The sequence below is a fragment of the Scytonema hofmannii PCC 7110 genome (genome assembly GCF_000346485.2).
Lineage (GTDB): Bacteria > Cyanobacteriota > Cyanobacteriia > Cyanobacteriales > Nostocaceae > Scytonema > Scytonema hofmannii.
On the sequence record NZ_KQ976354.1, the window covers coordinates 7,710,310 to 7,767,980 of the forward strand.

The window sequence follows — 57,671 nt, forward strand, 5'->3', positions numbered from 1 at the left end:
TTTGATAAACGCAGTTGAGTATTAATAATATCTGCTACCAGGGTATTACCCCTTTGTGTTGTAAAAACCTGTGGGCGAGAGCCAGAAGAAGTTGTTAAAACAACATTCACTCCTCCGTCAGCAGGACTTAGTTTGACTCCAGTAATTTGAGTAACTTGTGCTATTACTGGCTGAGCCGCCATCATCACAATTGCGGCAACACCAAATGCTAAACCATTACCGTGAAGCTGTTTCACAGTTCATTCCTCACATTAAAAACTATTTCAGTGACCAGTGACCAGTGACCAGTGACCAGTGACTATTTTGTAGAAGCACCTAAATTTGTTTATGGAAAAAACTAAATTGATTCATTATTCAACTTTCCTACTTTTAAGTATGTAAATTAACTGTTCACTGGTCACTGGTCACTGGTCACTGATTACTTTTATATATTTCCCGGAAAATTTAGAAAATTAACAGTTTTTTTGCTTTCGGGATTGTTACGTTTAGTTTCTCATGAAGCTATTTGAAATTGTGCCGTATAATTACTGAAGAATTAGAAAAAGCGCACTTCCAATTCAGTTTCTAAGGAAGGATAGGACTCCTATTTGATTTTTGAAATATACGTAGGGTGGGCATTGCCCACCAAAGGCCATATACGGTGGGCAATGCCCACCCTACTGAGATTTTTTCATAAATCATTTATGATTCCTATATATTCTCAGAATTTCTACAAGAATTAAAGAATAAAAATAGAGGTTAGGGAATAGGAGCTAGAGCATCGGTATAATAATCCCAAAAACCCGGTTTCTTCGAGTTGAGCATACGAGATATCAAGCTTGACCACAGGGAGAAACCGGGTTTATTGCCCCCTTTTTGAATACTGTACCGGCGCTCTAGCCCCCTCTCCCAATGGGAGAGGGGGTTGGGGGTGAGGGTCTTTGGGGTCACTGCTCACTATTTCTTAGTCTCTGCTTGAGCTACATCCTGTGGAGTCATAGGCATCAATGCCTGTAACTGAAAATTTGTACTAATGGGTGCAGGACCAATCCGGCGTACTCCTTTACCAGGCTCGACAGCAGTTTCTGGTGCTAATGCTGATTGATAGTCTTTCACCAGCAGCAAAGGCTGTAACCGCTCTATATTGCGGAGGATGGATTGTGTTTGTTCGTAGGTTCCAACAATTTCAATATTGATACTGCGACGTTTTAGCTTTCCATCCACAAGGGGTCCAAAGGTTCCATCAGTAATTGCTTCTGCCTTATCACCAGCCGGTGTATATTTCTTCAGTTTCGCTCTCACTGCATTGAAAGGAACTTGACTGTTACCAGACTCAACTAATCGATTTAAATCTAGCAGCAACGTGTCTAAAGTTTTCTCATTGGCAAACAAACCCAACACCTGGACTTGTTGCACTTGTGCCTGTTTCTGCTCTTCTTGGATCTTACCAATTTGTTTAATAGCAACTTTCTTTTGATCGATATCTGCTTGCAGTTCCGTCTGTTTAGCTTGCTGCTGCTGAAATGCATCCCAAGAAGGCATCAGCATATTCATTGCCATAAACGCAGCACCGGCAATTCCCAAACACCCTACAATAATCCCACTGATTTTTGGTGTTAGAGAAATTCCAAAAACAACAGGGTAGCTAGGCGCAGAGGCTGCACCAAAATCCCCACCCTGTTCAAAACTTATATCTTCACTCACCGTCATCTCTGAAGGACTCCTGTTTTTTGCAGATTGCGAATTCGAGAAACTAGTCCCACTGTGCCTTTTTGCTCCAATTCCCGCATTAACTCGGAAGCCGGAACATCACTCATACTAGATTGAATAGTGTATTTAACTATTTGAGGTGGTTTAAAACCCTGTGGAAGCGTCAGCCCAGGTGGTAACGGTGCATCTATTAACTCTGCTGTCGTAATTCTTGTCTCAGTCGCTTTTAAAAACCGAGACTGCTGCAAGGTAAGCATAAAATCATTGACATGATAAAAAGAACGAGCAACCCCAACAAGTTCTATACCTCCCGCAGGATTTGGTGCTGGCTGTCCTTCTGCTGCAGCTACAGGTGCAATTTGCCTGATGTTTTCAATTTGTACCGTCTTAGGAATGCGATCGCGCAAATCTTGTAACATTGCAGACCAAGGGCGAATTTGGTCAAAAACCGTCACCAAAGCTTGAGTTTCCTGTTTAATTCTGTTAGTTTCTTCCTTAATTTTATTAATACTACCTATTTGTCCCTCAAGAGATTGTTTCTCTTGTTCGAGTTGTGCAATTGTTTGTCCTAATTCAACATTTTTGGCTTCCAACATCCACCAACTCGCCCCTATTAAAACAGGTAAAGCCACACCTATACCCACTCCTATATATAGAGGAGTTAAATCTCCTACAGGGAGAGAAATCTTGCCTCGTTGCTTCTTTTCAGAAGTTTTATTATAGGCTGGGCGATCTTTCAGAAAATTAATATCTAAACTGTACATTCCATCACACCCTTTCCTTAAATGTTTAACTGAAACTCTATATTGCTAATCCAAAATCCAAAATCCACGCATCAAAAATCCTTTACACCTCTCTCATTCCCAAACCAAGCACAATACCCAAACCAGGGCGTTCTGATGCTGGGTATTTTTCCTCATCAACTAGTAATGATAATGCGCCTACCGGATCTATCTGAGAGGTCGGTAAACTCAATCTTTGTGTAAAGAACTCATCTAACTGCCCCAGTCCGCCTCCCGGTCCTGCTAGCATAATCTGTGCCACCTCCAGATTTTCACTTTGATTAAGATAAAAATCGATAGAACGGCGCAGTTCATCCGTCAGTTCTCCCAATACCCTGATAACAGCCGCCATACCAGGATTAATTTCAGTCACGCCAGTCTTCCCACCATCTACAGGAGTAGAAGGAATAGACATTCCTTGCAACAATTCCATATCTCGCGAGACAGGTAAATTCATTGTCTTTGATAAAGCAAGTTGCATTTGATAAGTCCCGATAGGTACGGTACGCGAAAATTGCGGTACACCGTTAACAACGATCGCAATTTCCGTACTATCAAATTCAATATCCACAAGCACGGCTGCTTCTTGCGGTCCATATTGTCGGAGTTGATCGCGGATTGTCCGAATCAGAGCAAAACTGTTAATTTCCAAAACATCAATTTGCAATCCTGCCTGTTCAAACGTACTAATATAGGTATCGGTAATTTCCTTGCGAGTTGCAACTAAAAGCACCTGAACCTTTTCAATACCGTCCTCATCTACAAAATACCCAAGTTTCTGATAATCTACATCAGCTTCCTCACGAGGATATGGTAAATACAAACCAGCCTCATGGTTAAGAACCATCTCCCGCAGTTCTTTATCATCCAACTCTGCAGGTACCGGTATGAGACGCACGATAGAATCACGTCCCGGTACAGAAGTCGCAACACGCGAAGCCTTAATCTTACTATCCGCCAATACCTGCTGAATCAATTGCGCCATTGTTGGCGGGTCAGTAATTTGACCATCAACCACCACACCTTCAGGAACAGGCACTGATATTAAATTTTCTAACTTTACACCTTGACCTTGCTTGCGGATTTGAGCTAAATTTACCCGTTGCGGAGCAATTTCTATCCCCACTCCACCCTTCGATTTACTAAATAGATTATTAAGTTGTTTAACCACAGGTTTACCACCGGAACACTAAGTAAAAAAATGAATAATATAAAAGATTAATATAAAGACCCCTCTTTCTCCCCCCGTTATATTACCTAAAAGTGTAAAAATGACCCTACTCCTACTCCCTACTCCCTACTCCCCACTCCCCATTTTCTAAACAAATGATTCAAATTCCAAAATTTAAAAAATTTACTGTTTGGTTACTATTCGGTTTATTAACAAGCTGGATTGTAAGTTGCGGGACGGCAAATATCAGCACAAATCCAAAACAGGCATCATCAGGAGCAGCAAACGTTGAGTTTTGGACAATGCAACTCCAACCTCAATTCACCGACTACTTCAAAAGCCTAATAGCATCCTTCGAGACACAAAATACCAGTATAAAAGTTACCTGGGTTGATATCCCTTGGACTGCAATGGAAAACAAAATTTTAACAGCAGTCTCTGCAAAAACGCCACCTGATGTTGTTAACTTAAATCCAGACTTTGCCTCTCAACTAGCAGGGCGAAATGCCTGGTTAGATTTAGATGCAAAAATCCCCGATGCGGTTCGTTCCTCCTACTTACCAAATATTTGGAAAGCCAGTACCCTCAATGGCAAAAGTTTTGGTATTCCCTGGTACCTCACCACGCGGTTAACCATTTATAACACCGATTTATTAAAACAGGCAGGTATTACTAAAACACCCGTCACGTACACTGAATTAGCACAAGTAGCGCAACAAGTTAAAGAAAAAACTGGTAAATACGCCTTTTTTACCACATTCGTGCCTCAAGACTCCGGTGAAGTTCTAGAATCCTTAGTACAAATGGGAGTCACCTTAGTAGATGCTCAAGGGAAAGCAGCCTTTAACTCCCCACAAGGCAAAGCAGCATTCCAATACTGGGTAGACTTATACAAAAAAGGGCTACTACCTAGAGAAGTGCTCACACAAGGACACCGCCACGCCATAGATTTGTATCAAGCAGGAGAAACAGCATTACTCTTTTCTGGTGGAGAGTTTTTAGAGACAGTCGGTAAAAACGCACCAACAATAGCCAAAGTTTCTGCAACTGCACCCCAAGTCACCGGTGAAAACGGCAAGAAAAATGTTGCTGTCATGAACGTTGTGATACCCAGAGACAGCAAACAACCTGACGCTGCCCTCAAATTTGCCCTATATCTTACCAACGACAACAACCAACTTACCTTTGCCAAAGCAGCAGGAGTACTTCCTTCTACAGTCAAATCACTTTCTGATAGTTACTTCAAAGATTTACCAGCCAACGCCTCAACTTTAGATAAAGCAAGAGTGATTAGCGCCCAAGAGTTGCAACAAGCTGAAGTTTTAACACCAAGATTAAAAGATATAAAACGTTTGCAAAAGACAATCTACGAAAACTTACAAGCAGCAATGCTAGGGGAGAAAACAGTAGATAAAGCTGTTGAGGATGCAGCAAGTGAGTGGAATCAGTGACCAGTGACCAGTGACCAGTGACCAGTGACCAGTGACCAGTGACCAGTGACCAGTGACCAGTGACCAGTGACCAGTGACCATTAACTAGTGGTTATCTGGTTTACTGGTCTTGAGTATACTCCAGAGCATTCTGCTAATTTCTTCAGCATCTTTATAAACACTTTCAAAGGCTTTTGGAGTAATGTATCCTGTATCTTTCAGTAAATAAAGCCAGTATTTAGTTTCTAAACATTCTTTATAAGCTATTGACATTTTAGCTCTAAAGTCTGCTTTGGATATAGCTCCATTCGCTTCGGCAATATTTGCACCAATAGAGGTTCCACTTCTTAGCAATTGTTTCGATAATACAAATTCTTTTTTTTCTTCACTAAGATGTTTATAGGCGTTAACCATCCTAATGGCAAATTTATAAGCCTTGTCATAAACTTTGCTGTTCACTAAACATACCAAATCCACTTTTGTAACCTCTTTGTAACCCAAGCAATCAGAGCATTGGTACATTAATCTCACGCAACTTGGGTTCTTTAAGTTAAATTAACAAAAGCAATTTTTTATACTTTAATCCTGAGAGTTTTTACTTATCATCCTATTGTACCGACATTCCAGTCACTGGTCACCGGTCACTGGTCACTGGTCACTGCTAAAAAATGTCCAACAAGATACAGCGAACCACACAAAATAACCAAGTTACTTTTTGATGAAGCAAAAGTTGCCTCTAAGGCTGAAGATAAATCTGGATAAGTACTGCAATCGCCCAACTCCGGGCAAACATCCCAAGCAATCTTAGCTAATTCATCAGGACGGGCTGTAATCGCATCTGGTACTGGAACAAGAAATAAGCGATCGCCAGATCGCAGTAAAATTTTGAAAATGTCCGCATGGTCTTTTTTTGCCAGCATTCCCACAATCCAATCGACTTGGATTTTGGATTTTGGGTTTTGGATTTTGGATCGGATTTCAGGGTTTGGAATTTCCCACTCCCCACTCCCCACTCCCCACTCCCCACTCCCCAGTTCATCAACATAATCGCGCAAAGCTCGAGCACCACCAATGTTATGAGCACCATCCAATAATAATTGATGATTTTTCCACGTCGTCCATTGAAGCCTTCCCAGCCACTTGGTTTTCGCCATCCCATTCAGAATGGCTTCCTCAGAAATTTTCCAACCTTGTGCTTGCAGAATTTCCACAGCAGCTAACGCTACAGCAGAGTTTTCCAACTGAACCTGTCCTTGTAACGGTAATGGATATTTGATGGATTTTGGATTTTGGATTTTGGATTTTGGATTTTGGATTTTCATCTCCCACTCAGCCCAACCAGGAGCAACTTGACGCGCAGGCTGAGGTGCAATGATAGGACATCCCAATTCTAAAGCACGCGATCGCACAACCTGTTCTGCATCTGGTGGCAACACCCCGATAATAGCTGGGCATCCAGGTTTAAAAATACCAGCTTTTTCGCGAGCAATATCGGTGAGATTGGGACCGAGTTTTTGCCAGTGGTCGCGACTGATAGAAGTAATAATAGTCACAAGAGGATTTGAGCAGACGTTAGTTGCATCCAAGCGACCTCCCAATCCCACCTCTATCACTGCCAGATCCACCTTTTGCCGTGCGAAATACAACCAAGCAGCAGCAGTAATCACCTCAAACTGAGTTGGAGATTGCTCTTCTGGGTCAATTACCTTTATCACTTCGACTAACAATTGGCAAAATTCTTCAGAAGAAATTGGTTGTTCGTTCAGACAAATGCGTTCCGTCCAATGAACCAAATGGGGTGAAGTGAACCGTCCCGTGCGATAACCAGCTTCACTCAGTATCGAAGAAAGGTAAGCACAAACCGATCCCTTCCCATTCGTACCAGTCACGTGAACAATTGGCACTTGATGATGGGGATTGCCCAAATTTGCCAGCAGTTTAAAAACGGAATCCAATCCGAGACGGACTCCAAAGTGATGAAAGGGTTTTAAGAGAGAGTCAATATCCACAAGAGTCAGTATGGGGAGTGCGGAGTGCGGGAGTGCGGAGTTGTAGAGACGCGCCATGGCGCGTCTGTGCGGGAGTTGGGAGTCGGGATTGCCATGCTTAAAGGTGACCTAACACCAATGTGACCTAACACCCCCTCTCCCCGTGGGAGAGGGGGTTGGGGGTGAGGGCTTTTTCATGCCTGGGAACAAGAAGATAAGCCAAACCGACTGTTTCCGTCTAGAAAAACAGTGGGAGCCACGTAGTTGAATTAATGAATCTACCTTAAGCTTCCTTATTTAAAAAGTTTTGCAATTGTCTTAAAGCAGCCGCACCAATGTTGAACACAGCCCAGCTAGCAGCAACCACGATTGGCGCTAAAACGATGACCACACGTAAATCAAGATCCATATCTAATCCTCTTTTAAGTAGAAATTAAAGTTTTATCAACTGCTCTCATTTTTATTTTTATCTGAAGTGGTCAACTTTTCTCAAATATTATGTAAAAAATATTTACAATTTTTGGATGCGTGGATTTTGGATGCGTGGATTTTGGATTGAGTATTCGTTATCACCTCTACTCCCTACTCCCTACTCCCCATTGCCCCTTATCCCCAGAGGGGGCCCCGAGTTCCCCACTCCCCTTCCCAGCATGAACCCAAGCTAACTTTTTGTAACGTTCAGCGTGTTCGAGGAGGTCTGCCGCTTCCGCTTCGGAAATTTGACGTATAACTTTACCAGGAACACCCACAACAAGAGACAAAGGTGGTACATTCTTTGTAACAACAGCACCCGCTCCAATAATGCTGCCTGCACCCACCCGCACTCCATCTAAAACAATCGCGCCAATGCCAATTAAACTGCCACGTTCAATGTAAGCGGAGTGTACCACAGCACGATGTCCTACGGTAACACGATCTTCTAAGATCGTTGGCTTACCAGGATCGCCGTGCAATACCGCTCCATCCTGAATATTGGTACATTCACCAATTTCTATGCGTTCTACATCTCCTCTAATGACTGCTCCATACCAAATGCTCACATCTGCTCCCACTTTAACTGAACCTATAACGACTGCATTCGCGGCGACAAAAGCCGCTTGAGAAAGATCGGGATCGGACCAGTAGGATGCGATAGACACGGTAGAATATTAAGTAGGGGACTCAGGTAATCTGAAGGAACTCCAACCTTAAAGTAGGTTGCAAAATTTTAGAATATCACGGTGTAGAGCCTAAGATAAAAGGTAACACTCAATCAATACCCAAATGAGGTGGAGCGGAAGTGTAAAAAAAAACAACGTTATAGGTAAAAAAAATATATGTTTTTGAGCACTTCATGATGAACCCAGGCTTGCAGTACCCTATATTTGGTCCCGAAATTCAGTGTCCCCACTGCCGTCAAACAATTCCGGCTTTGACACTAACAGATACATATTTATGTCCCCGGCATGGCGCTTTTGAAGCAAATCCCAAAAATGGAGAGTTAATCCATTTACAGTCAGGGCGTCATTGGCGCAGGTGGAATAGCGAATGGTATCGGCAACATACACATCCCGATGGCATTCGGTTTGAAATTCATGAAGCACTAGACAAGCTGTATACCCAAGGCTACCGAGCAACAAGGGTCATCATTGCTAGGCGCTATCAAGAATTGATGAGTGGCTACTTGGAACGGAGCACTCCCTGGCGTTCCGGACAATCGGAAACAACATCGGCTCGACTTTACGGTTTACCTGTAGAGTTTAGCCCCGAAGCGTCAGAAGAACCCTGTTGGGACGTCATCAATTTTGATTTGGAAAAAGAACCCGGCGTTCCAGTTCGCTATCCTTATTTCCGATTGTTTGAATAATGGTTAGTAGTTAGTGGTTAGTCGATAGTAGTAAAAACAACTAACAACTAACAACTAACAACTAACCACCAACCACTAACTCATGATGCACCACGCTTCTATTCGTACTGCGAATATTCATAGAGCGATCGCTTTCTACGAACAACTTGGCTTTACAGTTTGCGAACGCTTCACCACTGGTTATACCTTAGCTTGTTGGATGGAAGGGCTAGGAGGCAGAATCGAACTGATCCAAATCCCCCAACCCAAACCAGCTCCAGATGCTTTTGAAGACGAGCATTATGTTGGGTATTATCACTTATGTTTTGATGTAACCGATATCGCACCAGACTTACCCAGTTGGTTAACAGATTTAAAAGAACGTTTTATTATCGGGGCGCAAAATAACTCAGAAGCGTTACAACCACTGAAAGTTTTGTTAGAACCAACACAACAACAAATTGGGAACCGTATTTATGAAGTAACTTTTATTGCGGATACAGATGGTTTACCTTTAGAATTTATTCGTATTGTAGCTACACTCACCTAGTTGAACTTCCTATTTTTTGCCTGTAGAATATTTAACTCTCTACCAATTTGTTAAAGTAACAACGTGGTTAGAGGGATTAAGGTGTAGTCTACAAATCTGTAATCCAAGTTACAGATTTCTGAATAGAATATATGAGTGTGTTGCCGAAATCTTCTCGATATCGTTTTCAATTTTTACTATTGAGTGTTTTAATTACGGTGCTTTTACTCGGTAATGAATCAGCCTACAGCCAATTGATACAAAAAAATACATTGGTAAGTACACCTAAAACAACCATTTCTAAAGAAACATTATCTTCGTCACTGACAGAAAATGTCCAAAAGACAGTGCTGCAAAATGGTCTGACTGTCTTAACAAAAGAAGTCCACTCTAACCCAGTTGTAACCGTACAAGTTTGGTATAAAGTAGGCTCGCGGAATGAAGAATTTGGCTTGAATGGCATAGCCCACCAATTGGAGCATATGCTCTTTAGAGGGACAAAAAATCGTCCAATTCAATTTGGCAGATTATTTAGTGCTTTAGGCAGTGACTCCAATGCTTTCACAAGTCACGATCAAACAGCATATTATAACACAGCAGAACGCGATAAGCTTAAAGCTTTATTAATATTAGAAGCAGACAGAATGCAAAATTCTGTCATTGATAACACGCAACTAGCAAGCGAAAAGCGGGTTGTTATTTCTGAACTCCAAGGGTATGAAAACGAACCAGAATACAGATTGAGCCGTGCAGTGATGCAATCTGTATTTCCCAACCATCCTTACGGTTTACCAGTAGGTGGGACTAAAGACGATGTCCAAAAGTTTCAAACAAAGCAGGTGCAGAAGTACTATCAAAACTTCTATAGCCCCGATAATGCCGTATTAGTCATTGTTGGTGACTTCCAAACCGAACCAACTTTAAATTTAGTCAAAGAAATATTTGGGAAAATACCCAACACTCAAAATCCAAAATCCAAAATCCAAAATACCCCACCCTCAATCCAAAATCCAAAATCTAAAATCCAAAATACCCCACCCCCAATCCAAAATCCAAAATCCAAAATCCAAAATTCCATCGTTCTCCAAGAACAAGGCGCAACCGCACTACTACACGCAGTCTACCCATTACCAGACGTCAATCATCCAGATGTTCCTGCACTAGATGTAATGGACTATATTTTGACCGATGGACGAAATGCTCGCCTTTATCAAACACTGGTGGAATCGGGGTTGGCAAATGATGTTTCCGCATCTGTTGTCAGTTTGCTGGCGGGAGGCTGGTATGAATTATCACTGACGGCTTCTCCAAATCAAGACCTGAAAAAAATTGATTCTTTGCTAAAAGGTGCGATCGCAGAACTGATAAACAAAGGAGTCACGTCCGTTGAAGTGAACCGAGCAAAGGCGCAGTTAGAAGCATCTCTCATTCTTGGTAACCGAGATATTACTAGTCAAGGAATGCAACTCGGTAACGATGAAACAACTGCTGGTGATTATCAATACACAGGACGCTACTTAGCAGGCGTGCGTCAGGTGACAACAGCAGATGTACAGCGTGTTACCACAAAATATCTCCAACCAGAAGCGTGTGTAGTGGGATTTTTTGAACCAACTCAAGCCAAAGGAAAAGGAAAAGACAAAAGCAGTCAGCAAACCTCCACTCTAGTCGCCGAAAAGTTCTCATCAGAATTATCAGCAACAAAGGAAGAAGTAGAAAAATACTTACCATCTATTGATTTTTCCGAGCAAATTTCCGAGACTGCTGTCTCTGATGTATTGCCAGAACAATTCACATTACCCAATGGGCTGCGAGTATTGCTTTTTCCCGACCTGAGTTCACCTACAGTCACCCTAAGTGGTTACATTAAAGCAGGTAAAGAATTCGATCCTCACAATAAAGCAGGGCTTGCATCTCTTGTGGCAGAAAACTTAATGAATGGAACCAAAACAAAAGATGCTTTAACCCTAGCTAAAGTTTTAGACGACAGAGGAGCGAGTTTGGATTTTGAGACATTCCGTGAAGGTGTGCGGATTGAGGGGAGTTCGTTGGCATCTGATTTGCCCGTTTTAGTTCAAACTTTAGCAGAGACTGTCAAAAATGCGACTTTTCCAGTCAAAGAGTTAGAACTCAGTCGCAAACAAGCATTAATTGCCCTGAAGGAAGAATTAGATGACCCTTCGGAAGTTGCAGAAAGAACATTTGTTCAATCTGTTTATCCGGAAAAACACCCATTACACAAATTTCCCACAGAAAAAAGTCTGCGGCTCCTTAAACGTCAAGATGTTGTTGAATTTAAAGAAAAACACTACCGCCCAGATACAACAGTTCTCGCACTCTTAGGGAATTTTTCAGTCACTGAAGTAGAAGCACTGATTAAACAAGAGTTGGGAGATTGGAATACTATCGGTCAACCACCAGAATTAAAATACCCAAAAGTATCCCTTCCAGAAAAAGTGGTAAGCGTTAACCCAATTCTTCCCGGTAAAGCTCAAGCCATTACTTACATGGGTAATCAAGGGATTAACCGTAAAGACCCCCGATTCTACGCAGCCTTAGTGCTAAATCAGATTTTGGGAGGCGATACCTTATCCAGTCGGTTGGGGTCAGAAGTACGCGATCGCCAAGGTTTAACCTACGGAATTTACAGCAACTTTTTAGCAGGGAAAAATTCTGGAACATTTTTAATCGAGATGCAAACCAGCCCAGAAGATACCCTTCAAGCCATTGCCAGAACCCGTGAACTGCTACAACAGATCCATCAACAAGGTGTCACGACTGAGGAAATAGAAACAGCTAAACGAAATTTGATCGGCAATTACATTGTTTCTTTAGCAAATCCAGAGGAATTAGTCAATAGAATTTTGATGAATGAGGTCTATGGGTTAGATAAAGAAGAATTGCGTTCTTTCACAGCAAAAATTCAAGCAGTGTCAATTGAGGAAGTGAATCAAGCCGCTCGTGAGTTGCTTTATCCAGATAAAATTATTGTAGTCACAGCAGGACCAGTGACCAGTGACCAGTGACCAGTGACCAGTGACCAATAACAACTAACAACTAACAACTAACAACTAACAACTAACAACTAATGAGACCTTTTTTAGCGATCGCACTGCTTGTATGCTTTCTCATAGCAACTGCTGCTTCTGCTGAGGCAGCAGAGTCCCAAAATATACTCAAGCAACCAGTTATAGAGACTACAGTAAGTTTAAGTAATTCTGCCAATGAATATAAATTTGAACCAAACCATTTAGAATTTGAAACAAGAAAAAGATATAAACTTATACTTATAAATCCCAGTACGCAGAAACACTATTTTACAGCCAAGGATTTTGCTGACAGTATTTGGACGCAAAAAGTTGAAGCAGGTAACGTAGAAATTAAAGGAGCCATTCACGAACTCGAACTAAAACCAGAAGCAAAAGCAGAATGGGTTTTTGTTCCGTTAAAGCCGGGAACCTATAGTTTGCGCTGTCCTATAGCAGGACATACGGAAGCAGGAATGACAGGTGAGATTGTGATATTTGCTGAACATTGATACCAGAAAATAAGCTAACTTAGAGATATTAAGTAATGTTTCTCAATAGATAGAAGAATCATTGACACGTAGGCACTAGGCGCAAAAAACACAATTCTCATGAACATTCTCAGTCACCTGCTTTCTCAACCAGCTCAGAGCGATCGTCAAACTGAAAAAAAACAGCGTAGGGGAATTGAACTCAAATCCCCGCGTGAAGTAGAAATTATGCGGCAATCCGCAAAAATAGTGGCAACCGTACTGAAAGAAATTTCCGAGATGGTTAAGCCAGGGATGACCACAGCCGACTTAGATGCTCATGCGGAAAAGCGCATCCGGGAAATGGATGCAACGCCTAGCTTTAAAGGATACCATGGTTTTAAAGGTTCCATTTGTTCCAGTATTAACAATGAAGTTGTACACGGCATACCCAGTCCAAAAAAAGTTATTCGTGCTGGAGATGTCTTAAAAGTAGACACGGGTGCATATTATCAAGGTTTTCATGGCGATTCTTGCATTACAATTGCTGTTGGTGAGGTCACTCCAGAAGCTGCTCGCTTGATTCGTGTTGCCGAAGAAGCTCTTTACAAGGGCATTGAACAGGTTAAAGCAGGAAACTACCTCATGGATATTGCGGGAGCAATTGAAGATCACGTCAAAGCCAATAAATTTTGTGTAGTAGAGGATTTTACCGGACACGGTGTTGGTCGTAATTTACACGAAGAACCTTCCGTATTTAATTTCCGCACTCGCGATATGCCAAACGTCAAACTACGTGCTGGAATGACGCTGGCAATTGAGCCAATTTTGAATGCTGGCTCTAAGTTTACGCGGATCTTATCAGACCATTGGACAGCAGTCACGGTTGATAATTCTTTGTCGGCTCAGTTCGAGCATACCGTATTGGTAACAGAGACGGGTTACGAGATTTTAACAGACCGTACTCAGCTTTAACTAATTCGGGCAGAAGAGAAGATTTTAGGGACTTCCAAATAACAGAAATATCCCAAAATTTCTTGTGGTGCGGGCGTCCCCGCCCGCCACTCAATACTAATCGGATAAGCGGAAATTAGAACCCCGGTATCTCAAAGATACCGGGGTTCTGACAGATCAATTATCGTATCCCTTGCAGTATTGACCCGCCACTTATACAGGACAGGCGGGGACGCCCATCCCACAATACCAAAATATGGGAGAATTTATGTCCTGAAAACCTTGACCTTCTGCCTTCATTACACCTTCTGCGGTAGAGCCACCAGACAAAAACTAGACCCCTCGTTAAGCTCGGACAATCGCGAAGTCTTTAGCCTGTCAAGCCACTGTTGCAAATACAAGCGATTGGCTTGTTGCTCATCAGGATTTTTAGTATCCACAGGATAAGGCATAAGCCCCAAAATTGCTGCAGTCGTCACGCAGAACATAGACTTTTGGAAACTTATACAAATTTGTACCCGCAGATCGTCTTCTCCCCTGCGACTGCGACGATAAACTTCGTGCAAATACTCTGGGAGATAGTGACGCATATCCTGCATCAGCAAGGTGGGAGGAATCCCAGCACCTCCAATTGGCAAAGGATCTGCATATAATGCACCATATTGAAAGCGAGCTTGGTCAGGGGAAATTTGATAAGCTTGAGCATTATATGAAACTGTACCGAGGAAGGGTGTACCTCGGAAAAAGACTGCTTCTACATAAGGTATTGCTGTATCCGCTAGGAATGTTAACCCAATAGAAGCGGGGAGAAGATCGTAAACTTTATCTCGAATTTTGACTGAGTAGGTAATGGGTTTGTTAGCATCTGCTACCAACCCCGCTTTGATATGGTCTACAACTTCGGGAATAGACTGGATTTTTCCTTCATCGTAGAGATCAGATAAAGAGAGAAATATATCAGCCATGACACGCCAGAATTGCCCCAATGCGCTGTAGTAAGAGAAAACACGCATTTGTTCAATTAGGAAATCAGGAAATAATTGGTTTATTCCCAAAATGAAGGGATTGTTTTTAAATTTTGCAGCAATAACAGCTTGGACGTTCTCTTTAAACTCTACTGTATCTAAATATTCATCCAAGCCACCACCACCATGCCAAAGCATCGCTTTCATGCAATATTCGGCATATTCAAAATTAATGCGATCGTGCCACCAATGTTTTAGTAATTTATTAACAGAAAATTCCCCATTAAAGTATTTGAAAAAGGGGAAAAAAACCAAAAATTGATTTTCGGCAATGTAAATAAGATTTTTAGAATAGGCATCTAAAACGACACCATAACTTTTAAGAATACCAACGGCTTCTAGTAAATTCTCAGGAGTATTTGGCAGTAATGCTCCTCCTGCTTCCAACCGTTCAATATACTCAAATAATGGGTAATCGTTAGTAAGTTTTTTTTTAATGCCGATCATGTTTGATTGACTCCTAAAAATGAGGGGATTTTGGATTTTGGATTTTGGATTTTGGATTTTGGATTGGGAATTGGGAATTGGGAATTGGGCATTGGGCATTGGGCATTAGTTATCACCTCTGCTCCCTCACTCCCTACTCCCTACTCCCTACTCCCTACTAGAAACCAGCCATCATTGCTGCGATTGTCGATTCAGTCCAACGTGCTAACCAATTGGGTTGGATACCATAAATCACAATCAGTACTGCTAAAACAACTGCAGGCGCACGTTCTGCCCAAGAAACACGAGGTAAATTTGAAACTTGTGGGGACAAGCGTCCAAAAAAAGCACGGTTTGTGAGAAGCAAGAAGTAAACAGCCGTTAAACCCGTACCAATCATGGACACAAGGGTTTGTACAGGGAAAACCGTAAAACTACTGCGAAAAATGGTGAATTCAGAAATAAACCCAACCATACCGGGTTGGCCAGCACTTGCCATGACGCCCAAAACCATCAAACTCCCAATCACTGGCATTCCTCGTTCGGGATTGAGCAGTCCTCGGAGAGTGTCTAAGTCACGGCTACCGGCTTTTTTATAGACAATTCCCACAAGTAAAAACAGGAGTGCTGAAATTAACCCATGGCTGATCATTTGCAACACAGTTCCCAAAATACTGAGAGGTGTTGCTGCTGCGGCTGCTAAAAGCACGTAGCCCATGTGTCCAATGGAGCTATATGCCACCATTTTTTTCATATCTTTTTGGGCGATCGCACAAGATGAGCCATAAAGTACACTCACCACTGCCCAAATTGCCAATGCGGGGGCGAGATAATGCCAACCCTCTGGCAATAAGTACATTCCAAATCTCAGCAAACCATAAGTTCCCAATTTAAGCAGCACCCCAGCTAACAGTACTGAAACAGGTGTGGAAGCTTCAACGTGAGCATCGGGTAACCAAGTATGTAGAGGAACCAAGGGAATTTTGATACCAAAACCAATCAAAATTCCTAACAGCAAGAGAACTTGAGTTTCTAACGTCAAAGATTGGGTATTTATGGCATTTAGTGCAAAGCTAGAAGAACCGCTCAGCCAGACTATACCCAGAAAACTCGCTAAAATGATGATTCCAGAAACAGCAGTGTATATGAGAAATTTAGTAGCTGCATAGCCTCGTTTTTCTCCACCCCAAATTGCTATCAACAGGTATAGGGGAATGAGTTCTATTTCGTAAAACAGGAAAAAGAGCAGTAGATCTTGTGCAATAAAAGCTCCATTAACTCCAACATTTAAGACTAGGAGTAAGGAGTAGTAAAAGCGAGGACGACTAATTTCTGCATCGCTACTGTAGATGGCAATAATAGTTAGCAACCCATTCAAAAGTAACAACGGTAACGACAAACCATCTATTCCAAGACGATAGTTTAAACCCAGACTCTCTATCCAAGGCAAAAACTCGGTGAACTGTTGATGGACTTCTCCCAGGTTAAACAAACTTGCCAGTACTACTGCCCAAATGAAAGTAACACTTGCAATGACCAAAGCCAATGTACGGGAAGCTTTTGGAGTCATTCCAAAAGGTAAAAAACTGATTAATGCCGCACCTAGCAACGGCACCAAAATTAAAGCACTGAGCATAGGGATTAGGGGGTAGGGGATTAGGGGGTAGGGACGCAAGGCATTGCGCTCCTACTAAAAATGCCAGCTATTTAACAAACCTAATGACCAGCTAATTAGGAAACCTAAAAAACTGACACCAATGATGATGGTTAACAAATAACCTTGTGAACGACCTGATACACTGTACTTTAAAGATTGCCCGCTAAATATCGCTGCAAACCCTACTAGGTTGATAAAACCATCAACTAAATAGCGATCGCTCCAAGCAGAAAACCTAGAAAGCAATGCCACTGCACTGACTACTGTCACTCGATAAATTCGGTCAATGTAAAAGTCATAACCCAGTAAGTCTTGGACAAATCTCCATGCTAGAATTCTGGATCTTGACCAAGCTTTGTGCAGGTAAATACTTGACCCGATCGCGACCCCTACTAAGCTAGAAGACAATAAAATGGCTACTATGTACCAATTTATACTTTTTAATTCCGGAAGTAAGTACCATTGCTGTAGCATGATAGGAACTAACAAAGTCACTATGGTTAGTGCCACCATTGGAAGTGCCATTTGCCAAGCAACTTCTGGCGTGCGACGGGTTTTTGGTTGTGCTTCACCCCAAAAGACTAATCGGAAGACTCTTGTTAAATTTAATGCTGTTAAACCATTCACTAGTACTAAAATTCCAACGACCCAAGGGCTAACTAAAGCTAAACCATCAGCCCAGCCCAACATTGCCCAAAAGCTTCCCAACGGTAGCAGCGTTATCATACCGGCTGAACCAACCACAAACGCCGTGGTGGTTGCTGGCATTCGTGACCATAAACCACCCATTTCTGTCAAGTCTTGAGTGCTGGTGGTAAATATCACTGAACCAGAACTCATAAATAGCAGTGCTTTGGCAACGGCATGAGTGAATAGCAACATCAGCGCTACACCCCCTTGTTGCATCCCGACTGCCAAAAATGCCAACCCCATATATGCACTTGTGGAATGGGATAGCGATCGCTTAATGTCAATTTGGGCAATTGATACCAACGATGCACCCACTGCTGTCACGGTACCCATAATAATTAAAGCGTTTAGGGCAACTGGAGACAGTGCTAGAAGTGGCTGTAGTTTGTACAGTATGTAAGCCCCACCCGCTACGACCATTGAGTTTCGCATAACCGAAGCTGGGTTAGGACCTTCCATCGCTTCATCCAACCACAGGTGTAGGGGGAACTGAGCGCATTTACCAGCAGGTCCTGCTATTAATGCCAAACCTAATAAAGTTGACGTTACAGGGCTTAACTCAGCCGTTTGCGCCCATTCATATAAATCTGAGAAATTTAAGCTACCTGCCATGGCGGAAAGAGTCACCACTCCCATGAGTAGGAGTAAGTCTCCCACTCGCTTAGTCAAAAATGCATCTCGTGCAGCAGTTACTACCAGAGGTTGTGCGTACCAGAATCCAACCAACAAGTAGGTGGAAAGAGTCAGCATTTCCAAGAGGGCATAACTGAGAAATAAGGAATCGCTGATAGCTAACCCACTCAGTGCTGCTTCAAAAAATCCCATCAAGGCAAAGAAACGCGCCAATGCCCAGTCTTTCTCCATGTAACCAAGGGCGTAAGTTTGTGCCAGCAAGCTTACCCCGCCGATCATAACTATTGTGCCAACACTGACAGGAGAAATATCCAAAGCAAAGGACAAGTCAAAATCTACAGCCTTAAACCAGGTAAAGACAAAATTGTCTGGTTCCCTATTCCAGATCTCTACAAATAACACCAGACTGTGAACAAAAGCCACAACTGTTGTTAACAGGTTGAAATAAGCGGCTGGTCTGGGTCCTGTACGTTTAACAAGTCCCATTGCCCAAGGTAAGGTTAAAAGCGCACCTAATAACCCATAAAAAGGTATACACCAACTTGTTGAAAACAGAAACTCATTCATCTAAAGATTCCCTAGAAAACAATACTTTGATGATTTGATGAAACGATTTAATACCCCGACAATCTTGGATAATTCCCAATGGATTTTTCACTACGATTTTTTCATTTTCTCCCTCTAAGATCCAAAAAAAAGATAAGATCGTTGAAAAAACATAATTTTCCTACCCTTATTCAGTCCTTGTTTGTGAAATGAAATTGCTAATGACAAAAACCTAGTTTCTAAGGTAGATGATTAAAAATTATATATTTTCTTTATACAGTTTTTACACGGCTAGCGAAAAACGAGGAAAGACAGCAGAAGAGCAACCCCTCGTTTTTTGCCATTCCTCTTCGGATGGATTTTACTCTTCTACGAACCTGTCTTAGCCTATGTCATAAAAAAATTATAAAGCAGAAGTGGCTGCTCTAGGAATTTGTGAAGTTCGGTTGAGCAAAATCACCGTCCTGAATTTATGTTAAAATTTTCAAATCTTTTTTATTACAAACTATTATGGTAATTTATATTGCCAGAGGTGCAAAGCTTTTCTATGCTTAATTTGGATATGCTTTTCAGTCTCAAGATCGGCATCCCCATCTAGATTTTCGGATCTTCAGTACATATTGCAATAACTTATTCAGGAGTTCTGCGATGCCAATTGCAGTTGGAATGATTGAAACAAAGGGGTTTCCAGCGGTAGTGGAAGCTGCAGATGCGATGGTGAAAGCCGCTCGCGTCACTTTAGTAGGGTATGAAAAAATCGGCAGTGCTCGGGTTACTGTAATCGTTCGCGGAGATGTATCTGAAGTCCAAGCTTCAGTGGCTGCGGGAGTTGAAGCAGCCAGAAGAGTTAATGGCGGTGAGGTTGTATCCACTCACATTATTGCCCGTCCCCACGAAAACTTAGAATACGTCTTGCCCATCCGCTACACCGAAGCCGTGGAGCAATTCCGTACCTAAGAATTTTGGATTTTGGATGAGTGGATTTTGGATGAGTGGATTGGCTCACTGGAGCGTTAAGCCAGTATCCTAAAACTGGGTAAAAAAACTGGTTTCTGCCTAGAGCGCCAGTCCAGTATGAAGCTTGACTCACGACCAAGTCGGTCAATAGTACAGAAGCTAGTTGTGAGATCCAGAACCTTCAATCTAAAATCCAAAATCTAAAATCTAAAATCCATAAGTTTTGTGTTCATTTTTTAAGTACAGAGGAACAAAATTCATGTCAATCGCAGTAGGAATGGTAGAAACGCTGGGCTTTCCAGCTGTTGTAGAAGCAGCAGATGCAATGGTAAAAGCAGCTCGTGTGACCTTAGTAGGGTATGAGAAAATTGGAAGTGGTCGCGTAACGGTTATTGTTCGGGGGGATGTTTCGGAAGTACAAGCTTCTGTTTCTGCTGGAGTTGAATCCGTAAAGCGAGTCAATGGCGGACAAGTTCTGTCCACACACATCATTGCTCGCCCCCACGAAAATTTGGAGTATGTTCTGCCTATTCGATACACCGAAGATGTAGAACAATTCCGCGAGAATGTTAATGCGATTCGTCCTTTTGGTGGTAGAAGACCATAACGTGTAATGCAAATTGCAAGAGTTCGCGGCACAGTAGTTAGCACGCAAAAAGATCCAAGTCTTAGGGGTGTCAAACTACTGCTGTTGCAATTGGTAGATGAAGAAGGGCGTATTCAGCAAGAATACGAGGTAGCAGCTGATAGTGTGGGTGCTGGAGTAGATGAGTGGGTACTAGTTTGTCGTGGCAGTGCTGCCCGTCAAATTTTAGGAAATGAGCAACGTCCTGTAGATGCAGCCGTCGTGGCAATAATTGATACAGTCCACGTTGAAGATCGGCTGATTTACAGCAAGAAGGATCAGTATAGGTAGTTAGTGGTTAGTGGTTAGTGGTTAGTAGTTAGTGGTTAGTGGTTAGTGGTTTGATATTTAACAACCACAACTAACAACCAACAACTAACAAATAACAACTAACAAATAACAACTAACAACTAACCAAGAACATTAGAGGAGGAATTAAGCGTGATAGTAGTTGGCAGCACGGCAGCACCCCCAACCCCGTGGTCAAGAAATTTAGCTGAGCCGAAAATCCATGAAAGTGCATTTGTACACTCTTTTTCCAACGTTATTGGAGATGTACATATCGGTGCCAATGTAATTATTGCACCAGGCACTTTTGTTCGGGCAGATGAGGGTACGCCTTTTTATATAGGTGAAAACACTAACCTACAGGATGGTGTGGTTGTTCATGGATTGGAGCAAGGACGGATCGTTGGTGATGACCAAAATGAGTATTCGGTATGGATTGGTAGCAATGCTTCTATTACTCATATGGCTCTCATTCACGGACCTGCCTATGTTGGAGACAATTGCTTTATCGGCTTTCGCTCAACAGTATTTAACGCTAGGGTAGGGGCAGGCTGCATTGTCATGATGCACGCTTTGATCCAAGAGGTGGAAATTCCTCCCGGTAAGTACGTACCTTCTGGAGCTATAATTACTACTCAGCAACAAGCAGATCGCTTACCGGATGTGCAAGACCAAGATAAGCACTTTGCCCACCATGTTGTAGGGATTAACCAGGCTTTGCGATCTGGCTATCTTTGTGCTGCAGATAGTAAGTGTATTAGAAGAGTTAGAGATGAGTTAGATAATTCTTATACAAGCAACGGTGTTAACGGATTAGAAAGGAGTAATGACGTGGCGAGCAGTAGCTTGGGTGCTGAAACAGTAGAACAGGTACGCTACCTGTTGGAGCAAGGGTACAAGATTGGCACAGAGCATGTAGACCAAAGACGGTTCCGCACAGGCTCTTGGCAAAGTTGTCAACCCATAGAAGCGAGATCCGTTGGAGAAGCGATCGCAGTTTTGGAAGGTTGTCTGAGAGATCACTCAGGAGAATATGTACGCCTGTTTGGTATTGACCCCAATGGCAAACGGCGCGTGTTGGAGACGATAATACAACGTCCGGATGGAGTTGCAAACCCATCTTCTACTTTTAAGGCTCCTACTACATCAACGAGCAATAGCAGCTACAACGGCAATGGCAACAGTACAAGCACGAGTAGCAACAAAATTAACGGCGATATTACACAGCAAATCAGCCAGTTATTAAACCAGGGTTTCAAAATTGGCATGGAACACGTGGATGAGCGTCGCTTCCGCACGGGTTCTTGGCAAAGCTGTAGCCCTGTGAATGCAACAAGTACAAGAGAGGTCATTGCTGCATTAGAAGAATGTATGAGATCTCACCAAGGCGAGTACGTGCGGCTGATTGGGATTGACCCCAAAGCCAAGCGTCGGGTATTAGAAACCATCATTCAAAGACCGGGCGCTCCAGTTTCTTCAATTAGCTCCTCCAGTTCAGGATTTAGTGCATCTTCCTCCAGCCACTCCACAGCAACTGCATCGGCTACCAGTACCCGTTTAAGTTCTGAAGTCGTTGACCAGCTGCGACAGCTAATTGCCAGTGGATATAAAATTAGTGCAGAACACGTAGATCAACGGCGATTCCGTACTGGTTCTTGGTCTAGCTGCGGACAGATTGAAGCTAATTCCGCATCAAAAGCAGCATCAGCATTGGAAGCTTTCCTGACAGAGTATCCAGGAGAATACGTGCGCTTAGTTGGCATTGACCCCAACGCTAAGCGCCGTGTCACAGAGGTGATTATTCAACGTCCGTAAGGTAGGGAGTAGGAATTTTAGATTTTAGATTTTGGATTTTAGATTGAATCCAAAATCCAAAATCCAAAATCCAAAATCATTCCTCCCCCTCGATCAAAATTTAGAGGTTACAGTTACCATGTCAGTGCCACCACTGCGCCTAAGAGATAGCTTTGATTCTTATATTGGTGGCGAGGTGGTTATTCATCCAAGTGCTGTCATTGCACCTGGTGTGATACTCCAAGCGGCTCCAAACAGCAAAATTATTATCGGTTCGGGGGTCTGTATTGGAATGGGGTCAATTCTCCAAGTCCATGAAGGAACCTTAGAGGTAGAAGCGGGCGCAAGCCTTGGCTCTGGGTTCTTAATGATTGGACAAGGCAAAATAGGAGCAAATGCCTGTATAGGAGCAGCAACAACAGTTTTTAATTGTTCTGTTGACTCCGGACAAGTTGTTGCTGCTGGTTCGGTTATTGGAGATAGCAGCCGCCGCATGACTGTATCTGCCGAACTGATTGGTGATACAAAAGAGCCACAACTGTCTGCAAGTCATCCAAGTTCAAGTAGTACAGAGTTAGAGCCTGGAAAGAAAGAACAGGAAGAGAAAGAGACAGGGGGACAAGAAAAGGCTTCATCTCCCGATTCATTAAGCGAGCAACCCCATCAACGGGAACCTCCCTCAAGCGCTGAACCCTCTACTTCCACAACAGAAGAAACTTCTACCAATTCATCAACTACTATTGGCACCTTTATTTACGGACAAGAAAACATACAACGGCTAATGGTTACATTGTTTCCCCACAAAAAAAATCCTTAAGCTACGCTAGAAGTACATGACGGTCACGCTGAAGAAGTGCTAATTATTGTGTGTAAGCAATGAAAGTGCAACTCACAACGATTCGGGGTTGCGGTTAATCCCAAAAGACTCCGAATCACTCCAATTTTTGGGTACTTGGTATTTAAACGCATATAATTAGAGATTGACAAAGAAAATGCAGTCATCATACCGTCAAGACGACTTCAAAGATACTGCTTTAGGGCTGGTATCTACTGAAAGTTTTCCGGCAATAGTCGGTATAGCAGATAATATGTTGAAATCTGCAGGGGTTCACCTGGTTGGATATGAAAAAATAGGCGGCGGTTATTGTACTGCTATTGTCAGAGGTGCGATCGCGGATGTACGTTTGGCGGTAGAGACTGGAGTTCAAGTTGGCGAACAAATGCACCAACAAGTTTCTAGCCTAGTCCTTGCCCGACCTTTCCCCAACTTGGAAGTGATACTACCTATTTCCAAACGCTTTAGCGTACTTTCACAAGGGGATGGCTACAGTCGTTTGAGCAACCAAGCCATAGGTTTGGTAGAAACGCGGGGTTTTCCAGCAATGGTGGGAGCTGCGGATGCAATGCTCAAAGCTGCTGATGTCCAATTAGCAGCCTATGAAAAAATTGGTGCGGGTTTGTGTACGGCTATTATTCGAGGCTCTGTTGCGAATGTAGTCGTAGCAGTAGAAGTTGGGATGTACGAAGCAGAACGCATTGGGGAATTAAATGCAGTCATGGTTATTCCCAGACCATTAGATGAATTGGAGGAAACCTTACCAGTGGCTAGTTGTTGGATAGAGGAACGTCAACCTTTCAATTTGCCAATCAGTTTCAAGGAACAAATTGCAGAAGTAGAACTTTTGGAGTTACCAGACTTAGCCGAATTACCCATGAAAGTGACAGAAGAATAACCAGTGACCAGTGACCAGTGATCGGTGACCAGTGATCGGTGACCAGTGATCGGTGACCAGTGACCAATGACCATTTTTATCTATAATATATGACTCATAACTTTTACTATCAGAATGCTGCATCAATCATAGGTATTCAGTGATACTAGATTTATATCTATTGTTATTAGAGGAGAATACCCCTTGAACCAAGCAACGCTGCATCAGTTGAAAGTGTTCGAGGCTGCAGCTCGTCATGGGAGCTTTACTCGTGCTGCTGAAGAATTATTTCTTACCCAGCCCACCGTCTCCATGCAGATCAAGCAACTGACAAAATCGGTGGGATTGCCATTATTTGAGCAAGTCGGGAAGCGCTTGTATCTGACAGAAGCTGGTCGCGAACTGTTCGCCACTTGTCGGCAAATTTTTGAGACAATCTCTCAATTTGAAATGAAAGTGGCAGATTTAAAAGGGCTGAAGCGAGGACAATTGCGTCTGGCTGTCATCACCACAGCAAAATATTTTATTCCACGCTTACTTGGTCCGTTTTGTCAACTCTATCCTGGGATTGATATTGCCCTGCAAGTGACAAATCACGAAGGCATTCTAGAACGCATGGTCGGTAATCTGGATGACTTGTATATCATGAGTCAAGTTCCCGAACATTTGGATGTCAGTTACCAACCCTTTTTACCTAATCCTCTCGTTGTTTTAGCACCAATCAATCATCCTTTGGCAGGTGAAAAGAATATTCCTGTTCAACGTCTTTCTGAAGAACCTTTTATTATGCGCGAACCTGGTTCGGGTACGCGGCGAGCCGTGCAGAAGTTATTTGATGAGCAGGGAGTGACAGTAAAAGTCAAACTAGAATTGGGAAGTAATGAGGCGATAAAGCAGGCGATCGCAGGTGGTTTGGGAATTTCCGTTCTCTCCCGACACACCTTAATTGATGGCAAAGATTTAACTGTTTTGGATGTGGAACATTTCCCCATTCAACGGAATTGGTACATGGTTTATCCTGCAGGAAAACAGCTATCTATCGTTGCTCGTACTTATTTTGAGTATTTGTTAGAAGCTGCAAAGCAATTTTCGGATCGAACTGTTGACTTTAGTTATACTGTGGTCAATGAGAGCGAACTGAAAGTGGAATTTTAAAACCTTGTGACCTAGTTACAATTCTTCAAGCTCCTCTTTAACCGTGCAAAGGGAGCGATTCTTCGACTGTCGTTCAAAATCTTTCTTAAACACAAAATATATATTTGAAAAAAGAATGTGACAGATAGTTGGGTGAAATTAAGTCTTAGCAAGGCTTTCTCAATCTAAAATCCACTCATCCACGCATCTAAAATCCAAAATGACAGCAGTAGAAACTGAAATTATTGCAGTGACAGTTTACACTGACCAAGCTCTAGTAACAAGGCAGGGTGTTGTCACGCTTACAGGACTTGAACGGGAATTAATCGTTACCAAATTACCAAATACTTTAGATACAGAATCGGTCAGAGTCAGTGGTATGGGTACGGTGACGGTACGCTTATCACAAGTAAGCGTAGAAAGAGTCTTCACATCCGAACCAGCAACAAGGCAGCTTGTACAATTGAAGGGGCAAATTCAGCAAATGGAAGCAGAATGGCGCTTTTTACAAGCCCAAATTGATGCTTTGGATTTGCAATCTAAGTTTCTAGAGGGTTTGCGCGAAAAAACAGAAGAACCTTTCGCACAGAGTTTGTCACGCAAAAATCTCAGCCCTAGCGAAACTTTGGATTTTTTGAACTTTTTGGGAAGTCAATATGCCGAGTATGCGATCGCTACAGGAGATTACCAGGTTCAACAGCAAGAACTAGACAAGCAGTTAGAAGTTCTCCGCCAACAGATGCAACAACTCCAAACCTCTCATGGTCAAGAAAATTTTTGCTTGACTATAGCGGTAGAACCTGCTGGTGCGGGTGACTTTGAGTTAGAGGTGTCCTATGTAGTCCTAAATGCTAGTTGGGTGCCACTTTACGATCTAGCAGTCAATACCAACAGTCATTCCCTCAACCTCAACTATTTAGCAGAAGTCAGCCAAAGTACTGGAGAAGATTGGATTGGTGTTACCTTAACCCTCTCCACTGCCAAACCAGGGCTGGGAACGTTACCACCCAAAGCAGAACCTTGGTTTATAGATGTCCCAAGTCCTCCAGAAAATCTCCTGCGTGCAAGAGCCATGCACCGACTCACGCCGGGAGTGGCTATGGCATCTTCTACTACAGAAAATAATTATACCGATACTGAGCAATTAGAAGAAAACTTTGTTCAAGCCGAAAGCGTTATGGCAGAAATTTCCAGAGAAGGAAGTGCCGTTAGTTTTAAATTAAATAGTAGCGGTCATATTCCCAGTGACGGCGCACCTCATAAAACGACAATTTTTAACGATGACTATCCCTGTCAGTTTGAGTATATAGCCGCACCGCGTTTGGTAAGCTTCGCCTATCTACAAGCGAACGTGAAGAACATCACAAATGGTGCCACTTTACTAGCAGGCAAAGCAAATATTTTTCGAGACAATACCTTTGTAGGAACAACTCGATTAGAAAATACTGCACTCGGTCAAGAGTTCAAGCTAAACTTGGGCATTGATGAAAGTTTAAATATTGAGCGTGACTTAGTTGAGCGTCAAGTCGATAAAAAGCTAATAGGTAACAATCGCAGGATTACTTACGGTTATCGGATTATCATTACCAATTTATTGAATCAAGAAATTTATTTAAAACTCACCGAACAACTGCCAGTTAGCCGTAACGAGCAGGTCAAAGTTCGCCTCACACGCAGCAATCCGCAAATTCAACTAGGTGAAATGGGGATATTGGAATGGGCTTTGACTCTGCCACCTGAAGCAAAGCGAGAGATATATTACCAGTTTACTGTAGAACATCCACCTGAATTGTCAGTTCAAGGTTTAGGTGTTTGAGATTTTACAGCAATTTTGAGATTAATAAACAACATCTTGTTGTATCTTGTGGGGCGGGCGTCCTCGCCCGCTCTCTTGTTTGTCTAAAACGCTCTCTTGTCTAAAACGCTCTCTTGTCTAAAACGCTCTCTTGTCTAAAACGCTCTCTTGTCTAAAACGCTCTCTTGTCTAAAACGGGCGGGGACGCCCGTTCCACAAGAGCATAGCAGAGTTCATTTATTTGAAAACTGTTTTGCAATAATTGTCATCGGTAAGTACAACCGTCGAGACTGGTTAAAAAACGGCGTAAATCGATGATGTTCATAAAAAGCCCGTGCTTGGTCATCCTTAGCATCTACCACCACTGCCATTGACGCAATTTCACTCATCAAACTTCGCCGCAGAGCATCGACCAGTAAAAAAGCTCCTAGCCCTTGCCCCTGATAGCGTTCATCGACAGCAAGCCGGCCCAACAGCGTTGCTGGGATAAGAGGATACCTAGGCAGTTTTACACGGATCTCGTCTGGTAAATCTTCTACTTGAATTGATGTAGAAGCCAAAGTGTAATAACCTGCTATCCTTTCTGAATCTTGATCGCTCAGTACAAACGGTGTTGCTACATAACGGATTCACTAAACCTACACATTTCTACTCAAGGTATCTAGTTAGAAGGTGTGTGTTGGGAGAGAAAACCTTGACTCTCCTTTAATTGCTGTCTGATCCGGTTGGGTGAGTGATTCACGCGATTACTGTGGAATCAATAACGAGGTTGGTTTCCTCTTCCCCTATTCCTTAACTAGACGTTCCTACAATCCGTATAGGAGTTTCTTAAATGCTTGACATTTGGTATACTTAATGTTTAACCATTGACGCTCGACAGCATCCTGTAATGTCAGACCCATTGCACTCAAGAAACGAGCAGTTCTCTCAAGTAAAACAGCTTGAACTTGTTTGTAAGGCATGAACTGCGTAATCACGGAATCGGTCATACGATGCCTGACGTTGATCGCTGCATTGTGGTCGGATTGGAATACAACCCCATCAAAGGTGAAGAATTGATCTCGACAACGTGTACCCAGTAACGTACCATTCCGATTATCAATCTGCGATGTATACGCGGCAGAAACCCAGCAGATATGAGTTCTGTTACGTGCCGACCAATGGGTAAGACGATCTGCAACAGTGCCTTTTTCCCATTTCTCTAAACGATTTTTAGCCCGTTTAGATAACTTTTTAGTTGAGCGTATTGGCTCTACTAAACTTTCGACGCCGAGAGTTTTAGCTTGAAATGTGATGGAGCGACAAGCTTGATTTACCACTGTTTCTACGTAGGCATCATCGCGATGGCGTCGTTTTAATTCTGTTTGAAAACCCAAATTATTTTCTCGAATAGAGCGGGATTTTTGAGGATGATTTTTGTAGCGGACATGAGCTAATGCCCAAAGTTTGTTTTTATTCTGTCCCCTTCGAGTAATTCTCTCAGTTTTTTGATTTAATTGCTGACCAAACCCTTGACCTAGCGATTGATTGTCATCAGTATAAAAAACTTCTGTATACCCTCTATCTACTGCTTTAACTTCTTCTCGATTAATAAGTTTACCATAATCCCGATTGTACAAAGTCAGAAAACTATGAATTTCTAAACTACCAGATGCATTGCGAATTAACCGGATTTGACCTGTGATGATTCGATTTGACTTAACTATTAAAGATATTCTCTTTCCTCTCGCTAGTCCTTGGACCTCTAGCTTGACTAAATAACGAGAAATTCGCGTGCAACTATAAGCTTGAGGCTGATACACAATTTGACGATTCTGAAGAGCATAACCACGCTTGTACTCTTCTCTAAAATAACGATGTAATCAAGGAAGGAGTTTAATAGTCTCAAAGGATTTTAGAGCATCGATAGCTCGCTTCCTATTTGTTTGGTATTCTTGATTTTTGGCTTTTTGTTCTGCTGTCAGCTTTTCTCCTTGGTGTAAAGGGAAGCGCTGATATATACGGCTCATAATAGCTGTTTTTGCTGCTGACTGTTGCGCGAGTATATTTTTGGCTGTATCTTGCACAGTCCACTCAAATATTTTTACTGGCAATGGCTCACCATTAACTAAATAGGTATCTGGCTGACCAAACTTGGACGCAATAATATTCTGAGTTTTTATCCAGGATTCACCCCAAAAAGCCGCCGACCCTAAAACATTGTAAGTATTTGCTCTCACTGTGAACAATTTTTCAATGAATCCATTAATTGTTGACTCATCTGAACATTCAATTACCGGATTAATTACTGTCTGCTCAACCCTTAATATCGACTCTAACTTAATCACAAACCAGCAATCCAAGTAGACACCAGCAATCATTAACAAGCGAGTTGTTTGATGTTTTGCTTCTTGAATTTGTGCTGCTGTCTTTTTGGGTTTACTAGTTAGTAATTTTGGCATGAATTAGAAATTTTTATCGGAGAAAATATTAACGTATACTAACTTTGATAAGGTTTTGTTGTCAATACCTCATCAAAAATTTTTTCTTGAGCTTCGTGTCAGGCTTGCATCGCCTTGATATTACGACGCGAGCGTCTTCCGTACAACCGGGCACTAAACACCGCGATCGCTGCCATAATGTCCTCACACATCTCTTGCTCAGGTTGAATATCCATTGGCTTATTCAGTATGATAATTTCCGTGTTATTTCCTTCGCATAATGCAAATATTAATTCCGACCCAAATCTCATTTTTGCTGCTTCACCTATTTGCACGCTTGTCTTCTCATCTCAACATAATTGACCATGTAAGGAGTTCTGTTGAGACTAAACTAGATTTAGCGAGAACTGTCAATAACGCTTTAAATCCTGACGGGCTTGTTCTCGCAGGTAACGGTCGAGGGCTTCAGTTCCACATTGAAAATCCGCTCGATTGTGGTCGGAGTTCAGCAATTCAATGGTATACGTAAAAGACGGAATACTCACACCAGACCCATACTGTCCTTATAATGACCGATCGCCCGCGCCAAAGGTTCATCGGGATGTAACTCAGGAGGATTAAGAAGAGCATCAATAAAAGCCTTGCTGTCTTCTCGACTGAGCTTGATGATAGTATATTCTTCAATCGTCTGTAATGCAGCAATCTGAGCATGACTGACCACAAAATCAGTAAGGCTTCTGCCTTCAAGATCTGCTGCCCTCTGTAACAATTCCTTCTGTTCGCGGGTAAGACGAGCTTCTAGGCGTTCCGGTTTGCTCCGCCTGTCCTCTGTTTTATCAAGTTTTTGCCTATCAAGCATTGTGGGCAACTCTCCTGATGTTTTCTTTCCTTAAGAGTACGTCCATAAGCCGTACCAATCAAGTCATTTTAGCATAAGGAAATCTTATCAGCGTCTATCTGCGTTCATCTGCGGTTCATTGTTTATAAAAAATTTATTGCCAAAAAAAGGCAGGTATAAAACCCACCCCTAAAATCAAATTGATTTAAAATCCAAAATCTAATTTCCAATAGCAGGCGCACTAAACGATACCGCAGGCGCTTTTTCGTCTGCCAACACTGGTATAGAATCTCTCAACCGTGCTGTTAGCTTTACAGTACTTGCATCATAAACCTGAGTTAGTATCTTGGGATACAATCCAATACCGATAATTGGTACTAACAAGCAGGCAATGATAAAGATTTCGCGGGGTTCGGCATCGATCAGCTTTTGATGAGCGACTAATTCTTCGTTCTCTTTGCCGTAGAAAATTTCCCGCAACATGGATAGCAGATAAATTGGAGTCAAAATCACTCCCACTGCCATCAAGAACACCACAATAACTTTAAAGGTGGGGTTATAGGCATCACTGGTGGAAAACCCAACAAAAATCATCAACTCGGCAACAAAACCACTCATTCCAGGTAATGCTAGGGATGCCAAAGAACAAGTTGTCCACATGGCGAACATCTTACCCATTTTCTTACCAACACCACCCATTTCATCCAACATGAGGGTGTGGGTGCGATCGTAAGTTGCCCCTACCAAGAAGAACAAACTCGCCCCAATCAAACCATGGGAAACCATTTGCAGCATCGCTCCATTCAAACCCAAGTCGGTGAAGGAAGCAATACCAATTGCCACAAAGCCCATGTGAGAAATTGAGGAGTAGGCAATTTTTCGCTTCAGATTGCGCTGGGCAAATGATGTGAGGGCAGCGTAAATAATATTTACGATACCCAAAATCACCAACACGGGAGCAAATATAACATGGGCATCTGGTAGCATTTGGGCATTCATGCGAATCAAAGCGTAACCGCCCATTTTCAACAGAACACCTGCCAGCAACATATGTACGGGGGCTGTCGCTTCACCGTGAGCATCTGGTAACCAGGTATGTAACGGGAAGATTGGCAGTTTGACAGCATAAGCAATCAAAAACGCAGCGTAAAGCCACAGTTGTAGATTGATTGCATAATCTTTGGCGCCAAGCGCTTGCATGTCAAAAGTGACAGTACCGCCGTGAAATGCCATTGTCAAACCAGCAATTAAGATAAACAGCGACCCACCCGCAGTGTACAAAATAAACTTGGTTGCCGCGTATTGCCGTTTTTTACCACCCCAAATGGAAAGCAGAATATAAACTGGTACCAATTCCAGTTCCCAAACCAAGAAAAACAGGAGTATGTCCTGTACGGCGAATACGGCAATCTGACCGCCATACATCGCCAGCATCAAAAAGTAAAACAACCTTGGCTTAAGCGTCACGGGCCATGCTGCTAACATCGCCAGTGTGGTAATGAATCCAGTCAAAATAATAAGGGGCATAGATAAACCATCTGCCCCTACCGACCAATTCAAACCGAGTTGCGGAATCCAGCTGTAACTCTCAACCAACTGTAAGTCAGGATTGGAGAAGTCGTATCTGGTGTAAAAAGCGTAAACAATCAATGCAAAATCTATCAACCCTATAGTTAGGGCATACCAGCGCACTGTTTTGCCTTCTTTATCGGGAATCCAGGGAACTAGCAGTGACGCCGCTATCGGGAAAAGAATAATCGTCGTCAGCCATGGAAAATTTGCTGTGTTCATCACAAGTTGTCAGTCAACAACAATAAGGTTCGGCTATCAACTACTAGCTACTTACTAGCAGTTTTTGGGGGTTGTGCGCTTCATTCTTAGGTTGATTTAACAAAATCAAAAAAATCGAGGGGTGTTATGAAATGATGAGAAACCCGGTTTCTCGTAGAAACCGGGTTTGGTGTTCGTCACTGGTCACTGGTCACTGATCGCTGTTATGTGACACCGAAAACAATCACTAAGCCCAACACAGCCCCAAAAACGATTAGGGCATAGAATTGAGCGCGACCATTTTCTAAGTACTTTAGACCTTCGCCACTGACGAGGGTGAAAAATCCAGTGAGGTTTACCGCACCGTCAACTACACGGAAGTCCACTTCCATGACTTGTCTCGCCAAACGACGCAAACCAACGACAAATACGCGGTGGTAGATGTCGTCAAAGTACCACTTGTTGAGGGATAACTCATAAAGTGGTTTCACTTTTGCCGCTATCTCCACGGGGTTGATTTTAGCCCAGGAGTATGTTAAGAAAGCCAGGGTAATCCCAATCAAGGAAATTCCTACTGAACTTCCTGCCATGATGTAGAACTCTGTTGGGTTGAACGAAGCTGCTTTTTCTAGCACTTCCGCGCTTGTTTCATTGGGTGAGTAGATGAACTCCTCAAAATAGTTGGCAAAAGGAGTCCCTAGCAAACCAATGAGCATGGAAGGAAATGCCAAAATAACTAACGGCAGGGTCATTGTCCACGGTGATTCATGGGGATATTCACTGTGTCCGTGACCGTGTGCGTCGTGTCCGTGGTCTTCATGGTGGTGTTGGGAAGAAGATTCTTCTAGTTCTCCCCTGGTCATTGCACCGGGACCAAAAGCACGTGTCGTATCAAAACCTGTGACAAGTGCCATCCCGATTGGGGACGTGAGTTTTTCCCACTTATCAGTTTGATTGCCCCGGAATTTACCTTCAAAGGTGGTTAAGTACATCCGGAACATATAAAAAGCGGTGATTCCTGCAGTCAGCCAACCCACAAACCACAGAAGTGGATTTGCGTTAAAGGCGGCTCCAAGGATTTCATCTTTTGACCAGAAACCAGCAAAGGGCGGTACACCGGCAATTGCCAAGCAACCAATCAAAAAGGTAATTGCCGTTACTGGCATGAACTTCCGCAGCCCACCCATCAACCGGATATCTTGTGCTAAGGCAGGGTCGTGACCAACGACTCCTTCCATACCATGAATCACAGAACCGGAACCAAGGAACAGCATCGCCTTAAAGTAGGCGTGGGTCATGAGGTGGAACAGCCCTGCTGTGTATGCACCTACTCCCATTGCCATCACCATGTAACCAAGTTGGGAGATGGTGGAGTATGCCAGACCTTTTTTGATGTCGTTTTGAGTCATCGCAATTGTCGCACCCAAAAACGCTGTGAATGCTCCTGTGTAAGCAATCACATGCATTGCCGCCGGAATATGTTCAAAAACTGGGTACATCCGGGCAATTAGGAAAACGCCTGCTGCCACCATTGTTGCTGCATGGATTAGAGCCGAGATGGGAGTCGGACCTTCCATCGCATCTGGCAACCACACGTGAAGCGGGAATTGGGCAGATTTGGCAACCGGTCCCAGGAAAACTAAAATCGCAAACAATATGGCAAGCAGATTGCTTAAAGAACCGTTCTGAACGAGTTCTTCAAGACGAATGCCCATCACATCAAAATCAAAGCTTCCCGTTGCCCAGAACAACCCTAGAATGCCTAACAGCAATCCAAAGTCTCCTACACGGTTGGTTACAAATGCTTTCTGACACGCATCTGCTGCAGCTTTGCGATCGTACCAAAAACCAACTAGCAGGTAGGAACACATCCCCACTAGTTCCCAGAAGATATAAACCTGTACTAGGTTGGGGCTGATTACCAAACCCAACATTGAGGAACCAAACAAGCTGAGATAGGCGTAAAACCGGACATAGCTTGGGTCATGAGCCATGTAGCCATCTGTATAAACCATAACTAGGAAGGCTACAGTTGTCACGATCGCTAACATGAGAGCTGCCAGATGGTCAATAGTGTAGCCCATGCTCAGGTGAAAATTGCCTGCTGCAGCCCACTCTAAGGTATGGGTATAAGAGGGGTGTCCTTGAATTTGACTCCATAACAAAGCAAACGAAAGACCCATCGCGGCTCCCATGAGGGATATGATGAGTGACGAATTTAACTTTCGCAAGCTGTTAGTCACCTGATTCAACGAGAGTAACCCCAGACCGACCAGCATTGCCCCAAGAAGAGGTAATACCGGAATCAGCCAAGCATACTGATAGATTACTTCCATCACTGACGCCTACTTTTAGAATTCTTGACTTAAAGAAGTGTGAAGTGTAAAGGATAAAGTATCAAGGACAAAGGATAAACTTACTCCATCTATCCCTTATACTTCATACTTCATACTTCATACTTTTGTTGACTAATTTGTCGGAACTGTTAATAATTGTGACACACACCCTCTTTGATAAAATACCCCACCCGAGACTAATTGGGTGGGGTAATTAAGCTTGGTTTTATATTTTAGTTAGTTGTTGGTTGTTAGTTGTTAGTTGTTGGTTGTTAAAAAAGCTACTAACCACTAACCACTAACCACTAACCACTAACTAATCATGCTGACCTACAACCTAAATCAGCAACTTTTGACTTTTGGTATGTTTTGGGTCGATTGATGTAGCAGATTTTGATTTCTTCTAGGGCTTGAAGTAAATCTTCCCGCCCGCGAAAACTCTCTAAACGCTGTCTGACTATGCCGTTTTCTATTAAAAGTAGAGTTGGTAGTGATTTGAGTCGATAGGTAGTCGCTAGTTTGAAGTTATCATCAGCATTGACGCTCACCAATTTAACTTGGTCTCCGCATTGCGATTTGAACTGCAACAGTAACGGCTGAATAATTTTACACAAACCACACCAAGGTGCTTCAAAATTGACTAAAACAGGAATTGGAGATTCTGAAACTTCTTGAGTAAATGTTCTCTCACTTACCGACAACACCATGATGCCTCTAGAAGTAAACACTTTTGTTATCAACTTAAGCTGTCAGCAGGAGGAGCAATAATGTCACAACTATGCAATAAATTCAGCACAGATCTTGATGGTGTCACTAGAGAACAACCAGTAAAATTTTAGAAAATTTTGACAAGATCGCTGCCCACTGCTGTATAGTAACTACTTGGCCGTTTAACGGCCAAGCTCTGTAATACCAAAATTTGCAAGTATGTTTGGACAGGGACTCAAAATTTACGACTTACGTACCATAACGAAGAAAAAATTCTTGATGCGGTAGTATGCTCGAGTTTTTAGAGCTTGAGCTAGCCATGTCTAGCACCTTATCCCCCTAGAAATGTATAGCCTAGAGGATGAGCTAAACTTTTGGAGTTCCTGACGCCTATTGAGAGATTTCTCAATGACTTGTCTGTGTCTTCTGGTTTATTTTTCTTTGGGCTGATTTTTTTCCATTTTAACCAGTGTCTACTGATTATAGAAGAGAAAATGGCTGTTTATCAAGTCTTTTCCCTACTTGGTAATTTTCTGACAACTACCAAATCTAAAATTGCAAAACTAAACGCCCCCTCACTGACAGCTACTTCGCCCATTGGACTCACCAGTTTCCTACAGAGGAAGACCCTCAGAGTGATACTGGTCTCATTTCATCGTACATTGATTTGGTAGCAGTTGAAAATGATTTTATGGGATGCATATCAAATTGACTGCTGTGGAAAATTAGGTTTGTGTTAAAGTCATAACTTTATTCTGGATGTTGCTTGAATTAACAAGGGATGCGACCACCAAAGTAGCAGTACGAAAATCACAATTCCCACATATGACGGACGCAGAAATTCCTGCCAAATGAGAGATTGACGTTTGTCGATAACAGCTGCTAAGGGAATGATCGATGTGCGCTGTTTAACTTTTTCAAAGGCTTCACCATAACGATCGCTCAAACGGCGATCGCCATGCCATACCCCAAATAAATGGTGTAACACTAACCCTAAGGAAGTGACAAGAGTAAAACTCGTACCGAGCCAAAGAGTATGGGCAATACACCAAATGACTTGCCCTATCATCTGCGGATGACGGGTGATTCGGATAATGCCAGTCTCGTAGAGATGAACTTGGGGCTTTTGGATAGCAGCAATTTCTAGTAGATTGAATGTAGCAGGATATAAAAAAAAGAAGGAAATTGCTGACAGCACCCATACCAATTGCGCTATGCCTGATACGCCTTGGACGTTCCAAAGCTGTAGGCCATCATAGCGGTGGTTAAAAAAGTAAACGATGAGTATCACAACTAACGGCAGGCTGGCAAGTGCAAAAAGAACGCGGTAAAGCCTACATCCAAGGTGTTTTTCTGCCCAAGGACGCAAGGCAGCCCCTCCACTGTGGACAATCGCAAAAACCAATAGTAGCCCAAGCATGACAAAATGACTAAGGGTTAACCAACCCGGCAACATCATATACACAAATGAAGGAAGTAAGTGAAAGAAAACCAAATTTAGTACAACGAATACCACAAACTATGTAAAAAGTCCCCCCTGACCAGTGACCAGTGACCAGTGACCAGTGACCAGTGACCAGTGACCAGTGACCAGTAAAGTATAACCATTCATTTCCAAGGAGATGGAGAGTAGAAAAGGAGACTTTAGTCAAGATGATATGCTACTGTCTTTATCGAAACAGCTTCTACGTATTACAGCAGTTTTCACTTAAATGAACCACATCGTTAGTAGGGGCGCAAGGCATTGCGCCCCTACGGCTGTGGTCTATCTACCTGAAAATGGCTGTAAGATGCTTTCTTAATCTCGCCCAACTGTGAAAGCTTATTACGCTGGTTTGTAAAAGATTGCTGCTCCTTTCTTGTTCGTGGGTTTAGCCTTATGTCTGACCTTCCTTTCACTTTAGACCAACTACGTATTCTGAAAGCGATCGCTGCAGAAGGGAGCTTCAAGCGCGCCGCTGACAGCCTCTACGTTTCTCAACCTGCCGTGAGTTTGCAAGTGCAAAACTTAGAACGGCAACTAGATGTCCCGTTATTTGACCGTGGAGGACGTCGTGCTCAATTAACCGAAGCCGGACATTTACTTCTGAGCTACGGTGAAAAAATTCTCAGCTTGTGTCAAGAAACTTGTCGCGCTATTGAAGATTTACAAAATCTGCAAGGCGGTACTCTCATTGTGGGAGCTTCTCAAACTACGGGTACTTATCTTTTACCCCGGATGATTGGGATGTTCCGACAAAAATATCCGGATGTGGCGGTACAATTACACGTCCATTCCACTCGCAGAACCGCTTGGAGTGTAGCAAACGGACAAGTCGATTTAGCCATCATCGGTGGTGAAATTCCTGCCGAACTTGTGGAATCTTTGGAAATCGTTCCTTACGCTGAAGATGAGCTAGCGCTGATTATACCCGTATCCCATCCCTTTTCCAAACTAGACACAATTCACAGAGAAGACTTATATAAACTGCAATTCATAGCTTTGGATTCTCAATCTACCATTCGCAAGGTCATTGACCAAGTGCTAGCACGCTGCGATATTGATACGCGCCGTTTTAAAGTTGAAATGGAACTTAATTCCATAGAAGCCATTAAAAATGCCGTCCAATCTGGTTTGGGAGCAGCTTTTGTCTCGACTTCAGCAATTGCTAAAGAGTTACAGATGGGACTGCTGCACTGTGCGCCTATCGAAGGGGTCATCGTCAAACGGATGCTGAGGCTGATTTTTAATCCCAATCGCTACAGATCCAAAGCAGCAGAAGCATTTAGTCGGGAAATTCTACCTCAGTTTGCTACCCCAGGATGGAATCTAGAGTTGTTAAAATCTATACCGAAAGCCATGGCAGTCAGTGTATTAGAGGGAGGAAATCACAGGGCCGAAGATGATTAAGATGTAGTCATTAGTCCTTTGTCCTTAGTCTACAGTACAAATGACTATTGACAAATGGCTATTGACTAATGACCTTTTGACAAATCATGGAAATTTACTGTACCCGTCCGCACTGTCCTCGCCCACAGAATTATTTTCCAGATTTAGATGATAGCGCAACCCTCAGAACAGCACAACAGAAATATTGCACGGCTTGTGGAATGCCTCTGATTTTGGTGGGACGCTATTTGCCACTAAAGCTGTTAGGCCGAGGGGGATTCGGAGCCGCATTCTTGGCACGCGATCGCTATACCCCAGGAATGCGACAATGTGTTGTCAAGCAATTTCAACCTGCGGGAAATCTCACTCCAACCCAACTGCAATTGGCACAAGATTTATTTGAACGAGAAGCAGAAGTTTTAGAGCAGATAGGCAATCAGCACGAGCAAATACCCGACTTGTTTGCCTTTTTCCCCCTACTCGCTCCCAGTTTGCAAGCCGGAAAGCAAGAGCAATTTTTTTACCTAGTACAAGAGTATATAGATGGAGAAAATTTAGAGGAAGAATTAATTCAAAAAGGTCGATTTTCCGAGCAAGAGGTATTAGAAATACTGAGAGAAATCCTGAAAGTTCTCAAGTTTGTCCACGACGCCAGCATTATCCACAGAGACATTAAACCCTCCAACATCATGCGCCATCGCAACGGGAAACTTTACTTGCTTGATTTTGGCGCAGTCAAACAAATTGCCAACTCCCCTATTGGTACTAATAGCCCTTCAACTGGCATCTACTCCATGGGATTTGCACCACCAGAACAAATGTCAGGCGGTCAAATCTTTCCATCGACAGATTTATACGCGTTAGCTGTCACCATTTTAATACTGTTAACAGGCGAACAAGACGTGACTCAGTTATTTGATGCCTACAGCAACCAGTGGAAATGGCGCGAACGCGTCACTGTTAGTCCTCACCTTGCGAACATTCTTGATAAAATGCTCCAAGCTGCTGCTAGTCAACGCTATCAGTCCGCACAAGAAGTTTTACAAGTTCTTGATAAACCTGCTAGAAGTATACCCCCCACAAACATCAATCCCCCCCGTCCGTCGCCAGATCCTCTACAACCCCAACCCCAAGCACAAACACCGACCAAAATAGCCAGACAGCCATTTTCTATAATAGAGATATTAAGCAGTGCAGCATTTAGTGGGTTTGAAAGTGGATTAATTGCTATAGCTTTATTTAGTGTATTCAAATCCCCTTTGTTTGCCGTAGGAGGTTCAGCCCTCATTTTAACAATACTTATCTTTGCTCAAATTAGGCGGTGGATTGAAAGATGGGATTTATTGATTATTCCAGCTATTAGTTTTGCAATTATATATTTTATCCCCTTTTTGCAGGTTGGGTTGAGTCTTCAACAGTTAATTATTATACCCGTTGCAGGTAGTTTAGTCGCGATCGCCACCACTACACTGTTTCGTTTAATTTACAAACTGTTATCGCTGTTACTTTAGTTACTGGTCACTGTCACTGGTCACTGTTCACTGTTTAAAATGAAATTTATGGCAGCTAAGAATGAAACTACAGTTTTAGCTCTAACCTTAGTAATTACACTAGGGTTGTTAGGTATAGTTTATTGGTGGCTGAGTACTTCTGGTATCATCGCGGGTTCTTTCGGTGGTAAAGGGACATGGCAAGTCAAACAATCGAATTACCAAACTTTTTCCCAAGTCCCAAAAGTGCCATTGGGATTATTTAGCTATGGAGGCAGCACAACTTGGGCACCAATCAGAAAAGATGTCGATCCAGCAGTTCAAACTGTCTTTCCTGAATTTCAACTGCGTTATACTGACCCTACCATTGGCGCACCTGGTTCTGGAAGTGGGATAAAAATGCTTATCGATAACCAGTTAGCTTTTTCTCAGTCCTCACGCCCAATCAAAAACGAAGAGTACCAAAAAGCAAGCAAACGGGGCTTTACACTGCGAGAAGTCCCCGTAGCACTAGATGGGATTGCGATCGCAGTTCATCCAGATCTCAATGTACCCGGTTTAACTGTCGCCCAAATCAAAGACATCTACACGGGAAAAATTACCAACTGGAAATCCTTAGGAGGTCCCGATTTATCCATTACACCTTACTCCCGCCGTCTCGAAGAAGGGGGAACCGTTGAATTTTTCAGCGACAATGTTTTAAGCGGTGAAAAGTTTGGGACTAACGTACAGTATATTCCTACTACAACACAAGCTTTACAAACAGTAGCAAGAAACAATGGTGGTATTTACTATGCTTCTGCACCTGAAGTTGTCGGACAATGTACAGTTAAGCCCCTACCACTAGGAAAAACATCAGATACATTTGTACCACCTTATCAGGAACCTTTCATTCCGCTATCTGAATGTCCAAAACAACGCAATCAACTCAATGCAGTCGCTTTCCAGAAAAATCAATACCCCATTACCCGAAGATTATTTGTAATTGTTAAACACGAAGGTAATAGCGACCAACAAGCAGGAGAAGCTTACGCCAATCTCATGCTGACAAATCAAGGTCAGGAATTAATTGCTAAAGCTGGATTTGTGAGAATTAGATAATGGTTAGTGGTTAGTGGTTAGTAGTTAGTAGTTAGTTATTTCCCACTAACAACTAACAACTAACAACTAACAACTAACCACTAACAATTAGCATTACCATGTCACAAAATAAAGAAACGCCTATTTTGATCCTGTCCCTACTGATGACGGTAGGGTTGATAGCTGGTGGCTACTGGTGGTTCAGCAGAAACTCAAACTTTAATCTCAATCAAACCTTTTCCAAAAACTCTGGTTCTGGTAACGATGGGAGTGGCACAGTTTCACCTGCACCAGGAGAACCAAGTGGTAAGACTTTTGCCTCTGTCCAAAACGTTCCGATAGGAACATTTAAATATGGAGGAAGTACTTCTTGGGCACCGATCCGAGGATTAGTTGATTCTACAATTCAATCAGCACGACCAGAGTTTCGCTTGCAGTATGTACAACCTCAGGGGGATGCTCCAGGTTCTGGGACTGGGATAAAGTCTTTGATTGATGGTCAACTGACATTTGCTCAGTCTTCTCGTCCTGTGAATGAGGAAGAAAGAAGAACTGCCCAGCAACGAGGATTTACACTCGAACAAATTCCAGTTGCCATTGACGGTTTGGCTGTAGCAGTAAATCCCAACCTAAATATTTCCGGCTTGACTATCGACCAGTTAAAGTCCATTTACACAGGCAAAGTCACAAACTGGAAAGAACTTGGTGGTTCCGATGTCCCGCTTCAAGCTTTTTCTCGCCGCATTTCTGATGGCGGTACTGTAGAACAGTTCGTGCAAGACATCTTGGGCGGTGAACCTTTTGGACAAAATGTAGTGTTTGTTAGCACAACCACCCAAGCGCTGCAAAATTTGGCGAGAAGTCCTGGCGGCATATATTATGCCTCTGCTCCCGAAGTGGTTCCTCAATGTTCAATCAAGCCTTTACCGCTAGGGAGAATGCAGGGGCAACTTGTTGCTCCCTATCAAGAACCGTTTGTTCTCCCCAATGCTTGTCCTGGTAAACGCAATCAGTTGAACACTGAGGCTTTCCGGTCGGGAAGGTATCCCATGACGCGCAATCTGTTTGTTGTAGTCAAACAGACCGGGCAAATCGAACAGCAAGCTGGTATGGCTTACGCTAACTTACTGCTCACTCAGCAGGGACAGGAACTTGTGACTCAAGCAGGGTTTGTCAAAATTCGCTGACACCTGCATCCTAAAGTATAGAGCTAGCTAACTCTATTAATCGACTCTGCTGGCAAGCAGATAAGATTATCGCCTTGAGTGAGGATTAAGCCCCGTTGACGCAATTTGCCCATCAAGCGGGTGACGGTGACACGCGTTGAGCCAATGGCACTGCCAATTTGGGCATGGGTGAGGGGGAAAGGCAGGCAATAGCCGCGAATCACATCGGGATCGGTCTCACTCATTGCAGGCTCTCCGTATTCCTCAATTAGCAGTGTGAGGAATCCTAAGAGACGGTCAATTGTGCGGCGTTGTCCTAGAGCACTCAGCCACAGCAGTTTGCGCTGGTGCTGATATCTAAAGGCGTCCATAACTTCCCGGCGGAAGTGAGGCCAATTGTCTAAATCATGCCAGTACATCCACAGCACTGCTGTTTGGTCTACGTGGGCGTAAGACTGGAGTGTAAATGGTGACTGAGCAACAATTTCAAAGGGCTGACCGGCACCAACAAAACCGAGAAAAGCTTCTTCTGGTGTTCTGTTGATGCGTCGAGAGGTCAGTTGACTCGCGGTGGCGCTGACTTGGGCAGTTCCCACCATGCGGATCGCACCCCTTTGCACCAAGTACAGCAATCCAGGACGGGCTGGAATGCGTTCATCTTTGCTAAAGGTACGGCAGCGATAGTGTTCTTGAGCCCAGTCAAGAATCCGTTGCCAAGTTAAAAAAGGACGAGATGCCTCAGAAAAGGAGGATGGAGATTGCATAGGTAACAAAGAGCGTTCGGCTGAAGACAAAGACGTTAAAAATAGGTGCAAGGAGTGTCTTCGTGTTGGCACTTCAAGCATTAATCCTAACAGTGCCAGCCAGGAAAAAAGTAGACAATTTAGCATCTACTCTTTTTGTTATACATCTTACTGTACAATGAAGGTAGTAAAATTTACCCCTAATTAATTAAATTTTGCATAATTCTAATTTTCTCTTCATAGAATAAACTTATGTCTCAAGAAAGATGACATAAAATGAAAGTCCAAAATGGCAGATTTTATTTTCCGAGGATTATGTGTATCGAAAGTTACATATTTGCAAATATATAGCTATCAAGCAGCTAGTATACAGTAAATTAGCATCATTATTAAGTATTTATGCTGAGTCGAACGAGACAGTATGTACAACAGAGCAAAATATTCCTCTATCTCAAGGCAGAGATGAGCGGAGAATTTTTTATATCTCAGGGATAGCCTTGAAACTGGCGAAATCTGAAAAAATCCCACCTTTAGAGATAGCTAGCGAGCTGATTTCTCATATATCAAAAAATTATGACAATGATTTAATAACTAAAATTGTCCCTCCCGGTTGGATTCATTTAGAAGTCAGCCATTCGGTCTTAGCGGCTTGGTTACAAAGTTTTGTTAAGGGACAATGGGCAACGGGCAATGGAGAAATATTAATAACCAATCCAAAATCCAAAATCCAAAATCCAAAATCCAAAATCCCCGATGCCATATTTACTACTCAATACGCTCATGCACGATGTTGCTCCCTTTTGCGCTTAGCGATCCAAGAGGGGTTAATGAAGCATCAAGAACATAAAATCGGGTCGTCACAAATTTTAATCCCCAATGTTATTCCTTGGCTTGACAGTCATGAAAAACTACAATTCAACCAACTAGCGTCCTACCGTCTCATAAATCAGTTGGTAAAAGTGACAGACAAATTGGTGTGTTGCGATCGCTCTTTGGGCGGCTCCCTTGGAGAGCATCGCACTGAGTCAGTCAACTGGGAAAAAGCTGCGTTGGAACTCACTCAAGCCTTTGAAACTTTTTGGTGTCAGTGTCGTATCTTCGGAGAGGTCAAAATAACTTCTCCAGAACTCACACAAGCGCGGCTCGGATTAGTTATGGTTACTCAGACTGTGTTGAAATTTTTACTGGAAGAAAAGTTCTGTATTTCTGCTCTTCAAGAATTATAAAAGCCGCACTGAAACTGCGGATCTTGCAGCCCCTGCCAAGGATCTTGTAAAAAATCTAAAACTTCTCAAAACACTATTGACACACCAAAAAAAATAGTGTATATTTTCTGTTGTGTGAGGAGCGAACCAGCGAGAGCACCGAGACGAAACACGGCCAGTCGTCGGTGCTCTTTCTGATTTTTAGATATTAGATAGTGGATAGTGGATAGTGGTTAGTAGTTAGTGGTTAGTGGTAAAGAACAACCAACAACCAACAACCAACAACCAACAACTAACCTTTTCAACAAAGTAAAAATTTCTCAATGGCAACAGCTACGCCATCTTCCTCTACATCAGGAGCTACCCATTGAGCTAAAGTTTGTACTCCTTCTGGCGCGTTACCCATGGCGATACCAATGCCAGCATACTGTAGCATTTCCGCATCGTTAAAATTGTCACCAACAGTCATAACGTTTGCTCTTTGCAGCCCTAACAATTCTTCAGCTAAATAACGCACTCCAATTCCCTTGTTGGCAAGAGGATGAGTTGCTTCAAAGAATGTAGCAACAGAAGTGGTGAGATATAATTCAGCAGGAGTGTACTGACGGCGTAAATTCCCCAGTAACTGCTCGATGACACTTTTGTCATCGCATAAAGCCAAGACTTTTGTAGGCTCATGGTGACAACAGGAGCGTAAATCACCTACGGCGATAGGAGTTATACCTGAACGTTTGGCGTAAAGTTCAGTTTCCTCTGTGATTTCTCTTACATAAAGTTGGTCATCAATATAGAAATGTACGGATAAAAGTCGGCGGAGTTCCGGTTGTTCAAAATAATCTAGAAGTTTGAGTGCAGTGCGCTCGGAAACAGGCAAATGACTGTGAATGTGTTGAGTAAATGGGTCTTGAATCCAAGCTCCTTGATAAGCTATCAACGGTAGGTTAGAACAAATTTCTTGATGAAATCGCAAAGCCGAACGATACATACGTCCTGTTGCGATCGCTACTTGAATTCCCCGTGATTGAACAGCAAAAATTGCCTGCTTGACTCTTTCGCTGATTTGATTAGATTTTCCTGCGATCGTGCCATCGACATCTAAGACAAGCAGTTGAATATCAGAAGCAACAGGAGACCCAATGCTAGGTGATGCTAAATCCATAACTGATAAAGTATAAAGTATGAAATAAACTCCCCTTAGATATATTTAGGGAGTAGAATATGATTTGCATGACACATTTTATCCTTCATCCTTTCTACTTGATACTTTTTGTAGATACTGAAATCAAAGTGATTAATTAACATAGGACACTGGAGTCAGAGTTAGCGATCCAACAAGCGCTAACAACTTTGTAACGTTGTTGCAAAACATAAAAGGATTTCCATGAAAAACAATCGGTTCACAGAGGTTTTTGCTGCTATAGCTACCGCAGGTACTATCTTTTCTGTAGTTGCTCCCGTCAGTGCAGCCTCATTAAACAATACTTCGGAATGGAATAACTTGGTAGCAAATCAAGTTCAACCAAGAGCAACCGATGTATCGGGCTTTCAAACTCTAATTCCGCAATTTCAGCAATTTGTGCAACCAGAAGGAATAGCGATTCCCGACAATCAAGTCAGAAGACTAGACCCCTCTAGACTACAGCTAAAATCTGACAGTAATGTTCGTGTTTGGTTCCTCAACGAAGGTGCTTTTTATCGCAATCAGTTGGCTTACGAAGCTATTCAAGGTTCAAATTATCAAGCAGAGTTGGTTTTTCAAGACGCTTCATGTATTAGTGGAAACAACAATAACTGCGAAAAGCCTTCAAGTGACGGGACTTTAAATGTTGGTGATTACGTTGATTTGGGAACAGTGACTGGTGGTTCGCAGCTGAATTTTTGGTTAAGAGCAAATGGTGCTAACCCTCAAGACACAGGTGGTACGAATCCAGCAACAAATGTCAAAAATATTTACAGTGAAGCGGCGACTCAAAATCCAGATGGTTTGGAACACATAGTCGCTTATGAGTATAATGATTATCTTTTAGTTGGATTTGAGGATTTGTTCGGACCGCCGGGTTCTTTAGCGGGAGGGAATGGTACTATTGCAAGCGATCGCGATTTCAACGACGTGGTATTTGTGGTTGATGTTGGTAAAAACAATCTAGATGATAAAGCTTACATACCAGAACCCACAAGTGCTCTTGCTATTTTGGGCGTAGGAGCAGTTGGATTGCTAAAACTGAGTCGCCGCCGAATTAACAGTGACCAGTGACCAGTGACCAGTGACCAGTGACCAGTAAGAAAATCTATTTAAATAAGGGTGCTTCTACTTTATATACACCGCCAAGCATGAAAAACCCAACTTCAACCGCTACATATTATGTGGGAGCAAAAGTTAAGCCACGGCGAGAACCACCTGCTGAAATGTCTCTGCTAACAACAAAACCGCCTCTTCGATGACAAAACGTCGCGGCGTCTCGTTTTGTGCGCTGAGTTGTTCCACAATCAAGCCTGCTTTTTCAGAGATTTTGGGCGGTTGGTATTCTCTACCATTACCTGCATATCTCCATGGCGTTGGCTCTTTTTTCGGTTGGTTATCCTTTTACCAAGATTTCCCCTAACTTCACGTAAGACAGTTTTGATTTCGGAAAACTACACTCATTTTACAAAATTTTTTCAGTAAAACCACTAGGGATAAAGAGTTAGCGAAGATGGAATTTAAGTGTAGACATAGAAAAACACGGGCGTAATAATGATTAGTAACGCTTAAACATTAAGTAAAAATTAGTAGCCCAAAAGCTTAAATTAACAGTTCCTTAACTTAATCGCCAAAAAATTATAAAGGAGTTTTATGATGAACAACAATCAGCTAAAGAAACTTATAGCAGCCGCAGTTACAGTCACTGGTGTATTTTCTGCTGTTGCGCCTGCAAGTGCTAGCACGTTTACTTGGGGAGACTGGACAAAAACTTATGAAGTACAAGATAAGTCAACTAACGGTTCAGGATTTCAATCTCTGATTTCGGAATATCAAAAGTATGTGCAGCCAGAATCTCTTGCTATTCCAGAAGATAAATTAAACAAACTAGATGCTACAAAACTTCGTTTGAAAAATGACAGCAATGTTCGTATTTGGTTTCTCAACGAAGGTGCTACCTTTAAAAATCAGCTTGCCTATGAAGCCGTGAAAGGTAGCGATTCTCAGAAAGGATTACTTTTTAATGACGTATCCTGTGACATTTCTCAAGCAGCTAATTCAGTATGCCAGATCGGCGAAAACCCAGGTACTTTAGATATTGGGGATTATGTTGAGATAGGTCAGGTAACAGGTGGTTCGCAACTCAACTTCTTTATAAAAGCAGATGGCTTTAATAATCCTGATGGACCTGTTTACGGTGCAGATGCAACAAAAAACCCAGATTTATTAGAACATTTGGTCGCTTATGAAATTGATGATTATTTGTTATTAGGTTTTGAAGATTTACCTGGACCCGAAGGTCCTGCGAGCGATCGCGATTTCAATGATGTTATGTTTGTTGTTGATGTTGGTAAAGACAACATCGAATCCGTACCCGAACCAGCGACTGCAATGGCGTTGTTAGGGGCTGCGGCTGCAGGTGTGATGACATTGCGCCGTCGGGAAAACAGTGACCAGTGACCAGTGACTGTGGAAAGAAGAAACCCGGTATCTTGGAGATACTGGGTTTCTTCGGTTGAGTATTTTTTCAAAAATCAAATCGGATTCCCATAGAAGCAACTGGTTAGAATAAATGTATCTCCCAAACAATAGTACTAACTCAGTTAGCTTCCAAACCCTTGATGAAAACCCACCCCACATTCATTCTTATAGATGGGCATTCCCTAGCCTTTCGTTCGTACTACGCCTTTGCCAAAGGAAAAGACTCTGGATTGAGGACAAAGACAGGGATACCGACGAGTGTGTGTTTCGGCTTTCTGAAAACTCTGTTAGAGGTAATGGCAACGGAGCAACCGCAAGCGATGGCGATCGCCTTTGACTTGGACTTGCCAACTTTTCGTCATGAAGCTGACGATACATATAAAGCAGATCGTCCGGGGACACCAGAAGATTTTATTCCTGACCTCAAAAACCTGCAAGAATTACTGGATGCCTTGAATCTGAAAATTGTCACCGCTCCTGGTTATGAAGCAGATGACGTGTTGGGAACTTTAGCACAAAAGGCAGCAGCATCAGGGTATAAAGTCAAAATTCTGACAGGCGATCGCGATTTATACCAACTTATTGACCCCAACAAAGATATTAGCGTTTTATATTTTAGTCCAGATGCACTCAAACGCAATACCAACGCTGGTATTAGCGAATTTGGTGTAGAACAAGTCAAAGAGAAATTGGGAATTGAACCATCCCAAGTCGTGGATTACAAAGCCCTTTGCGGTGATAAATCAGACAATATTCCTGGAGTGAGAGGAATCGGGGAAAAAACAGCAGTTCAGTTGCTCAAGGACTTTGGTTCTCTTGAAAAGATTTATGCTGCATTAGGACAAATAAAAGGCGCAACTCAGAAAAAACTAGAAGCAGGTAAAGAAGACGCGGAAAAATCCCGCTATTTAGCAGCAATTGTTCTAGATGTTCCCGTGGAAATTAATTTAAAAGAATGTAATTTAAAAGGGTTTGATACCAACCATCTCATCCCAATTTTAGAAAAGCTAGAATTTAAAACTTTTTTAGGCAAAATTAACGAACTCCAACAAAAGTTTGGCGGACTGCTTGAAGAAGCACCAGAAGTAACAGACGAACCAGAAGACACAAATTCCCCACTCCCTACTCCCCATTCCCTACTCCCCACTCCCTACTCCCCACTCCCTACCTACGAAGGTGAAGATGTGTGGTTTTTTAGTGCTGAAGATACAGAAGCATTTCAACAAAATCCGACAAATTCTCCAATTCAGCCCAGAATTATAGATACTCCAGCAAAACTTACAGAATTAGTCAACCTGCTGCAAAAGTTTACCGATCCAAAATATCCTGTTGCTTGGGATACAGAAACCAGTGATTTAGAACCAAGAGATGCCTTTTTAGTAGGAATTGGTTGTTGTTGGGGAACAGACCCAAATGAAGTTGCCTACATTCCCCTCGGTCATAAAACAGGAGAAAATTTAAATCAAGAAATTGTTTTAGAAGCACTTCGCCCAATTCTTGAAAGTGCAGACTACCCTAAAACTTTGCAAAATGCTAAGTTTGACCGTTTAATCTTGCGCTGTCAAGGAATAAAACTTGCAGGAGTTGTCTTTGACACCATGTTGGCAAGTTATGTTTTAAATCCAGATAGAAACCACAATCTTAGTAGCTTATCCCAACATTATTTAGGTTTAATAGCAACAAGTTACTCCGAACTAGTTCCCAAGGGAAAAATTATTGCCGACATAGATATTCCTTCCGTAGCGGATTACTGCGGTATGGATGTTTACAGCACATTTCAACTAGTAACAAAATTGCGTGAAGAACTAGAAAAAATTGTTCAAAAAAATGTAGAGACAAGAAGTGGCACGTCTTTACAAAAGTTATTACTAGAAGTAGAACAACCTCTAGAACCAGTTTTGGCAGAAATGGAGTATCATGGAATTCGTATCGATACTGCTTATCTGCAAGAACTATCTCATTTATTAGAGACAGATTTAGCAAAGTTTGAACAACAGGCTTACGATTTTGCAGGAGAGAAATTTAATTTAGGTTCTCCAAAACAATTGAGTCAAATACTATTTGACAAATTAAAGTTAAGCACCAAGCATTCCCGTAAAATCCAAACAGGTTATTCTACTGATGCAGCAACACTAGAAAAATTGCGAGAAGTTGATACAAGTGGAATAGTTGATGCCGTTGTTGAGTATCGTACCTTATCTAAATTGAAGTCTACTTATGTAGACGCATTACCAGAACTCGTTCGTTCCGACACTAAACGAGTACACACCAGCTTCAACCAGACAGTAACATCTACGGGGCGGTTGTCTTCTTCCAATCCAAATTTACAGAATATACCCATTCGTACTGCTTTTAGCCGTCAGATTCGCAAAGCTTTTATACCTGAATCTGGTTACTTAATGGTAGCTGCTGATTACTCACAAATTGAGTTGCGAATTTTAGCTCATTTGAGTCAAGAACCTGTATTAGTTGAAGCTTACCAGAATAATGAAGATATTCACAAAGTTACAGCAAAGCTAATTTTTGAAAAAGAAGATGTGACATCAGATGAAAGAAGATTGGCTAAAACTATCAACTTTGGTGTAATTTATGGAATGGGTTCTCAGAGATTTTCGCGTTCAACTGGGGTAGATAAAATTGACGCTAACGAGTTTATTAAACGATTTAACAACCGCTATCCTAAAATATTTGAGTATCTAGAGTCTGTGAAAAAGCAAGCTGTCACCCAAGGATATGTAGAAACTATCTTTGGGCGTCGGAGATACTTTGACTTTACAAGTAATAATCTGCATAATCTTAAAGGTAGCAATCCTGTAGATATTGACCTTAGCAAATTGAAGAACCTAGGTGCGTATGATGCAGGTTTGCTACGTGCTGCAGCCAACGCACCAATTCAAGGTTCTAGTGCTGATATTATTAAAGTCGCAATGGTAAAATTGCACGATATTTTGCAGAATTACAAAGCACGTTTGTTGCTACAAGTTCATGATGAACTTGTATTTGAAGTTCCACCTGAGGAATGGGAGGAACTGCAACTTCATATTAAATCTACAATGGAAAATGCAGTATCGTTAACTGTACCATTGGTCGTAGATGTACGTGCAGGTGAGAATTGGATGGAGACTAAGTAAATTGGTTAGTTGTTAGTTGTTAGTTGTTAATTTTGACTACTACTCTACGGGCGCAATGCCTTGCGCTCCTACTATCCACTAACCCTTAACATAAAAATTATACCTATGCTTTTCTGATTCATCAGTTAAGTTCACATAAAATGCAGTGGAAAGAGGGGGAAAATAATAATTTTGAAACTGATTTAAGCTTTCACAAGTTTCTAAAGGAAAAGGTTTTTTCTCTGGGACATCATCCCAACCAACAATTAAAACGCCGCCTTTTCGCAAAGATTTATAGCAACCTGCAAATGCTTTTTCTACTTCTTCTCGCTCGTTCAATCCCCAACCAAAAACACCATTACAGAAGATAACATCTAAATCGTTTTCACTGAAATGGTTGTTCAGTTCGCTCATGGAACCAACAATGTGTTGTTTTGCTCCATATATTTTTTTCATTGGGTTGATGTCTATTGTCCAGTATTCTTTTGTTTCAAACCATTTTTCATAATGCTTTGTATAAGAACCACATCCGACAAATAAAATTTTTGCAAACGCTTCACTTTCAAGAAAATAAGGAATTATTTTCTTTTCTAAAATGTAGCGATCGTGAGTCTCTAGAGGCATGTCTTTCCCAAGAACTGTGTAGGTAACGACTTTCAAGCCTCTCAAAATCATTTGGGGGTTAGTCAGCATAAAAGAATACACTACTGATAACTGCTCAATACGTAACTTTTGTTACGAGTACATATTGTGTACACGTACATTAGACAAGAGCAATGTAAAATTCTAATGAAGAAAATATTAATTTTAGTTTAACCTATATAGGTAGGAAATTATATAGTAATCCTAAATCATTCGTGAAAAGTTTAGATCCCCGACAACTCATGCGAAGTCGGGGATCTGCACATAGTGAATTTAATAATCTTCATCAGCAAAAAACTCAGCCTCATCTTCCAAGTCAGAATTCCTTTGCCCAGAAACTGCAAGACCCCAGAGGGGTTGTAGTAGAGCCGTACCAATTATTCCCACAACAGCGCAGAAAGCCAGAACCAGACCTACTGGAATTTGAACAGACCTAAAATTAAGAAATCTTAATGATACAGGTTCGGCATTTTGTACTGAAAGGATCGCTATTCCCATGATCCAGCCAGCCACAATCATTGATGTCAGTAGATTTGCAAAAGTTTTCATAATCCTGTTTGTGAAGTTAGTAGTGGGCGATAAGCGCTCTTTCAGCTTGCGCTTCGCGAACGCCACATTTAACAAGTTCTTTATTTATCGTAATAACTTTTAATGCACTGCGCTTGATTGGGCAAGAAGCACGTAAGTTACATATACTCTGGGTTAGAAGAGAACGTAGAAATTGAGTCAGAAAGGTTACTAGACCATGACAGAGCACCTGATACATCTTTAATAATTTGCCACAATAGTATCAGTAATTTCTGAACTCACAGAATCTGCATGGTTAGCGAGAGATTTTATCTCGCCTTACCGTGTTGGATTTTGGCTTACAGCCCAAGCCAAAGCAATGTTAATCTCAGAGCAGCCTTTTGCCAGCTATCACCTTTGGTCTTTAATTGCCCCAGCCGTGGGGCAACGTTCGCATTGCCAAATGAGACGCGGTTTTATTAAAGCACGGCAGCACGAACCTCAAGTCAAAGTTCTGATGGCAAAAGCGACGTCTTCTCAACGCATTGGCTTGCTAGCTCAGAAAGGAGTTTATGAATTTCATCACCAGATACATTTATTAAAGCAGTCAGACGGCGTACAAAAAGTTGCACAGCTGCTGAAATTAAGTCACTTTACAGATGAAGTGAAGCAACGAGTCCTGCAAATTTTGAACAAATATCACAGTACTCCTTTACTTTCAGGCAAACGTATTATCTTATTAACGCGTGGTGATGAAGGTTTTCCCAAACCAATTTTTGTTGAACAGCAGCATTACTGCTTCCGCTTGTATGCTGCTATGGATTGCGTGTTTATTGAGTCCGATCGCACTTTACATATTGTAGACTTTAAAACTGGCAAATCTGCCTTTGACCGCCGACAGGCACTAGTCTATTTACTAGCAGCTCGTTATCTCTATCCTAAGTATGAAGCGATCGCATCATTCTACAATTTAGAACTTTGTAAAACCTCTGAGATTATCAGTGTTTCCAAGAAAGAGTTAGACGTTATTGAACGTGAATTATCGGAAGTTGCCAGAAAACACCAAAAAGATTTGCAAAAATATCAAGAAAAACACAGTAAGTTTAGCGATATTTTTCCACCAACTCCCGGTTATCACTGTCGGTTTTGCCCATTTAACTCGATCTGTGAATTTTCTGCAGCGAAACCTTTGGAAAATAGGGGTTAGGATATGCTCAGATCCCCGACAACTCATGCGAAGTCGGGGATCTTGCAGGTCAAGTACTAGTTATAACTAAAGAAATCTCCCTTCATCAAGGAGTTTATACCCTACAGATAATGCTGAGAAAGCGACAAAGAAATTCCATAAGCTTGTAGTTTTGAATATAACTCCTCCGCTTAAGAAAGCTAGCACTATGCCTATTCCCAACAAAATCCATCCTAAATTATCGGTATGTTTGGGAAAGAAAATTAATGTAAAAATACCAGAAATCACTGCTAACATTGAGCCAGACGCAGGGATGCTGTTAAAAAAATAGCCATAATAGCTACTAGCAAATATAATATTTTGACCGAGATAGTAAATGCAAACTAGTAGTAGAATTAACCCTGTAAGTTTGATAAATGTTCTACTCATATATTTAGTGGTTAAACAAGCTAATTTAGATATTATTTAGCTTCAAACCATATATGCCTGCGAAATTGTACGTATCTTTTCTTTAAGATTGTTCGGCGAATAGAATTTGCGACTATACAAACAAAGTCCACCTACGTGGACTTTATTAAAATAATCTGCGTAGGCAAGTCAGCACGCGATCGCTGTTGCTACTGTGATGATAAATTTTTTGTAACAAAGACGATTGCTTTTCATTCCAAATCATTAGATACTCCGTATATATAGGGAGTGCGCCTAATGGAAACAAAACACTGGTTAAGTTGTTGGCAGTTAGGATTCGTTGGACTTTTGTCAACGGTAGGGATAAATATTTTTACCTGCAAAGCCTTGTCTCAGAGCACTCCCAGTAATATTCAACCTGATAACACACTGGGTATAGAATCATCTCAAATCTTACAGAATCAGAATTTCCAAGGACTACCAATAGAATTAATTGTAGGTGGTGCAACTCGCGGAATTAACCTGTTTCATAGTTTCCGAGAATTTAACGTTACCTCGGGACGGGGGGCTTATTTTTTGAGTCCTAGCGTAGATATTCAGAATATTCTGGCACGAGTCACAGGTGGAAACCGCTCTGAGATATTGGGTAGGCTGGGAACTTTGAGCGAATCAAAGCCCAATTTATTTTTGATCAATCCCAATGGGATGATTTTTGGAGAAAGAGCTAGTTTAGATGTGCAGGGTTCGTTTGTGGGGACAACGGCAAACGGAGCGCAGTTCGGGAACCAGGGTGTTTTTAGCGCTACAAATCCCCAAGCACCACCGTTGTTGTCGATTAATCCTTCAGCGTTGTTATTTAATCAAATAAATCAAACGGCTGGAATTACTAACCGATCGCTTGCACCTGCAGGAGTAAGTTTTGCAGGTGATGTGACAGGTTTGCGTGTACCAGATGGTAAGAGTCTGCTGTTAATAGGCGGTAATGTCACAATGGCTGGTGGGCAGTTAAATGCTTTTGGTGGGAGAGTTGAGTTAGGTGGGTTAGCAGAACCTGGAAGTATCAATCTTGTTTTAGATAGCGATCGTCTTAGCTTGAAATTTCCTGAGAATGTGGCTCGTGCAGATGTATTGCTGAGCGAGCGAGCATTTGTGTTTGTGGAAGGGGCTGGTGGTGGTGATATTGCAGTCAATGCTCGAAATTTAGAGGTATCAGGAGGAAGCATCTTTTCTGCTGGTATTGGGGCTGGTTTGGGAACACCTGAGACTGTTGCAGGGGATATCGTACTTAATGCCACAGGAGACATTAAAGTTACTGGTTCTGGTAGCCAAATTAGCCAAATTCGTAACTTAGTGCGCTTGGGGTCAAAAGGCAATGGAGGTAACATAAACATCAATACTGGTTCATTGTTATTACGAGACGGCGCTCGACTTTCTACCTCAACGTCTGGAATTGGGAATGGGGGGAATGTCACAGTGCGGGCACTTGATGCTGTTTCTCTTGCAGGTAATGCTTATATTCTCAGCACGGTAGAAGCATCTGGTGTAGGAAAGGCTGGCAATATCGACATCAATGCTGCAAACGTGTCACTCATTGATGGCGCTCAACTGGTAACCATTACTCGTCGTGCGTCTGATAACCAACCCGCAGCAAGAGGGGACGGAGGTAATGTGACAGTGAAAGTGACTGGTGCGGTTGACATTGCTGGGCGGAAAAACGATCTTCTCACTGGGATTTTCAGCAGCCTAGAAACTGGAACAGTTGGCAATGGGGGTAACATCACTATCGATTCTGGCTCCTTCTCATTACGAGACGGTGCTCAACTTACTGCTTCAACTTTTGGACAAGGAAATGGGGGGAATGTTACAGTGCGGGCACTTGATGCTGTTTCTCTGGCTGGTAATGCTGCCATCCTCAGCACGGTGGAAGCAGGGGGTGTAGGTAAGGGTGGCAATATCGACATCAATGCTGTAACCTTATCACTCGCTGATGGCGCTCAACTGCAAACAAGTACTGTTAGTGCATCTGCTACCCAACCCGCAGGACGAGGGGATGCAGGCAATGTGAATGTGAAAGTGACTGGTGCAGTTGACATTACTGGGCAAAAAAACGGTCTTCCTAGTGGGATTCGCAGCAGAGTCAGAACTGGGGCAGTAGGCAATGGGGGTGACATAACCATTGATTCTGGTTCATTTTCATTACGAGACAGCGCTCAACTTTCTGCCTCAACTTTTGGAATTGGGAATGCGGGGAATGTTACAGTGCGGGCACAAGATGCTGTTTCCCTTGCAAGCGCTTCCATCTCGAGCACTGTAGAAGCATCTGGTGTGGGAAAGGGTGGCAATATTGACATCAATGCTGCAACCCTCTCACTCATTGATGGCGCTCAACTGCTAACTAGTACTCGTGGTGCATCTGCTACCCAACCTTCGAGACGAGGGGATGCAGGCAATGTGAATGTGAAAGTGACAGGTGTTGTTGACATTGCTGGGCAGAAAAACGGTTTTCTTAGTGGGATTGGCAGCTTTGTAGGAACTGGGACAGTTAGCAATGGGGGTAACATCACCATCGATACTGGTTCATTTTCATTACGAGACAGCGCTCAAATAGATACCTCAACTTCTGGACGAGGGAATGCAGGTAATGTGACAGTGCGGGCACAAGATGCTGTTTCTCTGGCTGGTAATGCTAGCATCCTCAGCACGGTAGAAGCAGGAGGTGTAGGTAAGGGTGGCAGTATCGAGATCAATGCTGCAACCTTGTCACTCATTGATGGCGCTCAACTGGTAACCATTACTCGTCGTGCGTCTGATAACCAACCCGCAGGAAGAGGGGATGCAGGCAATGTGAATGTGAAAGTAAGTGGTGCAGTTGACATTGTTGGGCAGAAAAACGGTTTTTCTAGTGCGATTGGCAGCTTTGTAGGAACTGGGACAGTTGGCAATGGGGGTGACATAACCATTGATTCTGGCTCGTTCTCTTTACGAGACAGCGCTCAACTTTCTGCCTCAACTTTTGGAATTGGGAATGGGGGAAATGTGACAGTACGGGCACTTGATGCTATTTCTCTGGCTGATGCTAGCATCCTCAGCGTAGTAGAAGCAGGGGCTGTGGGAAAGGGTGGTAACATTGACATCAATGCTGCTTCCTTGTCGCTAATTGATAGTGCTCAACTGCTAACCATTACTCGTGGTGCATCTGCTACCCAGCCAGCTGGAAGAGGAGATGCAGGCAATGTGAATGTGAAAGTCACTGGTACAGTTGACATTGCGGGGCAGAAAAACGGTTTTTCTAGTGGGATTTTCAGCGACGTAGGAAGTGCGACAATTGGCAATGGGGGTGACATAACTATCAACTCTGTCTCCTTTTCATTACGAGACGACGCTGAAATTAACGCCTCAACTTCTGGACAGGGGAATGGGGGAAATGTTACAGTGCGCGCACTTGATGCTGTTTCTCTTGCAGACGCTAACATCCTCAGTACGGTAGAAGCATCTGGTGTGGGAAAGGGTGGTAATATCAACATCAATGCTGCAACCCTCTCACTAGTTGATGGCGCTCAAATTAATGCTTCAACTTATGGGCTGGGGAATGCGGGGAATGTGACAGTGCGGGCAGTTGATGCTGTGTCACTAACTGATGGTGCTGAATTTATTACCTCAACTTTTGGACAAGGAAATGCAGGAAATATTTATATCAATGCAAAAGAGACAGTAACTATTTCTGGAATTAGTCAAGAGGGGGGATTTTCTAGCGGTTTATACTCAGATACAGTTGAAGGCTCAACTGGTGAAGGTGGCAATATTACCGTAAACACCAATATTTTTCGTATCTTAAACGGTGCTTCAATAGATGCAGGCACTGCAAATAATAACAAGGGTGGCGATATCACGGTGAATACCAATGTCTTTGAAGCAACAAGTGGCGGACAACTCAGCACCAATAGCTCGAGCAACGGAGGTGCAGGTAAAATCACAGTCAATGCTACTGACAAAGTGAAGATTAGCGGTAGTGACCCTAATTATAATGACCGGATTGCAACATTTTCTCTTGAAGTTGTAGAAAATATTAGCGCTGACAGTGGCTTTTTTGTCAGTTCCTCTGGTTCAGGAATCACAGGCGACATCGAAATCAACTCGCCCAAAATAACCTTAGACAATCAAGGCAGACTCATTGCCGAATCGACATCCGGTAACGGTGGTAACATCAACCTCAACAGCAATTTACTCTTACTCCGTCGTGGCGCTCAAATCTCTACCAACGCCGGTACTGAGCAAAAAGGTGGAGATGGAGGTAACATCAACATCAACTCAAAATTCATTGTCGCAGTTCCTCAGGAAAACAGCGATATTACTGCTAACGCTTTCCAAGGACGCGGTGGTAATATT

General features: G+C 42.5%; 51 protein-coding genes (2 of these 51 only partly in view). 25 read left to right on the forward strand and 26 right to left on the reverse strand.

Going from position 1 to position 57,671, the window contains the following annotated elements:
• From WA1_RS32310 to pilM, 4 genes are all read right to left on the reverse strand, one after another.
• On the reverse strand, positions 1 to 236 hold the 5' end (the start) of the coding sequence (locus tag WA1_RS32310) for a type IV pilus secretin family protein (protein WP_017747359.1). 2,242 nt of this gene lie to the left of the window's left edge; the window shows 236 of its 2,478 coding nt (coding positions 1-236); it begins with the start codon at positions 234 to 236; its stop codon lies beyond the left edge, outside the window.
• A gap of 700 nt (positions 237 to 936) precedes the next feature.
• A complete protein-coding gene (locus tag WA1_RS32315; protein WP_017747358.1) occupies positions 937 to 1,689 on the reverse strand; it encodes a hypothetical protein in 753 nt (250 codons plus the stop codon).
• Entirely contained in the window at positions 1,686 to 2,453 is a 768-nt protein-coding gene (locus WA1_RS32320; protein WP_017747357.1) for a PilN domain-containing protein, read from the reverse strand. Before WA1_RS32320 ends, WA1_RS32315 begins: the two co-directional genes overlap by 4 nt.
• A gap of 82 nt (positions 2,454 to 2,535) precedes the next feature.
• Positions 2,536 to 3,642 carry a type IV pilus assembly protein PilM gene (gene pilM / locus WA1_RS32325; RefSeq protein WP_017747356.1) on the reverse strand — a complete coding sequence of 369 codons (1,107 nt, stop codon included), beginning with the start codon at positions 3,640 to 3,642 and terminating at the stop codon, positions 2,536 to 2,538.
• A gap of 155 nt (positions 3,643 to 3,797) precedes the next feature.
• On the opposite strand from pilM, the gene WA1_RS32330 reads away from it, so the two are divergent.
• The gene (locus WA1_RS32330) at positions 3,798 to 5,093 is read left to right on the forward strand and encodes an ABC transporter substrate-binding protein (RefSeq protein ID WP_017747355.1); all 1,296 of its coding nucleotides are present in this window, start codon (positions 3,798 to 3,800) and stop codon (positions 5,091 to 5,093) included.
• An 84-nt stretch (positions 5,094 to 5,177) separates the two neighbouring features.
• On the opposite strand, the gene WA1_RS32335 is transcribed toward WA1_RS32330, so the two are convergent.
• From WA1_RS32335 to WA1_RS32350, 4 genes are all read right to left on the reverse strand, one after another.
• Positions 5,178 to 5,531: a four helix bundle protein gene (locus WA1_RS32335; protein WP_026135102.1), complete on the reverse strand. Its 354-nt coding sequence runs from the start codon at positions 5,529 to 5,531 to the stop codon at positions 5,178 to 5,180.
• Positions 5,532 to 5,713: 182 nt separating this feature from the next.
• Positions 5,714 to 7,081 carry a bifunctional folylpolyglutamate synthase/dihydrofolate synthase gene (locus WA1_RS32340; protein ID WP_026135101.1) on the reverse strand — a complete coding sequence of 456 codons (1,368 nt, stop codon included), beginning with the start codon at positions 7,079 to 7,081 and terminating at the stop codon, positions 5,714 to 5,716.
• Positions 7,082 to 7,343: 262 nt separating this feature from the next.
• Positions 7,344 to 7,469: a photosystem II protein Y gene (locus WA1_RS32345; RefSeq protein WP_017747352.1), complete on the reverse strand. Its 126-nt coding sequence runs from the start codon at positions 7,467 to 7,469 to the stop codon at positions 7,344 to 7,346.
• 166 nt (positions 7,470 to 7,635) lie between these two features.
• Positions 7,636 to 8,199, reverse strand: a complete 564-nt coding sequence (locus WA1_RS32350; protein ID WP_017747351.1) for a gamma carbonic anhydrase family protein — start codon at positions 8,197 to 8,199, stop codon at positions 7,636 to 7,638.
• A gap of 197 nt (positions 8,200 to 8,396) precedes the next feature.
• On the opposite strand from WA1_RS32350, the gene WA1_RS32355 reads away from it, so the two are divergent.
• The 5 genes from WA1_RS32355 to map all read left to right on the forward strand — a co-directional run bounded on the left by WA1_RS32355 (position 8,397) and on the right by map (position 13,885).
• Entirely contained in the window at positions 8,397 to 8,906 is a 510-nt protein-coding gene (locus tag WA1_RS32355; protein WP_017747350.1) for a TIGR02652 family protein, read from the forward strand.
• An 85-nt stretch (positions 8,907 to 8,991) separates the two neighbouring features.
• On the forward strand, positions 8,992 to 9,435 hold the full coding sequence (locus tag WA1_RS32360; protein ID WP_026135099.1) for a VOC family protein: 444 nt from the start codon (positions 8,992 to 8,994) through the stop codon (positions 9,433 to 9,435).
• Positions 9,436 to 9,566: 131 nt separating this feature from the next.
• Entirely contained in the window at positions 9,567 to 12,440 is a 2,874-nt protein-coding gene (locus WA1_RS32365) for a M16 family metallopeptidase (protein ID WP_017747348.1), read from the forward strand.
• Between the two features lie 62 nt (positions 12,441 to 12,502).
• Entirely contained in the window at positions 12,503 to 12,952 is a 450-nt protein-coding gene (locus WA1_RS32370) for a cupredoxin domain-containing protein (protein ID WP_017747347.1), read from the forward strand.
• Between the two features lie 99 nt (positions 12,953 to 13,051).
• On the forward strand, positions 13,052 to 13,885 hold the full coding sequence (gene map, locus WA1_RS32375; RefSeq protein WP_017747346.1) for a type I methionyl aminopeptidase: 834 nt from the start codon (positions 13,052 to 13,054) through the stop codon (positions 13,883 to 13,885).
• Between the two features lie 278 nt (positions 13,886 to 14,163).
• Here map and WA1_RS32380 read toward each other — a convergent pair whose 3' ends face one another.
• From WA1_RS32380 to WA1_RS32390, 3 genes are all read right to left on the reverse strand, one after another.
• Positions 14,164 to 15,336 (reverse strand): CO2 hydration protein, encoded by a 1,173-nt coding sequence (locus tag WA1_RS32380; protein ID WP_033336321.1) that lies wholly within the window; start codon positions 15,334 to 15,336, stop codon positions 14,164 to 14,166.
• Positions 15,337 to 15,493: 157 nt separating this feature from the next.
• Positions 15,494 to 16,951 (reverse strand): NADH-quinone oxidoreductase subunit M, encoded by a 1,458-nt coding sequence (locus tag WA1_RS32385; RefSeq protein WP_017747344.1) that lies wholly within the window; start codon positions 16,949 to 16,951, stop codon positions 15,494 to 15,496.
• Positions 16,952 to 17,005: 54 nt separating this feature from the next.
• Positions 17,006 to 18,862, reverse strand: coding sequence for an NAD(P)H-quinone oxidoreductase subunit F (locus WA1_RS32390; protein ID WP_066613103.1), 1,857 nt, complete (start codon positions 18,860 to 18,862; stop codon positions 17,006 to 17,008).
• 627 nt (positions 18,863 to 19,489) lie between these two features.
• Here WA1_RS32390 and WA1_RS32395 point away from each other — a divergent pair.
• From WA1_RS32395 to WA1_RS32430, 8 genes are all read left to right on the forward strand, one after another.
• Positions 19,490 to 19,798 carry a carbon dioxide-concentrating mechanism protein CcmK gene (locus WA1_RS32395; protein WP_009457333.1) on the forward strand — a complete coding sequence of 103 codons (309 nt, stop codon included), beginning with the start codon at positions 19,490 to 19,492 and terminating at the stop codon, positions 19,796 to 19,798.
• 259 nt (positions 19,799 to 20,057) lie between these two features.
• Entirely contained in the window at positions 20,058 to 20,405 is a 348-nt protein-coding gene (locus tag WA1_RS32400; protein ID WP_017747342.1) for a carbon dioxide-concentrating mechanism protein CcmK, read from the forward strand.
• Positions 20,406 to 20,411: 6 nt separating this feature from the next.
• The gene (locus tag WA1_RS32405) at positions 20,412 to 20,714 is read left to right on the forward strand and encodes a beta-carboxysome shell vertex protein CcmL (protein WP_017747341.1); all 303 of its coding nucleotides are present in this window, start codon (positions 20,412 to 20,414) and stop codon (positions 20,712 to 20,714) included.
• Between the two features lie 153 nt (positions 20,715 to 20,867).
• The gene (locus tag WA1_RS32410) at positions 20,868 to 22,526 is read left to right on the forward strand and encodes a beta-carboxysome scaffolding protein CcmM (protein WP_026135098.1); all 1,659 of its coding nucleotides are present in this window, start codon (positions 20,868 to 20,870) and stop codon (positions 22,524 to 22,526) included.
• 118 nt (positions 22,527 to 22,644) lie between these two features.
• Positions 22,645 to 23,322 carry a beta-carboxysome scaffolding protein CcmN gene (locus tag WA1_RS32415; RefSeq protein ID WP_026135097.1) on the forward strand — a complete coding sequence of 226 codons (678 nt, stop codon included), beginning with the start codon at positions 22,645 to 22,647 and terminating at the stop codon, positions 23,320 to 23,322.
• A 175-nt stretch (positions 23,323 to 23,497) separates the two neighbouring features.
• On the forward strand, positions 23,498 to 24,238 hold the full coding sequence (locus tag WA1_RS32420; protein WP_017747338.1) for a beta-carboxysome assembly protein CcmO: 741 nt from the start codon (positions 23,498 to 23,500) through the stop codon (positions 24,236 to 24,238).
• 183 nt (positions 24,239 to 24,421) lie between these two features.
• Positions 24,422 to 25,372, forward strand: coding sequence for a LysR family transcriptional regulator (locus WA1_RS32425; protein WP_017747337.1), 951 nt, complete (start codon positions 24,422 to 24,424; stop codon positions 25,370 to 25,372).
• Positions 25,373 to 25,571: 199 nt separating this feature from the next.
• Complete coding sequence (locus WA1_RS32430) at positions 25,572 to 27,167, forward strand: mucoidy inhibitor MuiA family protein (RefSeq protein ID WP_017747336.1); 1,596 nt, start codon at positions 25,572 to 25,574, stop codon at positions 27,165 to 27,167.
• A 212-nt stretch (positions 27,168 to 27,379) separates the two neighbouring features.
• Here WA1_RS32430 and WA1_RS32435 read toward each other — a convergent pair whose 3' ends face one another.
• From WA1_RS32435 to WA1_RS32470, 10 genes are all read right to left on the reverse strand, one after another.
• Positions 27,380 to 27,706 (reverse strand): GNAT family N-acetyltransferase, encoded by a 327-nt coding sequence (locus WA1_RS32435; RefSeq protein ID WP_017747335.1) that lies wholly within the window; start codon positions 27,704 to 27,706, stop codon positions 27,380 to 27,382.
• A gap of 246 nt (positions 27,707 to 27,952) precedes the next feature.
• Positions 27,953 to 28,948 carry a hypothetical protein gene (locus WA1_RS32440; RefSeq protein ID WP_017747334.1) on the reverse strand — a complete coding sequence of 332 codons (996 nt, stop codon included), beginning with the start codon at positions 28,946 to 28,948 and terminating at the stop codon, positions 27,953 to 27,955.
• 60 nt (positions 28,949 to 29,008) lie between these two features.
• A complete protein-coding gene (locus WA1_RS53585; protein WP_017747333.1) occupies positions 29,009 to 29,587 on the reverse strand; it encodes a hypothetical protein in 579 nt (192 codons plus the stop codon).
• Positions 29,588 to 29,685: 98 nt separating this feature from the next.
• On the reverse strand, positions 29,686 to 29,877 hold the full coding sequence (locus WA1_RS32445; protein WP_026135096.1) for a recombinase family protein: 192 nt from the start codon (positions 29,875 to 29,877) through the stop codon (positions 29,686 to 29,688).
• 99 nt (positions 29,878 to 29,976) lie between these two features.
• Positions 29,977 to 30,111 carry a hypothetical protein gene (locus WA1_RS60505; protein WP_272819277.1) on the reverse strand — a complete coding sequence of 45 codons (135 nt, stop codon included), beginning with the start codon at positions 30,109 to 30,111 and terminating at the stop codon, positions 29,977 to 29,979.
• Positions 30,108 to 30,425, reverse strand: coding sequence for a type II toxin-antitoxin system TacA family antitoxin (locus WA1_RS32450; protein ID WP_017747331.1), 318 nt, complete (start codon positions 30,423 to 30,425; stop codon positions 30,108 to 30,110). Before WA1_RS32450 ends, WA1_RS60505 begins: the two co-directional genes overlap by 4 nt.
• A 198-nt stretch (positions 30,426 to 30,623) precedes the next feature.
• On the reverse strand, positions 30,624 to 32,195 hold the full coding sequence (locus tag WA1_RS32455; RefSeq protein WP_017747330.1) for an NAD(P)H-quinone oxidoreductase subunit 4: 1,572 nt from the start codon (positions 32,193 to 32,195) through the stop codon (positions 30,624 to 30,626).
• Positions 32,196 to 32,398: 203 nt separating this feature from the next.
• Positions 32,399 to 34,510: an NAD(P)H-quinone oxidoreductase subunit 5 gene (locus tag WA1_RS32460; RefSeq protein ID WP_017747329.1), complete on the reverse strand. Its 2,112-nt coding sequence runs from the start codon at positions 34,508 to 34,510 to the stop codon at positions 32,399 to 32,401.
• Positions 34,511 to 34,830: 320 nt separating this feature from the next.
• The gene (locus WA1_RS32465) at positions 34,831 to 35,217 is read right to left on the reverse strand and encodes a thioredoxin family protein (RefSeq protein WP_017747328.1); all 387 of its coding nucleotides are present in this window, start codon (positions 35,215 to 35,217) and stop codon (positions 34,831 to 34,833) included.
• Positions 35,218 to 35,960: 743 nt separating this feature from the next.
• A complete protein-coding gene (locus WA1_RS32470) occupies positions 35,961 to 36,677 on the reverse strand; it encodes an NnrU family protein (protein WP_026135095.1) in 717 nt (238 codons plus the stop codon).
• A gap of 420 nt (positions 36,678 to 37,097) precedes the next feature.
• Here WA1_RS32470 and WA1_RS32475 point away from each other — a divergent pair, with 420 nt between their 5' ends.
• From WA1_RS32475 to WA1_RS32490, 4 genes are all read left to right on the forward strand, one after another.
• Positions 37,098 to 38,108 carry a LysR family transcriptional regulator gene (locus WA1_RS32475; protein WP_017747325.1) on the forward strand — a complete coding sequence of 337 codons (1,011 nt, stop codon included), beginning with the start codon at positions 37,098 to 37,100 and terminating at the stop codon, positions 38,106 to 38,108.
• Between the two features lie 86 nt (positions 38,109 to 38,194).
• Positions 38,195 to 39,598: a protein kinase domain-containing protein gene (locus WA1_RS32480; protein ID WP_017747324.1), complete on the forward strand. Its 1,404-nt coding sequence runs from the start codon at positions 38,195 to 38,197 to the stop codon at positions 39,596 to 39,598.
• A 48-nt stretch (positions 39,599 to 39,646) separates the two neighbouring features.
• Positions 39,647 to 40,678: a PstS family phosphate ABC transporter substrate-binding protein gene (locus WA1_RS32485; protein ID WP_017747323.1), complete on the forward strand. Its 1,032-nt coding sequence runs from the start codon at positions 39,647 to 39,649 to the stop codon at positions 40,676 to 40,678.
• Positions 40,679 to 40,776: 98 nt separating this feature from the next.
• Complete coding sequence (locus tag WA1_RS32490) at positions 40,777 to 41,844, forward strand: PstS family phosphate ABC transporter substrate-binding protein (protein WP_017747322.1); 1,068 nt, start codon at positions 40,777 to 40,779, stop codon at positions 41,842 to 41,844.
• 23 nt (positions 41,845 to 41,867) lie between these two features.
• Here WA1_RS32490 and WA1_RS32495 read toward each other — a convergent pair whose 3' ends face one another.
• Positions 41,868 to 42,587, reverse strand: a complete 720-nt coding sequence (locus WA1_RS32495; RefSeq protein WP_033336317.1) for a Crp/Fnr family transcriptional regulator — start codon at positions 42,585 to 42,587, stop codon at positions 41,868 to 41,870.
• A 296-nt stretch (positions 42,588 to 42,883) separates the two neighbouring features.
• Between WA1_RS32495 and WA1_RS32500 the strand changes: the two genes are divergently transcribed.
• Positions 42,884 to 43,792 (forward strand): DALR anticodon-binding domain-containing protein, encoded by a 909-nt coding sequence (locus tag WA1_RS32500; RefSeq protein ID WP_017747320.1) that lies wholly within the window; start codon positions 42,884 to 42,886, stop codon positions 43,790 to 43,792.
• A 280-nt stretch (positions 43,793 to 44,072) separates the two neighbouring features.
• On the opposite strand, the gene WA1_RS32505 is transcribed toward WA1_RS32500, so the two are convergent.
• Entirely contained in the window at positions 44,073 to 44,930 is an 858-nt protein-coding gene (locus tag WA1_RS32505; RefSeq protein ID WP_017747319.1) for a Cof-type HAD-IIB family hydrolase, read from the reverse strand.
• Positions 44,931 to 45,152: 222 nt separating this feature from the next.
• Between WA1_RS32505 and WA1_RS32510 the strand changes: the two genes are divergently transcribed.
• The 4 genes from WA1_RS32510 (at position 45,153) to polA (ending at position 50,563) form a co-directional block, all read left to right on the forward strand.
• The gene (locus tag WA1_RS32510; RefSeq protein WP_017747318.1) at positions 45,153 to 46,025 is read left to right on the forward strand and encodes a PEP-CTERM domain protein; all 873 of its coding nucleotides are present in this window, start codon (positions 45,153 to 45,155) and stop codon (positions 46,023 to 46,025) included.
• 17 nt (positions 46,026 to 46,042) lie between these two features.
• Positions 46,043 to 46,213 (forward strand): hypothetical protein, encoded by a 171-nt coding sequence (locus WA1_RS57430; RefSeq protein ID WP_158516723.1) that lies wholly within the window; start codon positions 46,043 to 46,045, stop codon positions 46,211 to 46,213.
• 391 nt (positions 46,214 to 46,604) lie between these two features.
• The gene (locus tag WA1_RS32515) at positions 46,605 to 47,411 is read left to right on the forward strand and encodes a DUF4114 domain-containing protein (protein ID WP_272819278.1); all 807 of its coding nucleotides are present in this window, start codon (positions 46,605 to 46,607) and stop codon (positions 47,409 to 47,411) included.
• 161 nt (positions 47,412 to 47,572) lie between these two features.
• Positions 47,573 to 50,563 (forward strand): DNA polymerase I, encoded by a 2,991-nt coding sequence (gene polA, locus WA1_RS32520; protein ID WP_148662808.1) that lies wholly within the window; start codon positions 47,573 to 47,575, stop codon positions 50,561 to 50,563.
• Positions 50,564 to 50,641: 78 nt separating this feature from the next.
• On the opposite strand, the gene WA1_RS32525 is transcribed toward polA, so the two are convergent.
• Together WA1_RS32525 and WA1_RS32530 are read right to left on the reverse strand one after the other, a co-directional pair.
• Positions 50,642 to 51,217 (reverse strand): class I SAM-dependent methyltransferase, encoded by a 576-nt coding sequence (locus tag WA1_RS32525; RefSeq protein WP_272819450.1) that lies wholly within the window; start codon positions 51,215 to 51,217, stop codon positions 50,642 to 50,644.
• A gap of 240 nt (positions 51,218 to 51,457) precedes the next feature.
• Complete coding sequence (locus WA1_RS32530; RefSeq protein WP_017747314.1) at positions 51,458 to 51,733, reverse strand: LapA family protein; 276 nt, start codon at positions 51,731 to 51,733, stop codon at positions 51,458 to 51,460.
• 337 nt (positions 51,734 to 52,070) lie between these two features.
• On the opposite strand from WA1_RS32530, the gene WA1_RS32535 reads away from it, so the two are divergent.
• On the forward strand, positions 52,071 to 52,898 hold the full coding sequence (locus WA1_RS32535; protein WP_017747313.1) for a PD-(D/E)XK nuclease family protein: 828 nt from the start codon (positions 52,071 to 52,073) through the stop codon (positions 52,896 to 52,898).
• A 66-nt stretch (positions 52,899 to 52,964) separates the two neighbouring features.
• Here the strand turns inward: WA1_RS32535 and WA1_RS32540 are convergent, their stop codons facing one another.
• Positions 52,965 to 53,306, reverse strand: coding sequence for a hypothetical protein (locus WA1_RS32540; protein WP_017747312.1), 342 nt, complete (start codon positions 53,304 to 53,306; stop codon positions 52,965 to 52,967).
• A gap of 276 nt (positions 53,307 to 53,582) precedes the next feature.
• On the opposite strand from WA1_RS32540, the gene WA1_RS32545 reads away from it, so the two are divergent.
• On the forward strand, positions 53,583 to 57,671 hold the 5' portion of the coding sequence (locus tag WA1_RS32545; RefSeq protein WP_017747311.1) for a beta strand repeat-containing protein. Its footprint extends 447 nt past the window's final position; 4,089 of the gene's 4,536 nt are visible here — the first part of the coding sequence; it begins with the start codon at positions 53,583 to 53,585; its stop codon lies beyond the right edge, outside the window.

Excerpts from the sequence above, each read along its gene's own strand:
- WA1_RS32315 (WP_017747358.1), bottom strand. The coding sequence starts at position 1,689 with ATGACGGTGAGTGAAGATATAAGTTTTGAACAGGGTGGGGATTTTGGT.
- WA1_RS32320 (WP_017747357.1), bottom strand. The coding sequence starts at position 2,453 with ATGTACAGTTTAGATATTAATTTTCTGAAAGATCGCCCAGCCTATAAT.
- WA1_RS32330 (WP_017747355.1), top strand. The coding sequence starts at position 3,798 with ATGATTCAAATTCCAAAATTTAAAAAATTTACTGTTTGGTTACTATTC.
- WA1_RS32345 (WP_017747352.1), bottom strand. The coding sequence starts at position 7,469 with ATGGATCTTGATTTACGTGTGGTCATCGTTTTAGCGCCAATCGTGGTT.
- WA1_RS32355 (WP_017747350.1), top strand. The coding sequence starts at position 8,397 with ATGAACCCAGGCTTGCAGTACCCTATATTTGGTCCCGAAATTCAGTGT.
- WA1_RS32360 (WP_026135099.1), top strand. The coding sequence starts at position 8,992 with ATGCACCACGCTTCTATTCGTACTGCGAATATTCATAGAGCGATCGCT.
- WA1_RS32365 (WP_017747348.1), top strand. The coding sequence starts at position 9,567 with ATGAGTGTGTTGCCGAAATCTTCTCGATATCGTTTTCAATTTTTACTA.
- WA1_RS32370 (WP_017747347.1), top strand. The coding sequence starts at position 12,503 with ATGAGACCTTTTTTAGCGATCGCACTGCTTGTATGCTTTCTCATAGCA.
- map (WP_017747346.1), top strand. The coding sequence starts at position 13,052 with ATGAACATTCTCAGTCACCTGCTTTCTCAACCAGCTCAGAGCGATCGT.
- WA1_RS32380 (WP_033336321.1), bottom strand. The coding sequence starts at position 15,336 with ATGATCGGCATTAAAAAAAAACTTACTAACGATTACCCATTATTTGAG.
- WA1_RS32385 (WP_017747344.1), bottom strand. The coding sequence starts at position 16,951 with ATGCTCAGTGCTTTAATTTTGGTGCCGTTGCTAGGTGCGGCATTAATC.
- WA1_RS32390 (WP_066613103.1), bottom strand. The coding sequence starts at position 18,862 with ATGAATGAGTTTCTGTTTTCAACAAGTTGGTGTATACCTTTTTATGGG.
- WA1_RS32395 (WP_009457333.1), top strand. The coding sequence starts at position 19,490 with ATGCCAATTGCAGTTGGAATGATTGAAACAAAGGGGTTTCCAGCGGTA.
- WA1_RS32400 (WP_017747342.1), top strand. The coding sequence starts at position 20,058 with ATGTCAATCGCAGTAGGAATGGTAGAAACGCTGGGCTTTCCAGCTGTT.
- WA1_RS32405 (WP_017747341.1), top strand. The coding sequence starts at position 20,412 with ATGCAAATTGCAAGAGTTCGCGGCACAGTAGTTAGCACGCAAAAAGAT.
- WA1_RS32415 (WP_026135097.1), top strand. The coding sequence starts at position 22,645 with ATGTCAGTGCCACCACTGCGCCTAAGAGATAGCTTTGATTCTTATATT.
- WA1_RS32420 (WP_017747338.1), top strand. The coding sequence starts at position 23,498 with ATGCAGTCATCATACCGTCAAGACGACTTCAAAGATACTGCTTTAGGG.
- WA1_RS32430 (WP_017747336.1), top strand. The coding sequence starts at position 25,572 with ATGACAGCAGTAGAAACTGAAATTATTGCAGTGACAGTTTACACTGAC.
- WA1_RS53585 (WP_017747333.1), bottom strand. The coding sequence starts at position 29,587 with ATGCCAAAATTACTAACTAGTAAACCCAAAAAGACAGCAGCACAAATT.
- WA1_RS32445 (WP_026135096.1), bottom strand. The coding sequence starts at position 29,877 with ATGAGATTTGGGTCGGAATTAATATTTGCATTATGCGAAGGAAATAAC.
- WA1_RS32450 (WP_017747331.1), bottom strand. The coding sequence starts at position 30,425 with ATGCTTGATAGGCAAAAACTTGATAAAACAGAGGACAGGCGGAGCAAA.
- WA1_RS32455 (WP_017747330.1), bottom strand. The coding sequence starts at position 32,195 with ATGAACACAGCAAATTTTCCATGGCTGACGACGATTATTCTTTTCCCG.
- WA1_RS32460 (WP_017747329.1), bottom strand. The coding sequence starts at position 34,510 with ATGGAAGTAATCTATCAGTATGCTTGGCTGATTCCGGTATTACCTCTT.
- WA1_RS32465 (WP_017747328.1), bottom strand. The coding sequence starts at position 35,217 with ATGGTGTTGTCGGTAAGTGAGAGAACATTTACTCAAGAAGTTTCAGAA.
- WA1_RS32470 (WP_026135095.1), bottom strand. The coding sequence starts at position 36,677 with ATGATGTTGCCGGGTTGGTTAACCCTTAGTCATTTTGTCATGCTTGGG.
- WA1_RS32475 (WP_017747325.1), top strand. The coding sequence starts at position 37,098 with ATGTCTGACCTTCCTTTCACTTTAGACCAACTACGTATTCTGAAAGCG.
- WA1_RS32480 (WP_017747324.1), top strand. The coding sequence starts at position 38,195 with ATGGAAATTTACTGTACCCGTCCGCACTGTCCTCGCCCACAGAATTAT.
- WA1_RS32485 (WP_017747323.1), top strand. The coding sequence starts at position 39,647 with ATGGCAGCTAAGAATGAAACTACAGTTTTAGCTCTAACCTTAGTAATT.
- WA1_RS32490 (WP_017747322.1), top strand. The coding sequence starts at position 40,777 with ATGTCACAAAATAAAGAAACGCCTATTTTGATCCTGTCCCTACTGATG.
- WA1_RS32495 (WP_033336317.1), bottom strand. The coding sequence starts at position 42,587 with ATGCAATCTCCATCCTCCTTTTCTGAGGCATCTCGTCCTTTTTTAACT.
- WA1_RS32505 (WP_017747319.1), bottom strand. The coding sequence starts at position 44,930 with ATGGATTTAGCATCACCTAGCATTGGGTCTCCTGTTGCTTCTGATATT.
- WA1_RS32510 (WP_017747318.1), top strand. The coding sequence starts at position 45,153 with ATGAAAAACAATCGGTTCACAGAGGTTTTTGCTGCTATAGCTACCGCA.
- WA1_RS32515 (WP_272819278.1), top strand. The coding sequence starts at position 46,605 with ATGATGAACAACAATCAGCTAAAGAAACTTATAGCAGCCGCAGTTACA.
- polA (WP_148662808.1), top strand. The coding sequence starts at position 47,573 with ATGAAAACCCACCCCACATTCATTCTTATAGATGGGCATTCCCTAGCC.
- WA1_RS32525 (WP_272819450.1), bottom strand. The coding sequence starts at position 51,217 with ATGATTTTGAGAGGCTTGAAAGTCGTTACCTACACAGTTCTTGGGAAA.
- WA1_RS32530 (WP_017747314.1), bottom strand. The coding sequence starts at position 51,733 with ATGAAAACTTTTGCAAATCTACTGACATCAATGATTGTGGCTGGCTGG.
- WA1_RS32535 (WP_017747313.1), top strand. The coding sequence starts at position 52,071 with ATGTTAATCTCAGAGCAGCCTTTTGCCAGCTATCACCTTTGGTCTTTA.
- WA1_RS32540 (WP_017747312.1), bottom strand. The coding sequence starts at position 53,306 with ATGAGTAGAACATTTATCAAACTTACAGGGTTAATTCTACTACTAGTT.